We start from the raw sequence: 55172 nt of genomic DNA, 5'->3' as shown, positions 1-55172 counted from the left end.
GGCCGGCCGGGTCGAACTTGACGGCCGTGAAGCCGAGCTTCACGTTCTCGGCCGCGCATTCGGCCGCGAGGTCGGGATCGTCGTAGTCGTATTCGCCTTTCGCGTTCTTCGGGTACAGGTACGTGTACGAGCGCAGCCGCTCGTGGATCTTCCCGCCGAGCAGTTCGTACACGGGCTTGCCGGCGGCCTTGCCGATGATGTCCCAGCACGCCATTTCAAGGCCGCTGACGACACCCATCATCGTGAGATCCGGTCGCTGCGTGAAGCCGCTCGAATAGGCCTGGCGGAACAGCCGTTCGACGTGATGCGGGTCGCGGTTCAGCAGATGCCGTTCGAACACGTCGTCGATGATCGGCGCCATCGCCTTCGGGCCGAACGTCGCCGAGTAGATCTCGCCGACGCCTTCGATGCCGTCGTCGGTCTTCAGCTTCACGAAGATCCAGTACATCCCGCCGACATGCGGCGGCGGCACGGCGACGATATGGGTTTCGAGCGAAACGATCTTCATGCGGACTCCTGGATACGGGAAAGGCGGTTGAGGCGGTATTTGAGGAACGCGGCCGCGCCCGCGCCGCAGAGCGCGATCGCAGCGATGTAGCCGAAATAGAGCTGGTAGCCGTGCGCGCCCGGCCAGGTATGCGTCACGTAGCCGTTGATCAGCGGCACGAACACGTCGGGCGAATAGCCGAGCACCGAGATCAGGCCGATCGCGAGGCCCGCGCAATGCGTCGGCACCTTGCAGTCGTCGAGCAGCGACCAGTACAGGCCGCGGATCGCATAGGTGAGGATGCCGATGAACAGCACGAGCACGACGAGCATCGCCTGCGGGCTATGCGCGGGTGCTGCGATCAGCCCGACGAGCGACAGCGCGGCGAGGACCAGCGCCCAGAACAGCACCGACACCTTCGAGACGCGGTCGCCGAGGAAGCCGCCGCCGATGCCGCCGACGGGGCGCATCCACAGCTTGAGCGTCGTGATGAAGCCGGCCGCCGTCGCGCTGAGCCCGAAATTGCCTTCGTGCAGGTAGGCCGAGAAGCTGTAGGTCGCCCAGAACACCTGGTAGCCGCAGAACACGATCGCGGCGACGAGCCACAGCTCGGGGATCGCCGCGAGCGTCTTCAGGTCGGTCAGCACGCTGCCTTTTCGGCGTTCCGTCACGGCCTTGCGATCGCCCGCGCCCGCCGGATCCTTCACCAGCGCGAGCAGCACGCCGAGCGCGATGCAGAAGAACGCGTACAGATGCACGACGAGCGTGAAGCCGGCCGCATCGGTGCCGCCGCGCGCCTGCGTCACGTAGGCGAACAGCGTGATCGCGATCGTCGCGAGCAGCGCCTCGACGAGCCCGCGGCCGCCGTCGAGCAGCCCGAAGAAACGGCCCTGTTCGTCGGGGCCCGCGATCATGTTCACGCGCTTGATCACGGCGGCCCAGAACGTGAGGCCGGTGGTCAGCCCCCAGCCGCCGAAGATCAGCACGAGCGTGTCGAACGACGGCCCGGTTGCGTAGACGAGCCCGAGCGCGCCCGTCGCGAGCAGCGAGAAGCAGATCAGCCAGCGCGGCGACAGGCGGTCGGCCAGCCAGCCGCTCGGCAGGTAGCTGACGAGGAAGATCGTGCCGAGCGACGAATACAGGTAACCGAGCTGCACGTCGTCGATATGGAAAAACTGCAGCATCGTCGGCTGGTACACCTGCCGCAGATACAGCATCGGGTAGATCGCGCCGGCGGCAATCACGAGCAGCAACAGTTGCAGGTAGCGTTGCGCGCGGGAATGCTGCGACGCGTGAGCGTCGTCGTGCAGCGCGAGCGACGCGGCGGGCGTCGACGGTTGGGTCGGCATGATGTCTTCCTCCATCAGGCGTCCTTGAGGCGGACGCCTGCAGGTTTTTTATGTTCTGGTGGGTCAGGGGGCGGCGCGCGGCGGGGTGTCGCCGTGCGCGCGCCGGAAACGGTGCTTGCGTGCGGCGGTGTCAGTACTTCATGACGACGAGGCGCGTCTGCGTGAATTCGAGCATCCCGTGCTTGCCGTCGTCGCCGCCGAGGCCCGAGCGCTTCCAGCCGGCGTGGAAGCCCTGGTACGGATCGGCCGGCGTGCGGTTCACGTACAGCTCGCCGGCCTCGATCGCGTTCGCGACGGTCATCGCGGTGCGGTAACGCTCGGTATAGAGCACCGACGACAGCCCGAACTGGTGGTCGTTCGCCTGCGCGATCGCTTCGTCGATCGTCGTGTAGCGCAGCACGGGCATGATCGGGCCGAAGGTTTCCTCCTGCACGATCTCCATGTCCTGCCGCACGCCGGTGAGCAGCGTGGCCGGGTAGAAGAAGCCGGGGCCGTCGGGAATCGCGCCACCGGTTTCGAGCGTCGCACCCGCCGCGATCGCACGTTCGACCATCCCGTGGATGTGTGCGCGCGCCGATGCGCTGACGAGCGGGCCCATCCGCGTGGCGTCCTGCGCACGGTCGCCGATGCGCACGGCGGCCATCTTCTCCTTCAGCAGCGCGACGAAACGGTCGTGCACGCTGTCGTGCACGTACACGCGCTCGATCGCCGTGCAGAGCTGGCCGCAATGGGTCGTCTTCGACGCGACGAGCGCGGCGGCCGCGCGTTCGAGGTCGGCGTCGGGCTCGATGATCGCGGGCGTCTTGCCGCCGAGTTCGAGCGACGGCTTCGCGATGTTCGCCTTGCAGTAATCGAGCACCTTGCGGCCCGCGTTCACGCTGCCGGTCAGCGTGATCATCCCGACTGCCGGGTGCGTGCACAGCGCTTCGGCCGTCGCGTGATCCATCGTCAGGATGTTGACGACGCCAGGCGGGAAGCCCGCTTCGTCGGCCGCCTTCGCGATCTCGAACGCGGACACCGGCGTGTGGTTGCTCGGCCGCACGACCACGGTATTGCCGGCGATCAGCGCGGGCGCGACCTTGCGCAGCAGCGTGTAGACGGGATAGTTGAACGGGATCAGGCATGCGACGACGCCGATCGGCTCGCGCTGCAGGAACAGGTTCTCGTCGGGCGTGTCGCTCGGGATGATCTCGCCCTCGATCCGGCGCGCCCACTCGGCGTGATAGCGCGTGATCTGGCCCGCGTAGACGGCCTCGTTCGACGCGTCCTCGATGCTCTTGCCGGATTCCTGCGCAAGCGCCGCGCCGATTTCGGGGGCACGCGCGGTCAACGCATCGGCGAAACGGTGCAGGTACACGGCGCGCTCGGCGCTCGGCAGCTTGCGCCACGCCTTTTGCGCGGCGGCCGCGGCGTCGACGGCGGCGAGCGCGTCGGCCGGCGTCGCGGCCGGCACGCGCGCGAACGGCGCTTCGGTGGCGGGATTGTGGACCTCGATGAACGCGTCGCTTTCCGGGGCGACGAAACGGCCGTTCACGTAGTTGCGTTCGGTGCGCATGAAGTGACTCCTCCGATGAATGCGGGCGGATCGCTTCGGGTGGCGACACGCGCGGTACGGGACAGAGATCATTCTCTTCATGCGTTTAGCGCACGACAAACGACTTATTTTCGCGTCGAGCATGAGAAAAACGCACGTTACTCGTTCGATCGGCCGGAATCGCGCGTCCGGCAAGGCTTCCGTGGCGCGGGCGGGGAGCGGACCGGCGGTGGCGAGGCCGCATTTTTCGACTGATCCGGATGCGCGCGGGGGCGGGAGCCGGTAAGGTGTCGGCCGCGGTCGGTGCTTCGGCGCCGGCGGGGCGGTCGGCTACGCGTGGCGCACGGATCGTGTGCTAGGCCAGCGGCACTTGCGGCAGCGGCGACGACGGTTCGAGATGGCGCTTCGCGAGCCACACTTCCTGCTGCAGCCAGTCGCGGAACTGGACGATGTGCGGCAGGTTCGTCTGCTCGGGCCGCGTGACGAACCAGTACGACTGGTGGCCGTCGACGTGTACGTTGAGCACCTGCATCAGCTGCCCGGTCGCGAGTTCGCGCGCGACCATGTGGCGATCGGCGATCGTGATCCCGAGGCCGTCGATCGCCGCGCGGATCGCGTGGTCGAGCAGGTCGAATTCGTAGCCGCCGCGCGTGTCGACGTCGGCGATGCCGGCGGCCTTCAGCCAGTGCTGCCAGGTCAGGTAGCGCTGGTCGTCGGTGGCGAGCACGTGCAGCAGCGTGAAGCGGTTCAGGTCGATCGGCGCGCCGTCCTGTCGCAGCCGCGCATACAGCGCGGGCGCGCAGACGGCGATATGCTGCTCCTGCATCAGCAGTGCGTTGTCGAAGCCGTCCCATTCGCCGTCGCCGAAGCGGATCGCGCAGTCGAGCACGCGCGATTCGCCGAGACTGTCGTGGATGCGGGTCGTGAGGCTCAGCTCGAATTCGGGATGCGCGTCGCGCAGCCGGCCGAGCCGCGGCATCAGCCAGCGCGCGGCGAAGGTGGGCGGCACGTTCGCGCGCAGGCGGTTCAGGTGGGTTTTTTCCTGCAGGCTGCGAACGGTCAGCTCGATCTTGTCGAACGATTGCTGCAGCGCGCGCAGCAGCACGCGGCCGGCCGCCGTCAGTTCGAGCTGGTGATGGCGGCGCTCGAGCAGGGTTTCGCCGAGCTGGCCCTCGAGCTGGCGAACCTGGCGGCTCACCGCGCTCTGCGTCACGTTGAGCAACTCGGCCGCGCGTGTGAAGCTGCCGGTGCGGCCGGCCATCTCGAAGGCTTTCAGCGCGTTCAGCGCCGGCATCTTGCGTCTCACGGGGCGGTGTCGTGTCTGGTGCGGGATGCTTATTGTAGGCGGGCGGCGCGGGCGCGGGGACGATGAATGGATGCGACGGAGGGCGCGGGCCTCAGGGGCTTTTGCGGCGCGGCGGTTGGCGCGCCTCGTTGCGATCGGGCTGCCCGCAGGATGGTCGGCGGCGCCGGCCCGCAACAGCACGAACGATACGAACGATACGAACGATACGAACGAAAGGGACACACATCATGCGACGCCTGCCATCGTTGATCGCGCTGCGATTTTTCGAGGAGACCGCGCGTCACCTGAGCTTCAACCGTGCGGCGGTTTCGCTGTGCGTGACGCAGGGGGCGGTGAGCCGGCAGATCCGGCTGCTCGAGGAGGCGCTCGGCGCGCGGCTGTTCGAGCGCGATCACAAGGGCGTGCGCCTGACCGATGCCGGCCAGCGGTTGCTGCCGTTCATCGGGCAGGCGTTCGATACGATCGAACGCGGCGTCGACGAAGTCGCCGCCACGCGGCCGGGTGCGAAGCGGCGCCTGACGGTGTCGCTGCCGCCGACGTTCGCGACGCAGTGGTTTTCGCCGCGGCTCGGCACGCTCGCGCAGGCGCTGCCCGACGTCGAGCTGTCGATCCGCACCGAGCCGGCCGACGACTGCCATTGCCACATCCGCTTCGGGCGCGCGGCGCGCGCGGGGATGCAGTCGGAGCTGCTGCTGATGGAGCGGCATGCGCTCGTCGGCGCGCCGCGTTATCGCGGCGATGCGCTCGACGTGCTGCTCGGCCGGCTGCCGTCGCTGCATGTGCTGCACGAAGGCAAGCGCCTGACGCTATGGGCCGACTGGTGCGAGCAGGCCGGCGTGCCGGTGGCGCGGATCGCCGACGGCATCGAGTTTTCCACGCTCGAACAGGCGATCCGCGCGGCGCGCAAGGGCGCGGGGCTCGCGGTGGTCGACCTGAACATGATCGAGGAGGAGATCGCCGAGGGCAGCCTCGTGCGGCTGTCGCCAGTGCAGCCGATCGGACCGTTCGGCTATTGGCTCGATGTCGAGCCGGAGAGTATCGCGGTCGAGCACGTGGTTGCGTTTGCCGCGTGGTTGCGGGGGCAGGCGGGGCGGCGGGGGTAGGGCGTGGTCGGGGCGACATGATCGTGTGCCGATACCCGTTGTCACGAGGTCGTGCGGATCGCCCCGGTCGCTGTCGTCGATTCTGTCAGAGAGTGTCACCAGCCGAGGAATACAAATCGGGGTCCAGGCCGAAGTGCATGAACGTTTCGCGGCTCCCGATGGCTCTGGCCTCGGCTTCCGAAATGATGGGTAACTTGCACTTCGACGGATCGATGCGTCCCACGTTGAAGACGGTTCTCGGCAGCGGCGCGGCGGGCGTGCTGATCGGCGGTGCGGCCAGTTCGGCGGAGGACGCACGCGCGAGATTGCGACGGAGTTCGTATGCGAGGAACTCTTCAAGGAGTCGTCGCATTTCCGCGCGCCGGACGACACGATTCCCGTTCGTCGTGCGCCTGCGTGCCGCTGACGGCCGCGCAATCCGGAATCGGGTTATCGGGCTATGCTTTTCTGGCATCGTAAATCCCCTTCTTGATCAAGTAATCGCGTAGCGCCAGCACGGATGCGCCATGCGATGCAACGTCGAATGTCATCCACCGATGTGATCCGGCGGCTCGCCAGAAGTCTCGTCCGATTCGAGTCGTATAAAGCATGCGTAGTGATCGAAGCGAGCCATCGGCCAGCCCGACCGGGTATCCCCGAAAGAACTGGAACAGCGCGGCTTCGTCTGCGTGCGCGCCAGGAATGGAAGCGTCGAAGCCGAACCTCGGCCACGCGTAGTATCCGTAGAGCCGCTGGCCGCCCGACTCCGGCGGCGCTTTGCGGCCGCCGATCGCGAAGGCGGTGATCCGGGCGATGCCCAACGTATCACATGCTCGAACGATTCTCCAGAGCATAGCCGCGCCGAGCCCGGCGGCTGCGCTGTCGACCAGATCGATTGAGCGAAGTTCGAGTACCTGCGAGTCGCCAGTTTGGAAGACGGATATCCGGTTTTCCGATTGGATCAACGTCGGGTGTGTGACGGAGAACGTCAGTCTGCCCGCACTGTCGAGATAGGCCTGTACGTCCGATCCGGACGGCGCGCCGCATAACGAAGCGAGCAACCCGTCAGGAACTTCGTCATCCATACCAAGCAATGCGGAGATGTCCAGATCGTTACGCTCGATCGCCAAGTGACCGTCGAAAAATGCCTTCTCGTACGGCAACGTATGACTGAGATCGACGGGTTGGGTAGACATGGCGGCCGGAAGAATGGAAAACCCCAGCATATCGCCGCGAATCCGCCGCGCCGAGTCCGCCGAACGGCCAACCGCGAGACGGAACGCCCGCCGTCCCGCCGGCCTTACGACCAGTCGAACGTCAGCAGCGCCGCGCGGCCGACCGGCTCGTATGGCCTGTTGCCCGGTGTAATGCGCGTCCAGTTCCTTGCGAAAGCCTGCGCCGTACGTGTCGGGCGGGTTCTCCGGATAGAAGTAGCGCGGGTCGCCGAGCAACGTATAGCGGTTGTTTTCGTCGAGCCGGAACCCGATCCAGTTCGCGCGCAGATAGTCGTTGTGGTGCGCGGCCGTGTCCTGTCCGACGACCGCGTCATAAGGTTCGACCGGGCTGAGCGGGTAGATTCAGCCTTCCCATTACGGATCGATCGCCGACAGGTCGATCGACACGAGCGGATGCAAATGGCGCACGAGTGCGGCCTGGTGCGCGGCGAGGACGTCGGTGTCCGACGCATAGACCTTCAGGCCGGGTTGTGGCGTGACGATGTCTTCGATCATGATCGGTGTCCGCATGGTGAGCGTTCGGCAAGGCTTCACGAGTGAAGGCGAAAACCGGATGAATGCCGGCGCCGCAGCAGCCTGTCGGAATCAGGTTCCGTTCATCCGCCCGATCGGATGTGAAAGCATTCGCGCTGCCCCTCTGGAGATCGTCTTCTTGATAATAGTTGATAGCCGGGATACGCTTGATGAATCGAATTCAATCCGTTCGGGAGGTCGACATGATCAGTGCGGAACTGGGCCGGCAACTGGAGGCTTATGTCGCGAAGCTGGTCGAATCGGGGCGTTACGGGTCCAAGAGCGAAGTGCTGCGCGAAGGCGTGCGCCTGATCCAGGATCGCGAGGCGCAACTGAACGCGCTGGACGCGGTGATCGCGCGCAGCCTGGCCGATGCGCAAGCAGGGCGCGGCGCCGAGGCGGCGGAAGTCTTCGATCGTCTCGAGGCGAAGTATCGGGCGCAGGCGGATCGGCAGGCCTGATCGTGCGCCTGCCCGATTTTGCGATTGCCGAACTCGAAGCGGTCGCCGATTACATTGCACGCGACAACCCGCAACGCGCCGTGACGTTCGTGCGGGAGATTCGCGACAAGTGCATGAGTCTGGCCGCGATGCCGCTGGCGTTTCCACTGGTGCCGCGCTTCGAGCGTTACGGCGTGCGGCACCGCGTGTACGGCAACTACCAGATCTTCTATCGAGTCCGTCGGCGATCCGCCGACGCGGATCGACATCCTTCACGTCCTGCACGGCGCGAGGGACTACGCGTCGATTCTGTTCTGAGCGAACGCGAGCATCTCATCGCGCCCGGAATGAGCGAGCCCGCCCACGACCGGGTGCGACAGAATCGCGCTCGATGTCGCCGGCGCGCATCGGCGGCGAGTCGAGGCAAAAGCCTCGCGCGCGATGAAGCCGGCGGCCACGCAGCCCGCCACCCTCGTCAATGCCCCGACGCTTCCTCCAGCGTCAGATGCTTCGTCTCCGGCGCCCACGCGATGGACACGATCATCCCCACCAGCAACACGCCCGCGAGCGCGAACATCGTCGCGTGAAAGCCGAGCGTCGCGATGCCGGCCGGCAGCAGGAACGTGCCGATCGCCGAACCGAGCCGGCTGCACGCGATCGCGAGGCCCACGCCGCTCGCGCGCACTTCGGTCGGGAAGCACTCGGGCGGGAACACGCCGACGAGGTTGCTGAACGCCGACATCGTCAGCGTGAAGATCGCGAACGCGACGATCATCGCGACGGCCGCCGCCGACGGCAGCACCGCGAGCGCGACGAGCGACGCGCACGTCACCGCGAACGAGCCGATCAGGAAGCCGCGTCGCGACAGCCGGATCGTCAGCCAGATGCCGATCAGCGCGCCCAGCACGAGAAACGCGTTCAGCAGCAGGTCCGCACCGAAGCCTTCGGCGAGGCCGATCGTCTTCAGGATCGTCGGCAGGAACGTGTAGATCGCGAAATACGGAATCACGAGGCACACGAAGAACGCGCAGTTGAAAAGCGTGCGGCGGATCAGGTCACGCCGGAACAGTCGCGCGAAGCCGGCATTCGCCTGCGGTTCGGCCGAACCGTCGAGCATCACGTGCGGCCCGAAATGTTTCGCGACGATGGCGCGCGCTTCCTGCACGCGGCCCTTGCCGAGCAGCCAGCGCGGCGATTCGGGCGTGCCGATCCGCAGCACCAGCACGATCAGCGCAGGCAATGCAGCCGACGCGAGCAGCCAGCGCCATGCGTCGGGCGCGGCGTCGCCGTACGCGAGGCCGAGCACGTTCGCGGCGACATAGCCGAGCGTCCAGATCACGCTGAACGAGCCGAGCAGCGCACCGCGATGCTTGCGCGGCGAGAATTCGGCGAGGATCGCGTGGCCGACGGTGAAGTCGCCGCCCATCCCGAAGCCGATCAGCACGCGCAGCACGCACAGTTCGAGCGGCGACGTGACGAAGAACTGCGCGAACGCGGCCGCCGTAATGATCACGAAGCTCGTCAGGAAGATCTTCTGCCGGCCCATCCGGTCGGACAGCCAGCCGAACACGAGGCTGCCGAAGAAGATGCCGATCAGCGCCGAGCTGCCGATCATCCCCATCCAGAACGCGTCGATCGGCATCTGCCTGCCGAGCGCGGCGAGCGCATAACCGATCGTGCCGAGCGTGTAGCCTTCGGTGAAATGCGCGCCGAACGTGAGGCCGGCGATCTTCACGTGGAAACGGTTGAGCGGCACGTCGTCGAGCGCGACGGGGCGGTGCGGCGCCTCGGCGCCACGCGACAGCGGCAACGCGCGCGCGGTGCCGGATTGAACGTTGGCTGGGGTCAAGCTGCCTCCTGGATTGTCATGCGCGATGCAGCGGCCTGCGCGGGCAGGAATGCCCGCGAGCGCCCTGCAAGGCGCCGCGCGCCCGGGCGGCGCGCGGCGCGGGGCGACCGCGGGGAGCGGTCAGCGGCCGAGGCCGGCCATCAGCGTGTACTTGAGCTCCACGTATTCGTCGAGGCCGTACTTCGAGCCTTCGCGGCCGAGCCCCGATTGCTTGACGCCGCCGAACGGCGCGACTTCGGTCGAGATGATCCCGTCGTTGACGCCGACCATCCCGCTCTCGAGCGCACCCGACACGCGCCACGCGCGGCCGAGGTCGCGCGTGTAGAAGTACGCGGACAGCCCGAACGGCGTGTCGTTGGCCGCGGCGACGGCCTCGTCCTCGGTCGTGAAGCGGAAGCAGCCGGCGACGGGACCGAAGGTTTCCTCTTCGGCGATCAGCATGTCGGGCGTCATGCCGGTCAGCACGGTCGGCTCGTAGAACGTGCCGCCGAGCGCGTGGCGCTTGCCGCCGGTGAGCGCGTGCGCGCCCTTCGCGGTTGCATCGGCCACGTGCCGCTCGACCTTGCCGAGCGCCGCCTCGTTGATCAGCGGCCCCTGGTCGACCTCACCGGCGAGCGCGTTGCCGACGCGCAGCGTGCGCACGGCGTCCGCCAGCTTGCGCGTGAACGCGTCGTACACGCCGTCCTGCACGAGGAAGCGGTTCACGCATACGCAGGTCTGGCCCGTGTTGCGGAACTTCGACGCGATCGCGCCCGTGACCGCCGCATCGAGATCGGCATCGTCGAACACGATGAACGGCGCGTTGCCGCCGAGTTCGAGCGACAGCTTCTTCAGCGTGTCGGCCGACTGCTTCGCGAGCAGCTTGCCGACCCGCGTCGAGCCCGTAAACGACAGCGTGCGCACGACGGACGAGCTCGTCAGCGTCTCGCCGATCGCGACCGCGTCGCCCGACACGACGTTGAACACGCCGGCCGGCACGCCCGCGCGCTCGGCCAGCACCGCGAGCGCGAACGCCGACAGCGGCGTTTCCTCGGACGGCTTCAGCACCATCGTGCAGCCGGCCGCGAGCGCGGGGCCGGCCTTGCGCGTGATCATCGCGAGCGGGAAGTTCCACGGCGTGATCGCCGCGACGACGCCGACCGGCTCGCGCGTGACGACGATCTGCGTATCCGGCTTCGGGCTCGGGATCACGTCGCCGTACATGCGCTTCGCTTCTTCCGCGAACCATTCGAGAAAGCTCGCCGCGTACGCGACTTCGCCGCGCGCTTCCGCGAGCGGCTTGCCTTGCTCGCGCGTCAGCAGCTCGGCGAGCGCATCGCGATGCTCGAGCATCAGCTCGCCCCAGCGCTTCACGCGTGCGCCGCGCTCCTTCGCGGTCAGCGCGCGCCACGCGGGAAACGCGTGCGCGGCCGCGTCGATGGCGCGCTGCGTGTCGTCGGCGCCGCCTTTCGCGACTTTCGCGATCGTCTCGCCGGTCGCGGGGTTCAGCACCGGATAGGTCGCATCGCTCGCGCCATGCGATTCGTGCCATTCGCCGCCGATGTAATGGCCGGTCCTCAGAAATTCGTTCATGGTGTGTCGTTCCTTCAGTGCATCGGAGCCGCAGCCCTTCAGTCCGTTGCGAAGCTACCCTGCGCCGGACGCGACGCGCGCGCGATGCGCTTGCCGGCCGTGTAGTCGTTGATCAGGTCGCACGGCGTGTAGTTGCGTTCCAGTTCGTGCAGTTCTTCTTCGGTGAGCTGCGTTTCGAGCGCGCCGAGCGCGCTGTCGAACTGCGCGACGGAATCCGCGCCGACCAGCATGCTCGCGACGCCGGGGCGGCTCAGCACCCACGCCTGCGCGATCTGCGCGGGCGGTACGCCGCGGCGCTTCGCGACCTTCGCGACCGATTCCGCGATCGCGAGCGACGCAGCGTCGCCATACATCTGCGCGGTGAAGAAGTCGGTCTGGTTGCGCGTCGATTGCGGCTCGCAGGTCAGCAGGCCGCGCGCGAGCGGGCTGAACACCGACACGCCGACGCCCTGGTCGATGCAGTACGGCACCATCTCGCGCTCTTCCTCGCGATATGCGAGGTTCAGCTGCAGCTGCATGTTGATCGGCTTGTCCCAGCCGTTTCGTTCGCAGGCCTGCATGATCTTCGCGAACTGCCACGTGTACATCGTCGATACGCCGATATAGCGCGCCTTGCCCGCGCGCACGATGTCGTGCAGCGCGCTCATGGTTTCCTCGACGGGCGTGTTCACGTCGAAGAAGTGCAGCATGAAGATGTCGACGTAATCCATCCCGAGCCGCTTCAGCGACCCGTCGATGCCGTCGAGCACGTGCTTGCGCGAATGGCCGCCCGCGTTCGGATAACTGCCCATGTCGTAGCCGACCTTGGTCGTCACGACGAGCTCCTCGCGGCGCGCGTTGCGCTTCAGGATGCGACCGACCACTTCCTCGCCGACGCCCGTCGAATAGAAGTCCGCGAGATCGATGAAGTTGACGCCGGCGTCGAGCGCGCGGCGCACGATCGGCTCGCTCTGCGCTTCGTCGAAGATCCAGGGCTTCCATTCGGGGGTGCCCATGTTCATCGTGCCGAGACACAGGCGGGACACCTTCAGGCCGGACTGGCCGAGGCGGACGTATTCCATGTTTCCTCCAGGTGCGGCCTTGTGTCGGCCGCTTGTCGTCGTCAGTTTTTCTTCGGGGTGTAGAACGGGTTCGACACGTCGCGCGCGGCGGCGAATACCGCATCGCGATGCGGCAGCCCTTCCATCGCGGCGACGATCGCGTTGCGGCACGCGCGATAGTTGTTCTCGAACACGGCATCGAGATCGTCGGTCTGCGGGTTCACCCAGTTCGCCGACACGACGACCCAGTCGTTTTCCGCCTCGGGCGGCAGCGTGCCGTTCTCGAGCGCTTCGGCCACGGCCTTCGCGATGCCGGCCTGCGACGCGCCCCACGTGGCGTTACCGTGGAAATCGCTGGCGATCTGCGCCTTGTTGACGTACAGCGTGAGCGGCTTGGTCGGCACGCCCGGCTGCGCGATCACGACGAACGGCGCATGGCCGGCCGACGGCGTCGCGAGGGCGGTGGCGAACGCCTGGCCCGCCGGGCCGTTGCGCGGGCCGACCAGCACGTTGATGTGCGCGAGGTTGACGCCGGGGCCTTCGAAGCCTTCGCCGATGTAAAGCTGCCTGGGTTGGGATGCGGTCATTGCGGTGTCTCGTCGATGAGGTTGGGAGTGAGGCGATTGTGGTGGGCCGCGACGCGGCCGGTGAATCGATGTTTTCTGATCGGGCTATGAGTTTTCGTCGTCTCCGGGAATGCCCTGAGCCCGGCGCGCGGAGGCCCGCCGGGCGGGCCTCGGCCGGCGTCGTGACGGCGGGCGGGGCGGGATCGGCGGGTGGGCATTCGCGAACCGGCTCCGGGTTTGTCATACCCGGGCAGGGGTTGGAGGGCCGGGCGCTTCCGGACAACAATCGGCGTGCTCCGAGCCCTATCTTTCGTCTTCCCTTCTTTTTTCGAAAGCGAGTAATTCCGATGGCTGCCATTCAAAGGCCCGATTGGTCGAAGCTCAGTTCGCTCGATCCCGAGCTGATCCGCGCATTCGTCGCCGTCGTCGAGAGCGGCGGCTTCACCGCTGCGGCCCGGCAACTGCATCGCACGCAATCGACGATCAGCCTGCGCATCCGCACGCTCGAGGAGCGGCTCGACACGCACCTGTTCATGCGCAACAGCCGGCGGCTCGAACTGTCGCGCGACGGCGAGAATTTCCTGATCCATGCGCGCCGCATCATCCAGGTGCAGAACGACGCGATCCTTGCGCTGAAGCAGGCGAGCAGCGATCGCGGCGTCGTGCGCTTCGGGCTGCCCGAGGACTATGCGGAGCTTTGGCTGCCCGACCTGCTGAAGTCGTTCTATGCGATGCGGCCGGGCGCGCGCTTCCACGTGCATTGCCGCACGTCGCTCGAACTGCTCGAACGGCTGCAGGCCGGCGAGCTCGACGTCGCGCTCGTCGTGCGGCACGGGCCGAACGCGGGCGGGCGGCTGCTCGGCCGGCACGAGGTCGTGTGGGCCGCGCACCGCGATTTCGCGCTCGGCCCGCAGGCGTCGGTGCCGCTCGCGCTGTTTCCGGAGACGTGCTGCTACCGGCAGCGCGGGCTGCAGGCGCTCGCGACGGCCGAGCGGCCGTATCACGTCGTCTATACGAGCCAGAGCCCGACCGGCATCAAGATCGCGGTGAACCACGGCGCGGCCGTGACGATGATCGACCGCTGCACGCTGCCCGAGAACTGGCGCGTGCTCGACGAGACCGACGGGCTGCCGCCGCTGCCGGCGGCCGATCTCGAACTGCATCGCTCGCCGGGCATCTGCGATCCGCTGACCGACGATCTGGTTTCGCTGATCGAATCGATGGTCGACGAGCGGCGGCGCGCGTCGCTCGAAGCGTTCGCTTAGCGGGGCGGGGCGGCGCAAACGCGGGTGAGATTGAAGCGAACCGCGGCGCGCGGCCGCAACGCGCGCATGACGACCGCGCGGCCCGTCGCAGCTCGGTGTCGTGTTATGTCCCCCGTGCCGTTTTTTGCACGGGCGGCCCGTTTTTTTGCACGACGTTTATCCGGTCTCTTCTAAGCTGGGGACGTGTCGAACAGCCGGGACGGCCTCCGTCCGCTCCATGACCTTCATTCATCCCGTTCCCGCCTGCGATGTCGCCGGCCGCCAGTTGCGCGCCGGCGCACCCGGCAATGTCATTCCGTTCCCGCCGCCGCGCCCGCGCCTGCAGTTGCCCGTCACCTTGACGGCCGATTCCGGCGAACGCGCGCACGCCCGGCTCGCGGCGCTGCTGCATTCCCCGCTCGGCGTGTATGTCGTCAGCGCGCGTGCCGTGCGCGACGTGGTCCACGTGCACTTCGACATCGCGCCGGAAGACCTGGATTTCACCCTGCACATGCTGATCGCGCAGCAGGCCGATGCGGTGATCGGGCCGGTCGCGCGCCGGTTGCATGTCGGGCCGAGCCCACGGTGAAGCTGGGAACGGTTGTTGCTCGTGGTTTGTCGTTCGTTCCTTGATGGCTTGTCCGATCCGCCGCCCGGTCGCCGGTCGCCGCGTCGTCCGCCCGCAGGCGGCGAACCGGCGCGCGATGCTGCGTGCGCGGCGCCGATCACGAATACGGAGGAGTCATGGATCTATTGGAAGCCGTACCTGTCGCGCGGCCGGCGAGCGGCCGGTTACGGACGGCGTCGCTGCCGTCCGGCCAGCAACTCGCGCGTCAGCTCGTGACGACGGTGCGCGTGGCCGAAATGCTGCTGCATCAGGCGATCGTCGTGCCCGACCGGCACCAGTGGTCGGTGGACACCGAGCGGGTCGACGCGGCCGGCGGGCCGCTCGAGGCCTGGGAGAGCTTCGTGACCTGGCGGATCGGCAAGGTGTTCGCAGCGTCGGTGAGCCCCGCCGCGCGCGTCAACGATCGCGACCAGGTCGCGGTCGAGATCCGGCTCTGCCTGCCCGAGCAGGACTACGTGGCCGGGCGGCGCGTGAGCACCTTCGGCCGCCGCCACGGCAACCGCTTCGGCGCGACGCTGTCGGTCGTGTCGGGCGCGCAGTGGGGCTGGCAACGCGCGGAGCACGTCGCGCCGGAACACACGCAGGTATGCGGCGATACGCTGGAAGCGCTCGTCGATCGGGTGGCCGCGAACGTCAATGCGGCGCTGGGCGCGGCCGGGTTCGGCGCGACGCGCTGATCACGCGTCGCCGGTCTGCCCGGTTTGCCGCTGCAGGTCTTCCATCAGCTGTTCCGCGAGAAAGTCGCACGGCGGGCGCTTCGATTTCGTGCTGCGCGCGAGGATCAGTTCGAGCGGCGGCAAATCGGGCAGCCCGTGCGAGCGGCCGAGCATCGACAGTTGCGCGGGAATCGCGCAGCGCGCGAGCGGCGCGACCGCGAGGCCGGCCTCGACCATGCTGAGCAGACCGAGCAGGCTCGGGCTTTCATACGAAGTGCGGAACGGCAGCTTCGCGCGTTCGAGGCTGCGGATCGCGTTCTCGCGCGCGACGCTGCCCGGCATGAACACCGCGATCGGCAGCGGCCGTTCTTCCCATACGCGCGGCCCGTTCGTCATCGCGGCCCACGCCATCGGCTCGTGGCGGATGAAGTCGCCGGACAGCCCCTTGATGCGCGTGCCGCACACGAGGTCGACCGTGCCGTCCTTCAGGAGCGGCGCGAGCGCGCTGCTCGGCAACCCGATCACCTGGATCTCGACCTTCGGATAGGTCGCCGAAAATTTCTTCAGCACCGACGGCAGCAGCGACGACGCATAGTCGTCCGGCACGCCGATGACCACCTTACCCGTCACTTCCGGCCGCACCACGGCCGCCCACGCCTCGTCGCGCAGCGCCAGCATTCGTCTGGCGAATCCCAGCAGCACCTCGCCTTCGCGCGTCAGCACGATGCTGCGCGGCTTGCGCACGAACAGCGGCCGCCCGATCGCGTCTTCCAGGCTCTTGATCTGCATGCTCACGGCCGATTGCGAGCGGTTCACCGCTTCGGCGGCGCGGGTCATGTTGCCGGTTTCCGCGACGGCGACGACGGTGGCCAGCACGTCGTGATCGAGCATCTTCATCGGTATCAGGAAAACTGAACGTAACGATCAGCATTATGCGTTTTTATTGTCGCTGTGTGTCTGCCATAGTGGCATCGAGCCGGCCGCATCGTTCGATGCGGTGCGGCGATCACGCCGGCGTGCCCGGCACGCAGCGCCGAACAGGGAAGAGTGGTGTACCGATGATGGATCATCCATTGCGTGCCGCACTGGCCGCGGAATTGCATGCCCGGCCGTTCCTGCGGCTCGCCGAAGCCGTGTCGCTCACGCACTACGCGATCTACGCGGACGGCCAGCCCGACATCCACGAAACGCTGCTGCACGCACTGTGCCGCGACACCGGCATTGCCGCGCCGCAGGACGGCGCGACCCACTACGCGGTGCAATCGCCGGGCGGCTGGTACCTGAAGTGGGAGCGCCACACCGAATTCTCGACCTTCACGTTCGTCGCGCCGCGCCGCGACACCGGTTATTTCGACGATCTCGCGATCGAAGGGATCCCGGCCGCCTGGTTCGCACGGCTCGCGGGCATCCGCTTCGTCGCGGTGCGCATGGAGTTGCTGTCGGGCGATGCCGCGCGGCTCGTGTGCGGCGACCTGCGCCGCTGGATCGACGGGCCCGCGCTCGTCGGCAGCAACGTGCTCGGCGGCGGCAAGGTGTTCTGCGACTGGCACGTGCGCGACGACGGCTTCATGCGCTTTCTCGTCGTCGACGAGGATTTCCGCGAGGAGCAGGGCGGCCGCCTGCTGCAACGCCTCCATGAAATCGAGACGTACCGGATGATGGCGCTGCTCGCGTTGCCGGTCGCACGGCGGATGAGCCGCGAGCTCGACGAGATCCACGCGGCGCTGCATGCGCTGATGCAGCGGATGGACGCGGGCGGCGCCGACGGCGACGACGCGGCCTTGCTCGTGAAGCTCACGCATCTCGCGGTGCGGGTCGAAGCGCTGTCGGGGTCCGGCGGCCGCTTCAGCGCGTCGCGTGCTTACGAAAAGCTCGTGCTGGCGCGCATCCACGAGCTGCGCGAGGAGCGCATCGAAGGGATGCCGACGATCGCGGAGTTCATGGAGCGGCGCTTCGCGCCGGCGATGGAAACCTGCCGCAGCGTGTGGGCGCGTCACGAGCAGATCGCCGCGCGGATCGCGCGCGCGGTCGACCTGCTGCGCACGCGTGTGAATCTCGCGCAGGAAAAGGACGTCACGCGCCTGCTGGCGGGCATGGAGCGCACCGCGCGCAACCAGCTGCATCTGCAGCATGCGGTCGAAGGGCTGTCGGTGGCGGCCATTTCGTACTACGTGCTGTCGCTCGCGACCGCGGCGTTCAAGGCGCTGCACGTGATGAACCTGCCGGTCGATCCCGAACTGGCGGAAGGCCTGCTGATCGCGCCGGTCGTGTTCGCGGTGATTCACATCACGCGGCGCACGCGCGCGCAGCTCGCGCGGTCGGAGGCCGCGCATGGCGGCGCTGCCGTGCAAGCGGCGGCGTTGAAACAGGCAAATTGAATCAGAACATCGACGACATATCGAAAGGAGTGGAGATGACTTTTACGCAATCGCAAGCGGGATTTTTCACTGGCTACGACGCATTCGACGAACCCGTTCGGGATGACGCGGGCGCGCCGGAAGAGGTGCGCGTGACGTCGTATCAGGCCGTGCTGCAGGAGCCGATGACGTCGCTCGTCGGCAGCACGATCGATCGGCCGGATGTCGCGGCGGTGGCGATTCTCGGGTACAACTGACGCCTGGTCGTTTCGCGTCGATTCACGACGTCCGCCGTGGACGCTGCAGGCCCGGCGGCCCCTTCACGTACACCTTCACGCCATGAACGCGCATCCCGCCGTTTCGCTTCAACTGACCGACATCGAGCAGCCGGCCGCGCGCGACCTCATCAGCCGCAAGCTCGGCGAGTTCAACCACGCGATGACGGGCCGATCCGACACGGCGGCGCTCGACGTCTACGTGACCGATCCCGCGACCGGCGAGGTCGTGGGCGGCCTCACCGGCCGGACGTCGCTGGGCCTCTTCTTCATCGACCTCTTTTACCTGCCGGAATCGCTGCGTGGCGGCGGTTTCGGCAGCCGGCTGCTGCGCGAGGCCGAAGCGGAAGCGAAGCGGCGCGGGTGTGCCCGCGCGGTGCTGTACACGATTACGTTCCAGGCGCCGGACTTCTACCGGAAGCACGGTTACGAGGCGTTCGGCGAGGTGCCGTGCGAGCCGGAAGGGACGGCGCGCGTGTTCATGGTCAAGACGCTTTGAGCGAGGTAGCCTGACGTCACCGCGCCGGCGCCGCTACCGAAGACCGGCGGGATCGCAGCATGTGCTGCATCGACGGCGACGGGTAGCGCGACGCCGTCCACGCCGACCCGGAGGCATATCGTGACAACGCCACTCGATCAATACGCCAGACAGTACGTGCGATTCGAAGACGAACGCACGCGGCCTGTCCGCGACCTGCTGGCCGCCGTGCCGGACACGCCGATCCATACCGCGCTCGACATCGGCTGCGGGCCCGGCAATTCGACCGAAGCGCTGATCGCGCGTGCACCCGACGCGACGGTGCGCGGGATCGACGCGTCGCCGGACATGATCGCGGCCGCGCGCAAGCGCCTGCCCGCGCTGCGTTTCGATCTCGCGGATGTCTCCACGTGGGACGATCCGGGCGGCTACGACCTGATCCTGTCGAACGCGGTGCTGCAATGGGTGCCGGCGCACGACACGCTGTTTCCGTCGCTCGTCGGCCGGCTCGCGCCGGGCGGCCATCTCGCGGTGCAGATGCCCGACAACCTCGACGAACCCGCGCACCGGCTGATGCGCGCGGTCGCCGCGGGCGGGCCCTGGGCGGACAAGCTCAAAGGCGCGGCGCGCACCGAGCGGTTCGACGCGCGGTATTACTACGCGCTGCTGTCGCCGTCGTGTTCGCGGGTGGATGTCTGGCGCACGACCTACTACCATCCGCTGCGCGGCGGCGCCGACGCGGTCGTCGAATGGTTCAAGGGCAGCGCGCTGCGGCCGTTCCTCGCGGCACTCGATGAAGGCGAACGCGACGCGTTCGTCGCGCGCTATCGCGATGCGCTCGCCGGTCCGGATGGCTACCCGTCGCTCGACGACGGCACCGTGCTGCTGCCGTTCCCGCGCCTGTTCATCGTCGCGACGCGGAAGTAAGGCGAAAGCAAAGGCGCAAGCAGGACCGGAGCGGGCGGCGGCGGGTCGTCGGTCAGGACAGCGGCCGCATCGATTCCGGATCGACCGTCCGGCTCTTCGCGCTTTGCCCGTCGCGCAGATCCTTGTACCAGAAGAGGGCGACTTCCCCGTCGTTCGCGCCGTCGGCGTACAGGAAGCGGTCGTGGCCGCCCACGACGAAGCCCGCCCGCGCGTACGTGCAGCAGGCTGCGACGTTGTTCGCCTGCGTTTCGAGCCGCATGAAGCCGAACCCGCGGCTGCGCGCCCACGCTTCCGCGGCCGCGAGCAGGAACTGGCCGATCCCCTGCCGCCGGCAGCTGCGATCGACCGCGAGTTCCGCGATCTCGGCCATCCCGTTCCAGCTTTCGGTGATCGCGACGAATCCCGCGAGGCGCCCGCCCGCGCTCGCGCGGAACAGCGCGGTGCCGCCGGACGCCTCGCGCGCCCAGCCGGCCGGATCGAAGCCGTAGTCCTTGCGCTGCACGGGCAGCGCGCGCAAATCGAGCAGATCCTGGTACGGCGCATTCAGCTCCCACGCGATCTCGAACGAAAAGTCGCATCCGTTCAGTTCGTCAGCGGGCAGATCGACCGCCTGTTCGATGCTGATGTGCTCGGCTCGGTCCATGTGTCGGTGTCCTGTCTTCAGCGGGATTGCCTGGTCTTCCCCCGGGGCGGGCGGCGGCGCCTTGCGGCGAGAGCCGGATCGCACCCGTTCCTGTTTTGAATTGATGCGCTCGCACGATGTCTCTTCCCGCGGCGGCGCTCAACGCCCGATTATGCGGGATATCGGCGCGGATTCATCCGCATCTCGTCTGGTGGCGGAGCGCCGATCGCGGCCATGCCGCGTATTCGTCGGCGCATTGCTTCATTTGGCAGGGCGATGCGACCACGCAACGGATTGCTCATACGGAATCCACACGGCCCGATTGCCGGAGACCCTCATGGGGGCCGCTTCGCGGTTCGACTATGCTGAATTGTCCGCGGCTGGAATTCCACGCCGCGACGCGGCGAACCTGCGATGACGGGAGGGGGCGATGAGCGAGCAAGACAACGTGCAACTCGTGCAGCAGGCATACGCGGCGTTCGGCCGCGCGGATATCGAGGGCATTCTGCAGACGCTGTCCGACAGCGTCGACTGGTTCATCCCGGGGCCGGCCGACGTCGTTCCGTTCGTCGGCAGACGGCATGGGCCGCAGGCGGTCGCGGCGTTCTTCGCGGCGCTTGCGTCGACGCAGACCGCGGAACGCTTCGAGCCGCTCGAGTTCATCGCGAGCGGCAATCGGGTCGTCGTGCTCGGCACGCAACGCTGGCGTGTCCATTCGACCGGGCGCACTTACGAGGACGACTGGGTGCACCTGCTCACGATCGAAAGCGGGAAGATCGCGGCGTTCGTCGAGTATCACGATACGGAGGCCGAAGCGGCCGCGCATCGACGGTGACGGTGCCGAAGATGCGCCGGGCCGCTGTGCCCGGCGGCTTCGGCATCCCGCGCGGCCGGCATGGCCCGCGGTGCCGCGCCGGCCCGCCGGGGATGGTGCCGCCGGCGGCCTGAACGGCCGCGCAGGTCAATCGATCGCGCGCATCGCGTGGCGCAGTTCCTGGTAGCTGCGCAGGCCCGTCACGCCGAGTTCGCGGCCGATTCCGCTGAGCCCGAAGCCGCCCCAGCACACATGCGGGTAGATGAGTTGCGGCGCGTTGATCCACACGAGTCCGGCACGCACGCGTGCCTGAAACTGCTTCGCGACTTCCGCGTCGCGCGTCACGACGGTCGCGACGAGCCCGTAGCGCGTGTCGTTCGCGAGCGCGATCGCCTCGTCGTCGGTACGGAACGACTTCACGCACGCGATCGGGCCGAACACCTCGTCGGTCCACAGCAGGTTGTCGGCGGCCGGCTCCGCGACCACGACGGGCGCCATGAAGAAGCCGTTGCCGCCGGCTTCGGCGACGCGCCCGCTGAACGCGACGCGCGCGCCCGCAGCGATGCCTTGCGCGAGCATCGCCTCGACGCGCGTGCGCTGCGCGGCCGAGATCATCGGCCCCATCGCGACCTCCGCGGCGGCAGGCGGCGCGACGACGAGCGCGCGCACGGCCGTCTCGAAAGCGGCCATGAAGCTGCGATAGAGGCTGTCGTGCACGAGGATGCGCGCGGTGGCCGAGCACATCTGGCCCGCGTTCGTGAAGGCGCCGGCGACCGCGAGCGACACCGCGACGTCGAGATCGGCGTCGTCGCGCACGATCAGCGACGACTTGCCGCCGAGTTCGAGCGTCACGCGCTTCATGTCCTCGGCCGCGGCCTGCATGACCTTGCGGCCGGCGGCCGTGCTGCCGGTAAACGAGATCTTGTCGATCAGCGGATGCGCGGTCAGCGCCGCGCCGACCTCGGCGCCGCCGTTCACGACGTTGACGACGCCGTCCGGCACGCCGGCTTCGGCGATCAGGTCGAGCAGCGCGTGCTCGGCCGGCGACGTCAGTTCGGACGGCTTCAGCACGACCGTGCAGCCGGCCGCGAGCGAGGGCGCGAGCTTCCACGCGGTCGTGACCATCGGGAAGTTCCACGGCACGATCAGCGCGGCGACGCCGAGCGCGTCGTGGAAGCGCTCGGCCGCGACGGTGTCGCTCGGCAACGCGACGGGCTCGGCCTCGAACAGCGCCGGGTTTCCGCACAGCGTCGCGTAATACGCGAACGTCGCGGCGACGTCGCCGACGTCGGCGTCGGCCTCGAACGGCGGCTTGCCGCTCACCTGCATCTGCAGCGCCGCGAGCCGCTCGCGGTCGGCTTCGACGCGCTCGGCGATCGTCGCGAGCAGGCGGCCGCGCTCGGCGGGCGGCGTGTCGCGCCAGCCGGCGAACGCGTCGCGCGCGGCGCGGACCGCGGCGTCGACGTGCGCGGCCGTCGCGAATTCCTGCCAGCCGATCGTCGCGCCGGTCGACGCATCGAAGATCGGCGCGCCGGCTTCATCGGAATGCGTGCGCACGGGCTGGCCGGCGATGCGCGCGGCGGGCAGCACGATGGCCGCGGCGGAAGGGGAAAGCTCGGCGGTGGACATGAACGTGTTCCTGTCGATCGGATTAGCGGTAGGCGACGCCCGGCATCACGCAGAGCATCTCGAATGCGAGGTTCGCGCCGACGAGCGCGGTGGTGCCGGTCGGATCGTACGGCGGCGACACTTCGACGAGATCCGCGCCGACGATGTTCAACCCCTTCATCCCGCGAATGATCTCGAGACCCTGCTGCACCGACAGGCCGCCGATTTCCGGCGTGCCGGTGCCGGGCGCGAACGACGGATCGAGACCGTCGATGTCGAAGCTGAGATACACCGGCGTGTCGCCGACGCGTTCGCGCACCTGCGCCATCAGCGGCGCGAGCGACCGGTTCCAGCATTCCTCCGCCTGCACGACGGTGAAGCCCTGCTGGCGGCACCAGTCGAAATCGTCCGCGTGATAGCCGGTGCCGCGCAGGCCGATCTGCGTGACCTTGTCGCATTGGAGCAGGCCGTCTTCTACCGCGCGGCGGAACGGCGTGCCGTGCGCGATCTTCTCGCCGAACATCGTGTCGTTCACGTCCGCGTGCGCGTCGACGTGCACCACGGCGACCTTGCCGTATTTCCTGTGCAGCGCGCGCAGGATCGGCCACGCGATCGTGTGGTCGCCGCCGAGCGTGATCGGCCGGCAGCCGTGCGCGACGATCTCGTGATACGCGTGCTCGATGCGGCGCACCGAATCCTTCAGGTCATACGGGTTGGTCGCGACGTCGCCGATGTCGGCGACCTGCAGCGAATCGAACGGCGCCGCGCGCGTGGCCATGTTGTACGGGCGCAGCAGCACGGATTCGGTGCGGATCTGGCGCGGGCCGAAGCGCGAACCCGAGCGGTTCGACGTGCCGAGGTCGAGCGGCACGCCGACGAAGCACACGTCGAGGCCGTCGGTCGTGTCGGCCTGCGGCAGGCGCATCATCGTGGCGATGCCGCCAAAGCGCGGCATCTCGTTGCCGCCCATCGGCTGGTTCAGTTCGCGGTGCATGGGGCCGTCTCCTCTTTATGGTGAAAAGCGATCGGCCGATGGTAGAGGAGAACGCGGGCGCGAAGATCTTGAAGTCGCAACGTTTACATCGACGGGTCTCGATGCGAACGGCGCCGCCGCATCGACGCGGCGCGACCGGTGGCGGGCGACCGGCGGCGGGCGGCCGTCGACGCGCGACCGGATCAGTCGGCGATCGCGGGCGGCGTGCCGGCGTCGTCGCCGTCGTTGCCTACGTGGTCACGCGTTGCGGCCGCAGGAAACGCCGGCACGGCCGCGCCCCACGCAGCCAGCTCGCGCTTCGTGCGCACCCCGAGCTTCGCGAACGCACGCTTCACGTACGACTCGGCCGACGCGACGCGCACGCCGAGGATGTCGGCGGTTTCCGGCACGGTCTTGCCGGAGATCAGGTGCTTGCAGGTTTCGTATTCGCGCTTCGACAGCTTCACGCCGTCGGCCGCGATCCGCGCGTCGAACTGCGCGAGCGGATGCACGTCGGGCGTCGGGTGCGCGATGCGCCGCGCGGCGGTGGTCGATGCGTGCAGCTCGAGCAGCGGGAACAGCACGTCGCTGATGCTGCGAAAGCGGTTCATTTCGGCGAGCGTGAACGGCGGGCGGTCGCGGCCGCGTTCCAGCGCGATCGAATGCTGCGCATAGCGGGTGCCGCGCGCGAGCACGCATTCATGGCCGATATGCACGTCGTCGAACAGCCGCTGGCGGAATTCGCCGGGCGGGATCGCCGCGATGTCGCGCACGACCAGCATCGTGCCCGTCTTGCCGCGCAGCCCCGCGAACAGCGGGTCGCTGTCGAGAAAGCGCTCGTAGTAGAGCGTCATCACGTCGGAGATGTCGGCGGTCGCGGTGCCGATGCCGCTGCTGCCGATCCATTCGCAGCGGTAGCCGGTGGGCATCGTGCCGTCGACGCGCGAGCGCTCGACGTGCGCGACGTCGAGCGGCACGACGTCGTTCAGCAGTTGCGTGAGACGCGGCACGAAGTGCGGCGTGCCGACCGTCTCGATCAGCTCGCCCAGCGCCTTGAACGACACGTTGAAGCGGTCGGTGTCGCGGTGGAAGGGGTTCACGTTGAGCAGCATGCGGTTCCCCGGTGAAAAGCGGCGGCGATTCTAGCGTCCGAAGTCAAAAACGTCATTAGGGGGAAATACGGTACGGAGTCCTGCGACCCTGCGCGCCGCGGAAAACGCGGTTTGTCCCCCCCGCAGGGGGGCATACCGGGGCAGTGTAAATGAGTAACTTTGTCTCTGCTTTTTTCAATCGAGAGACGAAAGATTCAAATGACCAAACTGATCAAGGACATCCTGCCGCTGGGCGCAGGCGTGGGCGAATTCACGAAGCTCGACTTCGGGATGGACGAAAGCGATTGGCGCGCGGCCGAAGGCAAGAGCGGCAGCTACCTCATCGGCTGGTGGGAAGGCAAGGTCGGCTCCGTGGAGTTCCCGGAAACCGCGGCGGACGAAGCGGTGTGGCTCGTCGAGGGCCGGATCGCGCTGACCGATGTCGAAGGCAACCGCAAGGAATTCACGCCGGGCCAGGGCTACCTGCTGCCGGCCGGTTTCGCGGGCCGCTGGGAAACGATCGAGGACGCGAAGAAGTTCTACGTGCTGCTCGAGAAGTCGTGATGTGAGCGGCCGCCGTGGCGTCGTCGTCAGGTTGACGCGAGGCCCGGCGGCGGCGTTTTCGATCGACTGCAGGCGACGTCCGTCGCGCGGGTGTCGAAGGCACGCGTCGCGGCTTGCGGTGCATCGCGCCGATCGTCGCCGTCGGCGCGACCGACGCAACCGCGGCGATAGAAGTAATCGGCGCAATCGCTGAATTCGGCGAATTCGGCACGCCGTGCACGCATCGCATGCGCGGGCCGCGATCAGGTGGGATGGCTGGGATCATGGAAATGGAAGTCAACGAAGCAACACAAGCCGCACCGGCTCACGCGCACGCCGCGCGTCACGCGCCGGTCGCACTGGGCGCCGCCGAGGCGCTCGCGAATACGAAACTGTTCCCGTACTGGCTCGACAACCCGGCCGCGCCGGCCGCCGAGCCGGAACTCGTCGGCGACGTGACGGCCGACCTGCTGGTCGTCGGCGGCGGCTTCACCGGGCTGTGGACGGCCGTGCAGGCGAAGGAACAGATGCCGCACCTGAACGTGGTGCTGATCGAGGCCGGCAAGGTCGCGCACGGCGCGTCGGGCCGCGCTGGCGGGATCATCTCGACGTCGGTGATGCACGGGCTGCCGAACGCGGTGCGCGTGTTCCCGAACGACATCGCGCAGCTCGAGGCATTCGGCCACCACAACCTCGACGGCTTCGAGGACACGCTGAAGCGCTACGCCATCGACGCCGACATCGAGTGGAACGGCGAGATGACGGTCGCGGTGGACCCCGGGCACCTCGCGCACCTGAAGGGCGACTACGACCTGCATCGCGAATACGGGCACGACGTCGTGCTGCTGAACCGCGAGGAAACGCTCGAGCAACTGAACTCGCCGCTGTTCGCGGGCGCGCTGTGGTCGCGCAACCGCAGCGGCATCGTGCATCCGGCGAAGCTCGCGTGGGGGCTCAAGCGCGCGGCGCTGTCGCTCGGCGTGAAGCTCTACGAGCACACGCCGCTCACGACCGTCACCGACGAAGGCGGCACCGTGTACGTGACGACGCCGAAGGGCAGCGTGCGCGCGCCACGTGTCGTGTTCGGCAGCGGCACCGCAAAGGTCGGCATTCCTGATATCAACCGCCGCGTGATGCAGGTGCGCGATCACGTGCTCGCGACCGAGCCACTCACCGACGAACAGCTCGCGCGGATCGGCTGGAAGAATCGCCAGGGCGTGTACGACACGCGCACGCAGCTCAACTATTTCCGGCTGACGAAGAACAACAGCATCATCTTCGGCGGGCTGGTCAGCTATCACTTCGACGGCGACCCGGAACCGCACCAGGACGGCCGGCGCGAAACCTACTACCGGCTCGCGGAGGCGTTCTACCGGACCTTCCCGCAACTCGCGGACGTGCGCTTCTCGCACGCGTGGGGCGGCCCGATCGACTACTGCTCGCGCGGCTCGGTGTTCGCGAAGCGCTATCTCGGCGGCAAGGCCGTGTTCGTCGCCGGCTACACGGGCTTCGGCGTCGCGGCGAGCCGGTTCGGCGCGTTCATGGGGCTGAACATCCTGTTCGACCGCGACAGCCCGGAGCGCAAGCTCGACATCGCGAACCAGAGCCCGAGCTACATCCCGCCCGAGCCGATGCGCTGGGTCGCCGCGAAGATCACGTTCCACGCGTTCGACGGCGCGGACGCCGAAGGCGGCTGGAAGCGCGCGTGGATCAACGGGCTCAAGGCGATGGGCTTCCCGATGTAAGCGCCGGTCGTTCACGAACGACGGGTATGGCGCGTGCCGTTGCCGATGACGGCGCGCGTCCGGTCAGGTTCATCGGCGCGGGCGGCCGGTGTCGTGCCGGCCCGGCAACGCGCGAGAAGCGCAGCGGCTTGAAGCATGTTTTCGAATACCACCGATCTCGATCTCCGGCTCATCCGGGTCTTCCTGGCCGTCGTCGACGCACGCGGCATCACGGCCGCCGAGGCATCGCTCGGCGTGCGGCAGTCGACCATCAGCACGCAGCTCTCCGCGCTGGAAGCGCGTGTCGGCTTCAAGCTGTGCGACCGCGGTCGCGGCGGCTTTCGGCTGACATCGAAGGGCGAACGCTTCGCGGCCACGGCGCGCACGCTGGTCGCGGCGACGTCGGAGTTCGTCGCGCGCGTGCGCGACATCGACCGCAAGCTGGTCGGCACGTTGTCGATCGGGCTGATCGGGCAGGCGCCGCTCGTCGAGAACGCGCGCGTCGCCGACGCGATCGGCACGTTCCGCAAGCGCGACCAGGCCGTCACGTTCTCGATGAAGGTCGCATCGCCGCAGGAACTCGAGGAGGGCCTCGTCAACAACCAGCTCGATTTCGCGATCGGGTATTTCTGGCATCGCGTGCCGGGACTCGACTACACGCCGTTGTTTACCGAGGAGCAGGTGATCTACTGCGGTCGCGGCCATCCGCTGTTCCATGTGTCGCGGCCGGTGTCGATGGACGACCTGCAGGCGCACGACTGGGTGTGGCGTACCTATCCGGTGCCGGAGGAACAGTGTCCGCTGCCGGAGCGGCGCGTGACCGCGAGCGCGGACAGCATCGAGGCCGCGACGATCCTGATCCTGTCGGGCGGCCATCTCGGCTACCTGCCCGCGCATTACGCGGAGCCGTTCGAGCAGCGTGGGCTCGTGAAGGCCGTCGGCCGTGCGACGTTCGGCTTCGACGTGCCGCTGCATCTCGCGATGAAGCGCAACGCGAGCGGCAAGCCGATCGTCGATGCGTTCCGCGAGGACTTGCTGCGCGCGTTCAACATCAAGGCGGCCGCGCTGGCTGCATAGCGCGTGCCGCCCGCGAGGTCGCGCCGCCCCCGCAGGCGCGAGGCGCAGCGGCAGGAATCGCGAAACGCGTGTCGCGGGCGGCGGGCGAACGCGCGGGATGTGAACGCGTATCGGGCGGGTCGCGTTACGCGCTTGCGCTGTCGTCGCGATATCCGCTCTTGCCGTCGAAGATTTCCTTCAGCGCGGCGCGCAGCGCGACGGGATCGTGTTCGCCGGGCGCAAGATGAATCACGTAATGCGTGTTGCCGTCGAGCCGCGCGGCGGTGCGCTCGTCGAGTTCGACGTCGAGCGTGTCGCCCGTGAGGCGCACCGACAGGTCGTTCACGTGCGCGGTGAGCTGGTCGAGCACCATCACCTCGATCGACGTTTCCTCCGGAAAGCGCAGCAGCGAGAAGCAATAGTTCTGCGCCGCGTCGTGGCAATAGATGTTCGCGAAGCTTTCGTCGTCGTCGACATCGGACGTGGCCGCGCCGACGGTAGCGTGTAGTTCCATGATGTTTCTCTCGGTAAGGGGTTATCGGGGCAGCGCGGCTTGCGCGTCGACCTCGCAATGCGCATCGCGCGCCTTCAGCCACAGCCCGAATGCGCGCATGACCTCGACGACGGGCCGCAGCCGGTCGCCGTCCGCGGTCAGATCGTACTCGACGCGCACCGGCACCTCCGGATACACGGTGCGCCGCACGAAGCCGGCGTCCTCGAGCGCGCGCAGATCGAGCGTCAGCATCCGCTGCGAGATGCCGGGCATGTCGCGGCGCAGGTCGCTGAAGCGCTTCGGCCCGTCGAGCAGATACGACACGAGCAGCAGCCGCCAGCGGCCGCCGAGCATGCGCATCGCTTCTTCCACGGAACATCCTGTCGCACTCGTCTTCATGCCGCTGACCCTGTCGGTAACTTTTTTGTGACTACGGCACAAACGACTGCCTTCTTCTCAGCGCCGCGCCGATGCGAGATATTAGCGCCCGCGTCGCGGCGAATCGATAGTCGAACCACCCAATCAAGGAAACGCATGAAGCTTTATCACGCTCCCGGCAGCTGTTCGCAGGCCATCTGCATCGTGCTGCGCGAAAGCGGCATCGACGCGCAGGTCATCAAGGTCGACGCGCGCAAACACGTCATTGAAGACGGACGCAATTACTACGATGTGACCGAACTCGGCTACGTGCCGCTGCTCGAACTCGACGACGGCACGATGCTGCGCGAAGGACCGGTGATCGCGCAGTATCTCGCGGACCGGCGCCCCGAAGCGCGGCTCGCGCCCGCGTACGGCACGCTCGCCCGCTACCGGCTGATGGAATGGCTGAACTTCCTCGGCACCGAGATCCACAAGGGCTTCATCCCGCTGCTTTACGCGGTGCAGGCGGGGCAATACGTCGACCCGGTGCGGCAGAAGCTCGACAGCCGCTTTGCGTGGATCGACCGGCAGCTCGACGGCAACCCGTATGTGACGGGCGACACGTTCACCGTCGCCGATGCGTACCTGTTCGCGCTGACGGGCTGGGGCAAGGCCGACTGGATGCGCTCGGTGTACAACGCGGACATCGACCTGAGCCGCCATGCGAACCTGCGCGCGTGGTACGAGCGGGTGCGGGCGCGGCCGGCCGTGCAGCAGGTGCTCGCCGCCGATGGGCTGGCACGCTAGCGCGTTTTGGGGCGGCGCCGGACACCGTAAGAAGCCGCTCACGTCGCCGCGCCATACCGCGAACCGCCGCGCTATAATCGCCGCCATGAAACTGCTTCGGACCTTCATCCTGCTGCTGCTTTGCGCGGTGCTGCCCATCAGCGGGCTGGCAGCCAGCGGCTTGACCGGTGAATGTCCGATGCAGCACACGATGTCGATGGAAGCGAACGCGGGCATGAGCATGTCCGCCGACATGAGCGGCTGCGATTCGATGAAAGCGTCGCCCACCGACACCACGAAGGCCAAAGCGAAGGGCATGGCCTGCAAGGTGACGGCCCAATGCCAGTTCGGCAGTCTCTATCACCCGGCCGCCCGCGCCGACGTGAGCCGTCCCGCTGCATTCGCCAGCACGATCGTCTTCCACTACGCGCAGTCCGTCCCGATCCGCGACCCGAACGGGTTGTGGCGCCCGCCCCGCATCAGCTGATCCCGATTTGACCGGTTCACCGCCGAGGCGGTGAGGTTCGTCCCGTGTTCGGGACGTGGAATCCATTCGGGTTCCGACTTGGGGTTACACCATGTCATTCGATTTCTGCACGCCGCGCATGCGGCGTGCGTGCCGGCGCGCGCCCGTGCTTTGGGCGGCGCTGCTGGCGGCGGGCGCCCATGCGCAGCAGTCGCCCGTCACGCTGGACGCCGCGCTGCAGGCCGCCACCGAACGTTCCGCGTCGATGCAGGCCGCGCAGGCTTCGGTGCGCGCGAGTTCGGAAGCGGCGGTCAAGGCCGGCCAGCTGCCGGACCCGATGCTCAAGGCCGGCATCGACAACCTGCCGGTCAACGGCGGGCAGCGCTTCACCGTCGGCCAGGACTTCATGACGATGCGCCGCATCGGCATCGAGCAGGAATGGGTGTCCGGCGACAAGCGGCGGTTGCGCGCCGCGCTGGCCGACGAGCGAGTCGGCCGCGAACGCGCGGACTATCTCGTGCAGCTGGCCACGGTGCGCCAGCGGACCGCCGCGGCCTGGCTCGACGCCATCTACGCGAAGCAGGCGCTCGCGCTTCGCCAGGCGCTGCTCGATCACATGCGGCATGAGCTCGACGCGACGCAGGCGTCGTATCGCGGCGCGAAGGCGAGCGCGGGCGAGGTCGTCCAGGCTCGCGCGATGCTGGCGCAAACGCAGGATCAGGTGCTCGACGCGCGGCAGGCCTATCGCACCGCACTCATCGCGCTCGGCCGCTGGACGGCTGCGCCCGTCACGGATGTGACGGGCACGCCGCCCGCGCCCGAATCCTTCGTGGCGTCGTTGCCGCCGGACGAACTGCGCGTGTCGCAACCGGCGCTCGTCGCCGCCGCGGACGACATCGCGGTCGCCGAGGCCGACGCCGCGGTGGCCGACAGCGAGCGCAGCCCGAACTGGACGTGGGAGATCGCGTACCAGCAGCGCGGCGGCGCGTATTCGAACATGGTGTCCGTCGGCGTCACGATCCCGTTGCCGCTCGATCGCAAGAACCGGCAGAACCGCGACGTCGCCGAAAAAGCCGCGCTCGCGACGAAGGCGCGCCTGATGTACGAGGACACGCTGCGTCAGGTGCAAGCCGATATCCGTACGCAGTCCGAAACGCTGGCAAGCGGCCGCGAACGCCTCGCGACCCTGCGCGAATCGCTGTTGCCCGCCGCCGGGCAGCGCGTGCAGCTCGCCACGGCCGCCTACCGGGCCGGCACCGGTTCGCTCGCCGACACGTTCGCCGCCCGGCGCGCGCAACTGGACGCGCAGTTGCAGGTGCTCGAGCTCGGACGCGACGTGTCGCGGACCTGGGCGCAGCTCGAATATCAGGTCGTGCCGTCGACGATGGCCGCCGCGCAGTGAAGGAGAACCTCATGACGAAGCAATCACTGGCGCGTGCGGTGCTGCTGGCATGCGCGGGCGTGGCGCTGCTCGGCGCGGGCTATGTCGCGGGCATGCGCCATGCATCGGGCGGCGCGGCAACGGCTGCCGTCGCGGCGGCAGGCACGCCCGATTCGCAGGCAGGACGCAAGGTGCTGTACTGGCACGACCCGATGGTGCCGAACCAGCACTTCGACAAACCGGGGAAATCGCCGTTCATGGACATGCAACTGCAGCCCGTCTATGCGGACGAGGGCGGCGATGCACGGGGCGTCCGGATCGATCCGGGCCTGCAGCAGAACCTCGGCATCCGCTATGCGACCGTGCGCCGGCAGCAGACGGCGGACGGTTTCGATGCGGTGGGCACCACGCAATTCGACGAATCTCGCGCGGACGTCGTGCAGTCGCGCGTCACCGGCTACATCGACCGGCTTTACGCACGGGCGCCGATGCAGCGCATCGAAAAGGGCGCGCCGATCGCGTCGCTGTTCGTACCGGAATGGCTCGCGCCGCAGGAGGAATATCTCGCGCTCAAGCGGGGCGGGATGGACGGCAGCCTGCTCGATGCGTCGCGCGCGCGGATGCGTGCGCTGTCGATGCCCGACGCGATGATCGCCGCGCTCGATCGCACCGGCCGCGCGCAGACGCACGTCGTGCTGAGCGCGCCGGAAACCGGCGTCGTCAGCGAACTGAACGTGCGGGACGGCGCGATGGTCGCGCCGGGACAGACGCTCGCGAAGATCGCGGGGCTGTCGACGCTCTGGCTCATCGTCGAGGTGCCGGAAGCGCTCGCGCTGAACGTGCAGCCGGGGATGGCGGTCGACGCGACGTTCGCGGGCGATCCGGCGCGGCACTTCACCGGCCGCATCCGCGAAGTGCTGCCCGGCATCAGCACGGGCAGCCGCACGCTGCAGGCGCGCGTGGAGGTCGACAATGCGGCGCTCAGGCTCACGCCCGGCATGCTGATGCGCGTGCATGTCGCGGCGCGGAAGGCGGTGTCGCGCCTGCTGGTGCCGTCCGAAGCGGTGATCGCGACCGGCAAGCGCACGATTGTCATCGTGAAGACGGGCGACGGCCGGCTCCGGCCTGTGCCGGTGACGGTGGGCAACGACGTCGGCGGCGACACGGAAGTGCTCGACGGGTTGAGCGAAGGCGATATGGTCGTCGCATCGGGGCAGTTCCTGATCGATTCGGAAGCGAGCCTGAAAAGCGTGCTGCCGCGGCTGGAAGGCGCGGCGAGCGCGAGCGCGGCGCAAGCGCCGGCCGCCGCGGCCGCGCCGGTGTATGAAACCACCGGCAAGGTCGAGCAAGTCACCGACGACGACATCACGTTCTCGCATCAGCCGGTGCCGGCACTCGGCTGGGGCGCGATGACGATGGCGTTCGGCAAGCCGTCGGCACACGCGTTCCCGGACGTAAAGGCTGGCCAGACGGTGCGTTTCGCGTTCGTGCAGCGCGAGGACGGCTACCGGCTGACGAAGGTCGAGCCGCAGGGAGGCACGCGATGATCGCGCACGTGATTCGCTGGTCCGTCCGCAACCGCTTCCTGGTGCTGCTCGCCACCGTGCTGATCGCGGCGTGGGGCGCGCATGCGCTGCGGCAGACGCCGCTCGATGCGCTGCCCGACCTGTCGGACACGCAGGTGATCGTCAAGGCGTCGTATCCGGGCAAGGCGCCGCAGGTCGTCGAGGACCAGGTCACCTATCCGCTGACGACCACGCTGCTCGGCGTGCCGGGCGCGAAGACCGTGCGCGCGTACTCGTCGTTCGGCGACGCGTTCGTCTACGTGCTGTTCGACGACCACACCGACCCGTATTGGGCGCGTTCGCGCGTGCTCGAATACCTGAGCCAGGTGCAGAGCCGCCTGCCCGCGGGCGCGACCGTGTCGCTCGGGCCGGATGCGACCGGGGTCGGCTGGGTGTACGAGTACGCACTCGTCGATCGCACCGGCCGTCACGACCTCGGGCAACTGCGTGCGCTCAACGACTGGTTCCTGAAGTTCGAGCTGAAGGCCGTGCCGGACGTGTCGGAAGTGGCGAGCGTCGGCGGGATGGTGCGCCAGTACCAGGTCGTGCTCGATCCGGACAAGCTGCGCGCGTACGGCATCACGCAGGCGGCGGTCGCGGACGCGCTCGGCAAGGCCAACCAGGCATCGGGCGGCGCGGTCGTCGAGCTGGCCGAGTCGGAGTACATGGTGCGTTCGTCCGCCTACCTGCGCACGCTCGACGACTTCCGGCACGTGGTGCTGCGCACCGACGACGCGGGCACACCGGTGCTGCTCGGCGACGTCGCGCGCATCCAGGTCGGCCCGGCGATGCGGCGCGGGATCGCGGAGCTGGACGGGCAGGGCGAGGTGGCGGGCGGCGTCGTCGTGATGCGCTCGGGCAAGAACGCGCTGACGACGATCGACGCGGTGAAGGCGAAGCTCGCCGACCTGAAGCGATCGCTGCCGCCCGGCGTCGACATCGTCACGACCTACGACCGCTCGCAATTGATCGAGCGCGCGGTGGACAACCTCCGCGACAAGCTGATCGAGGAGTTCCTGATCGTCGGGATCGTCTGCGCGGTGTTCCTGTTCCACCTGCGCAGCGCGTTCGTCGCGATCCTGTCGCTGCCGCTCGGCGTGCTGGCCGCGTTCATCGTGATGCGCTACCAGGGCGTGAACGCGAACCTGATGTCGCTGGGCGGCATCGCGATCGCGATCGGCGCGATGATCGATGCGGCGATCGTGATGATCGAGAACGCGCACAAGCATCTGGAGGCATACGGCCACGCGCATCCCGGCGAGCCGATCACGACGGCGCGGCGCTGGGAACTCGTCGCGACGTCGGCCGCGGAGGTCGGGCCGGCGCTGTTTTTCTCGCTGCTGATCATCACGCTGTCGTTCGTGCCGGTGTTTTCGCTCGAAGGTCAGGAAGGCAAACTGTTCGCGCCGCTCGCGTTCACGAAGACCTACACGATCGCCGCCGCGGCCGCGCTGTCGGTGACGCTGGTGCCGGTGCTGATGGGGTATCTCGTGCGCGGCCGCATTCCGCCCGAGCACGCGAACCCGATCAACCGCGTGCTGACCCGCGTGTACCGGCCGCTGCTCGAAGCGACGCTGCGGCGCCCGTGGCGCGCGATCGGCGTCGCGATTGCCGCGCTGTTGCTGACGGCCGTGCCGTTGTCGCGGCTCGGCGGCGAGTTCATGCCGCCGCTCGACGAAGGCGATCTGCTGTACATGCCGACCGCGCTGCCGGGCATCTCGGCCGACAAGGCGAGCGAACTGCTGCAGCAGACCGACCGGCTGATCAAGACCGTGCCCGAGGTCGACACGGTGTTCGGCAAGTCGGGGCGCGCGGATACGGCGACCGATCCCGCGCCGCTCGAGATGTTCGAAACGACGATCCGCTTCAAGCCGCGCAGCGCATGGCGGCCGGGGATGACGCCGGAGAAGCTCGTCGACGAACTCGATCGCACGGTGAAGGTGCCGGGCCTGTCGAACGTGTGGGTGCCGCCGATCCGCAACCGGCTCGACATGCTCTCCACCGGCATCAAGACGCCGGTCGGCGTGAAGATTTCCGGGCCGGACCTGACGGGGATCGACGCGATCGCGACGCAGGTCGAGGCGGCGGTGAAACGTGTCCCGGGCGTCACGTCCGCGCTCGCGGAACGGCTGAACGGCGGCCGCTACCTCGACGCCGACGTCGACCGGCTCGCGGCCGCGCGCTACGGGCTGTCGGTGGCCGACATCCAGTCGGTGGTGTCGTCGGCGATCGGCGGCGAGGATGTCGGCGAAGTGATCGCGGGGCGCGAGCGGTTTCCGATCAACCTGCGCTATCCGCGCGAGCTCCGCGATTCGCTCGAAAACCTGCGGCAACTGCCGGTCGTCACCGCGCGCGGCGCGCAGATCCGCCTCGGCGACGTCGCGCGCATCGCGATCGCCGACGGGCCGCCGATGATCCGCAGCGAGAACGCGCGGCTGTCCGGCTATGTGTACGTCGATATCCGCGGCACCGATCTGAGTACGGCAGTCCGTGCGATGCGGCAGGTCGTTGCGCAACAGGTCGCATTGCCGCCCGGCTATTCGATCGCGTGGTCGGGACAGTTCGAGTATCTCGAACGCGCGGCGGTGACGCTGCGCACCGTGGTGCCGGTGACGCTCGTCGTGATCTTCGTGCTGCTGTTCGTCACGTTCGGCTCCGCGGCCGATGCGCTGCTGCTGATGTCCACGGTGCCGTTCGCGCTGATCGGCGGCTTCTGGCTCGTCTGGGCGTTGGGCCACGCGGTGTCGGTCGCGACGTCGGTGGGCTTCATCGCGCTGGCGGGCGTGGCCGCCGAGTTCGGCGTCGTGATGCTGCTGTACCTGAAGGGCGCGCTGCAGCGCCGCCTCGACGCCGGCGCGCCGCTGACCGATGCCGTGCTGCTCGACGCGATTCGCGAAGGCGCGGTGCTGCGCGTGCGGCCGAAAGCGATGACGGTCGCCGTCGTGCTGGCCGGCCTCGTGCCGATCATGGTCGGACACGGCGCCGGCTCCGAAGTGATGCAGCGCATCGCCGCGCCGATGGTCGGCGGCATGATCACCGCGCCGCTGCTGTCGATGTTCGTCATTCCCGCCGCGTGGCTTCTGCTGCAGCGCCGTCGTGCGCGAGGCGCGAGCCGTCAGCGGCAATCCGATGCAGTTCCTCACGGCATGAACGTGCCGTCCACCCCCACTGGAGAGTCTCGATGAAGATGAATCAATTGATCGCCACCGCCACTGCCGTTTTCGCGACCGGCGTGTTCGCTGTTCCCGCGCTGGCCGCGGGCGACATGCCGGGCATGGACATGTCCGGCATGAAGATGTCGTCGGGCGGGGCGGCCGAGTCGCACGCCGCGCTGACCGATGCCGAAGTGAAGAAGGTCGATGCCGCGAGCGGCAAGATCACGCTGAAGCACGGCGCGCTCGAGAACGTCGGAATGCCGCCGATGACGATGGCGTTCAAGGCGAAGGACGCGGCCATGCTCGCCGAGGTCCATGCGGGTGACAAGGTGAAGGTCCGCGTCGAGAACGTCAACGGCACGCTGACGATCGTCAGGCTCGTGAAGGCGTCGTAAGCGCGGGGAAGCGGGTGGCATGGCCGCCCGCCGCGAGCGTCGTCAAGCGCGGTGCGGTGACGACGGTCGCGTTCGGGGGGCGTACGCCTGTCGGGCGACGCGCCCGATCCGCGCCGTCGAGCGTGTTCAGTGCATTCAGCGTCTTCAGCGCGTCAGCGTCACGAACAGATAGCCGACATACCCGGCCCCGTTCGCCAGCAGCGCCCAGATCGCGAGCCCGCGCGCACGCGCATTGACACGCAGCCAGACCGCCGCCGCGAGCGTGATGACCACGCCGGTCAGCACTTCGGGGCGCGGCTCCCACGGCGTCAGCATGATGCCGATCGCCGGCAGCAGCGTGCCCTGGAACACCATCGCGCCGGTGATGTTGCCGAACGCGAGCGTGTCCTTCTTGCGGCGGATCCACAGCACGCTGTTGACCTTTTCCGGCAACTCGGTCGCGATCGGCACGATGATCAGCGACAGCAGCAGCGCGGAAATACCGAGCAGGTGCGACACGCCTTCGACGCCGTGGATGAAGCCCTTGGCCCCGCCGACGAGCAGCGCGACGCCGAGCGCGAGCTGCAGCGCGATGGTCGCGAGGTTGGTCGGCAGCCCGACGCGCGACAGGAACATCGCGTGCGGCGCCTCGGTGCCGTGCCCGGCATCGACGAGCCGGGTCGACGCGCGGAACGTCATCACGACGTACATCACGTAGACGCCGACCAGCATCGCGGCGAGCAGCGCGCGGACCGCCCACACGTGATGCGGGACGAACATCGCGACGGTGGCGAGCGCGAATGCGGCGATGAAGTAGTTCAGGTCGCGCACGAAGCCGGTCCGCTCGGGCGCGATCGTGCCGGTCAGTCCGCGCGAGCGGATCACGGCGAGCGTCATCAGGAAGGTCGTCAGCGTCGCGAGCATCAGCGGCGCGCCCAGAATCGCGCCGACGCCGATCTCCTCGTTGACCGCCGCGTTCGACGTGCCGCCCGCGAGCGCGAGCAGCGGCACCATCGTTTCGGGCAGCGCGGTGCCGACGGCGGCGAACAGCGAACCGGTCACGCCTTCGGAAATCTTCAGCCGTTCGCCGAGATGTTCGAGCGCATTCGTGAAGAGTTCGGCCGCGACCAGGATGACGATCAGCATGAACGCCAGTTCGACGAGCATCAAGGTCATGCGGCACCTCCGCAGGCAGGCAGGCGGGCAGTGGCGAAACGCGAGAGGGAAGCCAGGAGGAACATGGGGACTCCGTGGTCGGACGTGGACGAACCATGACGCATCTGCCGACGTCCGACCAGGAACGACGCGATGCGTCGATGGTCTCGCCAGACCGATACGGCCGAATACGCCACGGCCGCAGGCCGAGTGTGTTGACGCATTCGCTTTCCGGGGATGGAAAGCAGGCTACTCCCCAAAGACGAAGGGCAGTCTAGCCGAGCCGGCCGCTTTCGGCAAGCGTGTGCGGTCATGCCGCTTCATTCGGGATGGTAAGCCGCCTTCCGACGGACGCACATGCAAATCCAGGAAGCAATCGGTGTGCGCGCGCGGCGGCGTCACGCGCGTGTCACGCAGCGCCGGCCGGGAAATACAGCGCGAACGTCGTGCGTCCGCCCTGGCTCACGACCTCGACCTTGCCGCGGTGCAGTTCGACGATCGACTTGACGATCGCGAGCCCGAGCCCCGCGTTGCGCGCCGCGCCGTGCCGCGACGAATCGATCCGGTAGAAGCGCTCGAAGATCCGCTCGATCTGTTCGGGCGGAATCGCCACGCCGCGGTTCGTGACTTCGACCACCGCGAAACCGGGCCGGGTCGAGACGGCCAGCTCGATCGTCGACCCGGCTTCCGCGTGTTCGAGCGCGTTCGACGCGAGGTTGCTGACGGCGCGGCGGAACAGCGTCGCGTCCGCGACGACCGGCGCTTCGCCGCGCACGTCGAGCCGCACGCCGGCCTCGTCGGCCAGCGCCTGGAAATACGACGCGAGCCGGCGCAGTTCGTTGCCGGCGTCGAGTTCGGCGGTCTTCAGGTGCTGCCGCGCGTTGTCCGTGCGCGCGAGAAACAGCATGTTCTCGATCATCCGCTGTAGCCGTTCGCATTCCTCGATGTTCGAATCGATCAGCGCTTCGTATTCCTCGGTGGTACGGGCGCGCGACAGCGTGACCTGCGACGCGCTGATCACGTTCGCGAGCGGCGTGCGCATGTCGTGCGCGAGGTCGGACGAGAACTGCGACAGCCGCACGAACGCGCGCTCGAGCCGGTCGAGCATCCGGTTGACCGAGGTGGCGAGCTCGCGCAACTCGACCGGGCCGCCGCGTGCGTCGAGACGCGCGTTGAGGTTGTGCGCCTCGATGCGCGACGTCTGCCGGCCGAGGCTCTCGACCGGACGCAGGCCGCGGGACGCGACCGCGTAGCCGAGCGCGCCGACCAGCAGCGCGCCGAGCGCGGCCGCGAGCCAGATGTCGACGCGATAGCTTTCGAGCAGCGACTGGCGATCGGCCGCCGTGCGCGCCACCGCGACCTGGACGGTTTCGCCCGACGGCAGCGTGGCGCGTGCACGCACGCAGCGCGACGGGCCGATGCCGGGCGGCGCGCAGCTGAACGGGCTGGCCGCCGCGCCCGGGGCGCCGGCCGGCTGCGGCCGCGCGATCACCGACGCGAGCGTGTGGCCGGCTGCGTCGGTGTGTTCGACGAGCGGGCGGTTCGCGCCGTCGTAGATGCCGAGATAGACGCCCGGATGCGACAGCAGCACTTCATGGAAGACGGCCGGGTCGGCGCGCAGGGCGGCGGTCGAGCCGCTGGCCCGCGCGAGCTGCAGGAACTGGTCGAGCTTGCCGGCGATCTCGATGTCGTCGCGCCGGGTCAATTCGGCGGACAGCGAGCGATACAGGTACGCGCCGGTCAGCGCGAACACGAGCGCGGCCACGGCCGCGAACGCGAGCGTCAGGCGCCGGAGCAGCGAATAAGGTGCGGGGCCGACGGTCACGCGCGATCCTCGAGCACGTAGCCCATGCCGCGGATCGTGTGGATCAGCTTCTTCTCGTACGCGTTGTCGATTTTCGCGCGCAGGCGCTTGATCGCCGCATCGACGACGTTCGTGTCGCTGTCGAAATTCATGTCCCAGATCTGCGACGTGATGAAGGTGCGCGTCAGCACCTCGCCCTCGCGTTCCGCGAGCAGCTGCAGCAGCGCGAATTCCTGCGCGGTCAGGTCGATGCGGGTGTCGGCGCGCCGCACGCGGCGCTTGATCAGGTCGACTTCCAGATCGGCGACCTGCAGGATCTCGCGCGCATTGCGCGGCGCACGGCGCAGCAGCGAGCGGATGCGGGCGAGGAACTCCGCATACGCGAATGGCTTGAGCAGGTAATCGTCGGCGCCCAGTTCGAGCCCCGTGACCTTGTCCTCGATCGCCTCCCGGGCCGTCAGCAGCAGCACCGGCGTCTGCTTCTGCGCGCGCAGGCGCCGAAGCACCTCGAAGCCGTCCAGTTCCGGCAGCATCACGTCGAGCACGACGAGATCGAAATCCTCGTGCAGCGCGAGGAACAGCCCGTCCTGGCCGTTCTCGGCGAGGTCGACGGTGTAGCTCGCCTCCGTCAGCCCCTTGCGGAGGTACGACGCCATCTTGGGTTCGTCTTCGACTATCAGTATCCGCATGGTGGTGCAGGCCGTGGGTGATTCCGGCCGGTCAGTGTAACGCGTGAGCTTACGGCGCCGCGCGTGCGCGAAAGATGACCGGAGGATGACGGAATTGTCATCCGGCGCGCGTGCGATGCCATGCCGCCCTTCATGAAAATCCGGTCATGTTTCGGCCATGTCGTCGTCACGCCGGCGGCGATAAGCTGCGGCCGTCTTGTGTCCGGAGCGCGCCGTCGCGGTGCCGCTCCCTTTCATCCGGTCATTGTCTGCCTGATTCCGCATCCATGTCGTACTGGCGCAAATTCATCCTCGTCGTGCTGCTGGCGCTGTGCGTGCCGATCCAGTCGTTCGCGGCCGGGTCGATGCAGTGCGCGGGCACGATCGCTGCGGTGCCGCATGCGGAGGATGGGGCGAGCGCCGCTGCGCCCGCTGCGTCGCCTGCAATGCAGCGCATGCACGGCGAACCGCATGAGCACGACAACCACTCGCGGCATGCGACGCCTTGTTCCGCCTGCGGATCCTGCTGTTTCGGCACGGGCATGGCGGCAGTGGCTGCGGTGCCCGTTACGTCGGACATCGGTACCGCGATCGTCTCTTTCGCGCCTTCGACCGTTGTCGTGTCGTTCCTGACCGGCGGCATCGACAGGCCGCCGCGCCGGATTTCCGTCTAGTCCCTGCCCGCGGCCACCCGCCGCGATCCACACACGGTGCCGGCGAACGCACGACGTCCGCCGCACGACTCACGACTCACGACGAGAAACATCCATGCGATTGATCATTGCGGCGCTGCTTGGCGCGGCGAGCCTCGTGCCGTCGCTCGCGCCCGCGCAAACCGCCTTTTCCGATCCGGCCGATGCAGCCGCGTCGGTGCCGGACGTCACGACGACGTCCGCGTTCGACGGCTACGTGCCGTATCGCGACGACGCCGGCCCCGGCTGGAAGCAATTGAACCGGGACGTGATGGAGCGGCCCGTGAAGGCACCCACGAAGGGACCCGCGACCGGACACGCGAAGCCCGGAAACCCGGCGGGCGGCGCGGCCCATTCGACGCACGGAGGGGCCGGGCAATGACGCGATTTGCGATTTCACCGCGAATCGGCGCGACCGTGCTCGCGCTGGCATTTCTCGCCGGCTGCACGACGTTTTCGAAGGACGGCGGCTTCGACGCCGTGTCGTCCGCCGCATCGGAGCGCATCGGGAAAGACGCGGTCATCGTCAGGACCGACGCCGACCGCGAAGCCGTCGACCAGCGGACGAAGGAATTGCTCGCGAAACCGCTGTCGATGGACGACGCGGTGCAACTTGCGCTGCTGAACAATCGCGGCCTGCAGGCGTCGTATGCGGAACTCGGGCTGTCGGAGGCCGATCTCGTGCAGGCCGGCCGGCTGCCGAACCCGCGCTTCTCGTTCAGCCGCACGCGGGCCGGCGACGGCGAACTGAGTCTCGGCCGTACGTTCTCGGCCAACGTGTTCGCGCTGCTGACGCTGCCGCTCGCGACGAACATCGAACGCCGCCGCTTCGAGCAGACCAAGCTCGAAACCGCCGACGCGATGCTGAAGGTCGCGGCCGACGCGCGCCGTGCGTATGTCGAAGCCGTCGCCGCCGAACAGGTCGCGAATTATGCGCAACAGGTCCGCGACGCCGCGAGCGCGGCCGCCGAACTCGCGCAGCGCATGCGGCAGGCTGGCAATTCCAGCCGGCTCGACTACGCACGCGAACAGGCGTTCCATGCGGACGCGGTCGCGCAGCAGGCGAAGGCGCGGCAGCAGGCCGTGGCCGCGCGCGAGAAGCTCACGCGCGCGATGGGGTTGTGGGGCGAGCGCACGCGGTACACGCTGCCCGAGCGCTTGCCCGACCTGCCGAACGCACGCCCCGATCTGCCCGATCTCGAACGCTACGCGATGCACAACCGCCTCGACATCCAGGCCGCGAAGCTGCGGACGCAGGGTGTCGCGTCGTCGCTCGGGCTCAGCAAGGCGACACGCTTCGTCAACGCGGTCGATCTCGGCTACGTGAACAACTACGAAACCGACAAGGGGCACGAGCACGGCTACGAGATCAGCGTGGAGATTCCGCTGTTCGACTGGGGCGGCGCGAAGGTCGCGCGGGCCGAGGCCGTCTACATGCAGTCGGCGAACCGGCTCGCGCAGACGGCCATCGACGCGCGCTCGGAAGTGCGCGAATCGTATGCGGCCTACACGACGCGCTACGACGTCGCGAAGCACTATCGCGACGAAGTCGTGCCGCTGCGCAGGACGATCTCGGACGAGTTGCTGCTGCGTTACAACGGGATGCTCGCGAGCGTGTTCGAGCTGCTGGCCGATGCGCGTGAGCAGGTCGGCGCGGTGAACGGCTACATCGATGCACTGAAGGACTACTGGCTCGCCGAAACCGATCTGCAGGCGGCCGTCGGCGGCCGGCTGCCGACTGGGCAGACAACGCAGGCAACGCAGGCAACGCAGGCAACGCAGGCGACGCAGCCAGCACAGCCAGCACAGCCAGCACAGCCAGCACAGCCAGCACAGCCAGCACAGCCAGCACAGCCAGCACAGCCAACACAGCCAACACAGCCAACACAGCCAACACAGCCAACACAGCCAACGCCGCGCGCGGACGCTCCCGCCGCATCCACGCCCGACGCTGCGTCGCGGCCGGCTTCTTCACCCGTGGCGCAACCAGCGCCCGCAACGCATCCGGAAGGTCATTGACATGGTGTCCCGTCGACAATTTCTCAGCGGCTCGGGTGCCGCGCTGCTCGGTGCGGCGATGGTCAGCAAGGCCGGCGCGGCATCGCTGCCCGAAGCGCCCACGATGGCGAAGGCCGGCACGCAGCCGCCGCTCGTGCCGCCCAACGGCCGCCCGTACACGCCCGTCGCGACGCTGAACGGCTGGACTCTGCCGTGGCGCATGAAGAACGGCTGGAAGGAGTTCCACCTGACGGCCGAACCCGTCGTGCGCGAGATGGCGCCAGGGATGAACGCGAACCTGTGGGGCTACAACGGCCAGTCGCCGGGCCCGACGATCGAGGCCGTCGAAGGCGACAAGGTCCGCATCTTCGTGACGAACCGCTTGCCCGAGCACACGACGATCCACTGGCACGGGCTGCGGCTGCCCAACGGCATGGACGGCGTCGGCGGCCTCACGCAGCCGCATATCCCGCCCGGCAAGACCTTCGTTTACGAGTTCCAGCTGGAGGCGCACGGCACGTTCATGTATCACCCGCACGCCGACGAGATGGTGCAGATGGCGATGGGGATGATGGGCATGTTCATCGTGCATCCGAAGGATCGCGCGACGATGCCGGTCGATCGCGACTTCGTCTTTCTGCTCGCCGCGTACGACATCGATCCGGGCAGCTACACGCCGCGCGTGAACGAGATGACGGACTTCAACATGTGGACGTTCAACTCGCGCGTGTTCCCGGGCATCGACCCGCTGCCGGTGCGGGCGGGCGATCGCGTGCGGATTCGTTTCGGCAACCTGACGATGACGAACCATCCGATCCACCTGCACGGCTACAGCTTCGAGGTGGCCGGCACCGACGGCGGCTGGATTCCGCCGGCGGCGCGCTGGCCGGAGGTGACGGCCGACGTCGCGGTCGGCCAGATGCGCGCGATCGAGTTCACCGCCGATCGTCCGGGCGACTGGGCGTTCCATTGCCACAAGTCGCATCACACGATGAACGCGATGGGTCACCAGGTGCCGAACCTGATCGGCGTGCCGCAGAAGGATCTCGCGCAGAAGATCGGCAAGCTCGTGCCCGACTACATGGCGATGGGCAGCACCGGCGGCGCGATGGGCGGCATGGAGATGCCGCTGCCCGACAACACGCTGCCGATGATGACGGGCACCGGCCCGTTCGGGCCGCTGGAGATGGGCGGCATGTTCACGGTCTGCAAGGTGCGGCAGGGGCTCGGCCGCAACGACTATCGCGATCCGGGCTGGTTCCGGCATCCGAAGGGCACCGTCGCGTACGAGTACACCGGCGAATTGCCGGACGGTTGAGCGGCAGGCAGCATGCGGCGGCCGTAACGATGCGGCCGCCGGTTTTCGTTTCATTCACTCAGGAGCACGCACGATGAAGAAGGGACTGGTTTCGATTGCAACGGGTTGCATGCTGGCGTTTTCCGCCGCGTCGTACGCGGCTGGCGACATGGCCGGCATGGACATGAGCGGCGGCGCGATGCAGGGCGGCGACGCGAAGCGCGAGATGTCGCACGGCGAGATCCGCAAGGTCGACGCGGCGGCGGGGAAGCTGACGATCAAGCACGGCCCGCTGGAGAACCTCGGGATGGATGCGATGACGATGGTGTTCAAGGTCAAGGATCCGGCGATGCTGTCGCAGGTGAAGGTGGGCGACAAGGTCGACTTCGTCGCCGAGGACGTGAGCGGCGCGCTGACCGTCGTCGAGCTGAAGAAACCGTGATGACGGGGATGACCATGAAGATCATCACTCTCGGGCGGCTGGCCGCCCTCGCCGCGGCCGGCGCGATCGCCGCCGCCGTGCCGGCCGCGGCATTCGCGCACGGCAAGCTGGAAAGCGCCGCGCCGGCGACGGGCAGCACGGTCGATACCGCGCCCGACACGTTGCGGCTGGCGTTCAACGAAGATCTCGAACAGGCGTTCAGCTCGGTGAAGGTGTCGGACGCGAGCGGCAACGCCGTCGCGCACGAGAAGGCGAAAGTCGATGCGTCGAATCCGCGCGTGATGACCGTCGCGATCCCGAAGCTCGCGCCCGGCGCGTACACGGTGCAGTGGGTGGCGATGACGGCCGACGCGCATCGCACCAAGGGCACCTACACGTTCAGGGTGAAGGGGTGAACGAGGGCTTCGTCGGCCTCCTGAGGCTCGTGTCGGTGGCGATCCAGAACACCGGATTCGCCGTCGTCGTCGGCGCGCTGCTCGGCAGCCACTGGCTCGCGCGCGGCGAGTCGGCGTGGCAGCACGGCATCGCGCGGCGTCTCGTCGCGACGCTGCGCATCGCGTCCGCGGTGTCGCTGCTCGCGAGCACCACCGCGTTCTGGGCGCACTGCGCGCTGATGAGCGACGTGTCGATGCTGGACGCCGGGCCGGCCGTCCGCTCGATGCTCGCCGGCACCGGCTTCGGCCGCGCGTGGCTGGCCAGTGCGGTGTTCACGGCGGTCGTCGTGCTTCTGTCATTGATTCGGGATGCGAAAGACACGCGCTTTCCGTTCGCGATGTGGGCCGCGCTCGCGGGCATCGCACTCTCGCGCAGCAACGGCGGGCATCCGGTCGACGCGGGGCTGTTCAGCGTGCCGGTGTGGGTCGACTGGCTGCATCTGCTGGCGATCAGCGCATGGGTCGGGCTCGTGTTCGTGACTGCGTTCGACGTGATGCCGCGTCTGGCCGGCATGCCCGCGAGCGAACGCGCGACCGGCGCTTCGTTCGTGCAGTCGCTGTCCGATGCGTCGACGTATGCGTTGATCGTGCTGTTCGCGACCGGCGCGTACAACGGCTGGCGCGGTGTCGATACGCCCGCGAACCTGCTTGCGTCGACGTACGGACAGATCCTGCTGTTCAAGCTCGCGCTCGTGCTGATCGCGGCGGCGCTCGGCGGGCACAACCGGTTCTTCGAGATGCCGAAGCTGCTGGCGGCGCTGAAGGACCCGGACGCTGCGACGCCGGCCGGGCTGTTGCGCCGGTTCGGCGCGGTGCTGCGGATCGAGGCGGTCGTGCTGGCCGGCGTGCTGATGGTGGCTGCCGTGCTCGTGTCGAGCGCGTTGCCGGGGACGGTTTAGCTCCACGGCCGGCGGGGCGAAGCCGGCATCGGGAAATCGTCGCAACAGGGGACGGGATTCATCAGGCGATTTCCCGCTTTCCGACCGCGGGCGCGCGGTCGATCGCCATCGCGCAGCGGTGTCGAAGATTACGTTCATCTGTCTTCCGGTTACTAACAACTGTCATCGAGCGCCGCTAAGCTTTCGCTATCCTCACAACCGGGATTCCCCGTCATGCGCTCGACAATCCGCCTGTTTGCCCCGCTATTGCTGCTTCCCACGCTTGCCGCACCGGTCTTCGCCGCCACTGCCGCCCCCGTCAGCCCGAACTGCGGCGGCAGCACGACGCCGATCGCCGACATCCAGGGGCCGGGCGCGCCGTCGCCGCTGGCTGGCCAGAACGTGTCGATCGAAGCGGTCGTCACCGCCGATTTCGGCGGCACGGACGGCTTCGGCGGCTTCTTCGTCCAGCAGGCCGACGCGCAGCGCCGCAACCAGCCGGGCGTGTCCGAAGGCCTGTTCGTCTATGCGCCGAAAGCGCGCGCGAAGGCCGGCGATCTCGTGCACGTGAGCGGCAAGGTCGAGGAAAAATACGGGCAGACGCAGCTGACGCTGTCGGGCGCGATCGCGGTGTGCGCGAACGGCCAGACGGTCACGCCCGCGACGCTCACGCTGCCGGTCGACAACCCGAACGCGTTCGCCGCGTACGAAGGGATGCGCGTGCGCCTGCCGCAGACGCTCACCGTCACCGACAACTACGAGCTCGGCCGCTACGGCAGCGTGATGCTGAGCAACGGCCGCCTGCACACGCCGACGAGCGTGGTGCCGCCGTCGCAGGCGCAGACGCAGATCGATGCGAACGCACGCAACCGGCTGATCCTCGACGACGGCTCGAACAAGCAGAACCCGGCGACCGTGCCGTATCCGGCGCCCGAACTGTCGGCCGCCAACACGCTGCGCTCGGGCTACACCGTGCGCGACGTCGAAGGCGTGCTCGAGGTGCGTTATGGCGCATGGCGCGTGCAGCCGCTGCCCGGCGCGGCCGCGCCGACGTTCGACACGCGTTCGAACCCGCGCGCCAACGCCCCGGCGCGCGATCCGAAATCGAACCTGCGCGTCGCGTCGTTCAACGTCCTCAACTACTTCAACGGCAACGGTCTCGGCGGCGGCTTCGACGATCCGAACAACCGCGGCGCGAAGAGCTATCCGGAATTCCAGCGCCAGGAAGCGAAGATCGTCAGCGCGCTGAAGGCGCTCGACGCCGACGTGATCGGCCTGATGGAAATCCAGAACAACGGTTACGGCGAACTGAGCGCGGTGCGCCAGCTCGCGGCGAAGCTCGGCAGCCACTGGCGCGTGGTCGACCCGGGCACGTCGCGCCTCGGCGGCGACGCCATCGCGGTCGCGATGATCTACGACAGCCGCACGGTCGAACCCGTCGGCCGCGCGTCGACGCTCGCGATCGACGACAAGAACCGCCAGCCGCTCGCGCAGTCGTTCCGCCGGATCGGCGGCAAGCAGGCGCTGACGATCGCGGTCAACCATCTGAAGTCGAAGAACTGCCCGGACGCGGCGAACGACGATCTCGACCAGGGCGACGGCCAGGGCTGCTGGAACCCGACGCGCACGCGTGCGGCCGCGAAGCTGGCCGACTGGCTCGCCGGCACGCCGACGGGCGTCGCGGGGCAGGGCACGCTGCTGATCGGCGACTTCAACAGCTACACGTACGAAGACCCGATCCGCCTGCTCGAATCGCGCGGCTACCGCAACCTCGTGTCGCGCTGGATCGGCGCCAATGCGTACAGCTACGTGTACAACGGCGAAGCCGGCTACCTCGATCACGCGCTCGCGTCGCTGCCGCTCGCATCGCACGTGAAGGCCGTGCACGAATGGCACATCAACGCGGACGAGCCGCTCGCGCTGCAGTACACGCTCGCGTACAAGTCGGCCGAGCAGCAGAAGACCTTCTACGCGCCGGATGCGTATCGTTCGTCGGACCACGATCCGGTGCTGATCGATATCGCGCTGCCGGGCGGCGGGCGCTGATCTCCTCCACGTCGAACCTCTGAAGTACGGCGTGCGGCGCTGCCGCACGTCGTCGCTTGAGTCGGCGGCGGCGCGCAAGTCATGTCATGCGCTGTCGCTCGCTCACCGGTCTCTCTCTCCTCCACGCATGACGTGCCCGATTCTCGATCGCCGCAATCCGATCCGGAATGCGTGGCGCGAATGATCGCTTCATCGTTGCGAATACCCGCGTATTACGCATCAATGCCGTTCAGTGCATCCGATGGTTTAATTCCGATATCGGGTAAATAATTCCTCAGTGCGTCGTGTAAACAGTCGGAATCGGTATTTTGTGGATGATGTCGGGCTTTATTCAACGATTCGCTCTAATCGGATTCGAATAATTAAAATGAAAGAAAAATCCTGTCGATTTGAAGGGCCTTTGCGCGCGATTCCAATACTCGCCAAGCGCTACGAGATCTACGCAAAACGGACGGCATTTCAGGAAAAATGATTCACGCAACGTGTCCAGTTCGAACAATCGTTTTTCTTTCAAATACCAGACACTGACCGCCGTTCGCATCATAAGAGATTTTTTAATATCGGAATGATCTTTGACAACGCGGCGCAGCACCGCCTATTTTTGTCATGTCGTAAATATTGGTAATACGATAAGTCGTCGAAACTGCCAGGGGGGCGGCGTTCCCGCATCATTCTCCGCCAGCAGTTTGCTGTGTCTGTATCAAGTTCAGTCTCTCGAAGAAGTCCATTCCCCAACCGCCGTCTGCCGACCGTGCAACGCGAGTGGCGGGTATGCCTGCGCGTTTTTCGCCGGCGATGGCGGCCTGTGTGAAGCGGTATCCGACCCAACACAAGGATCGAGGCATGAAACCAGACAGGAGCATTACCGGCAGCCGCCGCGCACGTCGCGGCCGGCTGGCCGGGCTAGGCGCATTGACCGTCATGACCATGGTGCTCGCGGGCTGCGGCGGCGACGATTCGTCGTCGGTCGGCGCATCGAGCCTCGCGCAGGCCACCGCCAGCCAGCAGGCCGGCGCGCAACAGGCGGCCGGCAGCCAGACGCCGGCGGCGAACCAGCCTTACGTCGACCCCGTCGCCTATTCGATGAACGCGACCGACGGCCTCGCGGCCGCGCAGGTCTCGGAGAAGGCGGCGGTGATGCATTACCAGTGGCAATCCGGCGGCACGACGGTCAGCTACACGACGACCACCGGCCACCTGACCGCGCAGGACGCGAACGGCAACGCGGAAGCGTCGATGTCGTACGTCGCGTACACGGTGCCGAGCACGAACGGCAAGCCGCGCCCCGTCACGTTCGTCTACAACGGCGGCCCGGGCTCGTCGTCGATCTGGCTGCGGCTCGGCTCGTTCGCGCCGACGCGCGTCGCGACGCCCGATCCGCTGTTCGGCAGCAACTGGCCGAACTATCCGCTCGTCGACAACGCGGAAAGCCTGATCGACACGACCGACCTCGTGTTCATCGACCCGCCGGGCACCGGGCTGTCGGAAGCCGTGCTGCCGAACACCAACCAGAAGTACTGGGGTTCGGATGCGGACGTCAACATCATGCGCGACTTCATCCAGCGCTACCTGAACGTCAACAACCGCGGCACGTCGCCGATCTACCTGTACGGCGAATCGTACGGCACGCCGCGTACCGACATGCTCGCGCTGGCGCTCGAATCGGCCGGCGTGCATCTGACGGGAATCGTGCTGCAGTCGGCGATCCTGAACTACTTCGCCGATGCGGTGGAAGCGGTCGCGATCACGCAGTCGACCGAGGGGCTGCTGCTCGAGACCGATACCGTGGCCGGCTACCTGCCCGGCTATGCGGCGGTCGCGGCGTACTTCAACCAGGTGTCGCCGGCGCCGGTCAATCCCTATCTGTATGCACTGCAGACCGAGTTGTTCACGACGCTGATCTACAACCAGCTGCAGCAGTACTCGCAGTCGTGGGTGCTGAGCCAGCTCGGCATTCCGGACGCGCTCGGCACGCCGGTGTTCCCGAGCGATGCGACGCTGACGCTGTGGTCGTTGCCGTCGAGCCTCACGCAGCACGCGTTGCGCGACTACTTCAACGCGAATCCGTTCGGCACGAACCTGGTGCCCGGCACGACGATCGGCCGCTACGACGGACGCGTGTCGTTGCCGAACGCCGACCCGCGGCTGCAAACGGACGGCGATCCGTCGGACATCCTGATCTCGCAGCCGTTCACCAACGCGCTCGCGACGCAGATGCCCGACTACCTCGGCTACACCGCGCCGAACGCGACCTACCTGCCGCTGAACGACAACATCATCCAGGTGTGGGACTTCTCGCATGACGGCCAGCCGATGCCCGACACGATCCCCGATCTGCTCGGCGCGCTGCAGCTCAATCCGAAGCTCCGGGTGCTCGCGGAGAACGGCCTCCACGATCTGGCGACGCCGTTCTTCAACACCGAGAAGCAACTCGCGCGGCTGCAGACGGTGAAGGGGCTGAACCCGAAGCTGCAGGTGAACTTCTTCCAGGGCGGGCACATGACGTATCTGGATGACGTGGCCCGTCCGCAGATGAAGCGCGACCTGAAGCTCTTCTATCAGGGCCGGCGGATTCCGACCGCGCTGACGCTGCACACGCTGCCGCCGCCGTGGCCGGACGAGAACCCGGCCGGCACGCCGACCGGCGCCTCGCCGGGCGCGACCACCGCGACGACGCTGGCAGCGGCACCGTAAACAACGGACTCCTTGCGAAAAGGAACCCACTATTCATCCATCGAATGCGAGTGATCATGTCCCTAATCAACTTGATGCGGCGTATGTCCCCGTTGATCGTCCTCGGTGCCGTGATGAGCAGCGCCCACGCATTGCCGCCGCAGGCGGTGGCGCCGGTGAAGCTGCCGCGCGGTGGGCACGGCGTCGACGGCCCGTTCTTTCCTTCGACCCGCGTGGCACCGGTATTGCCGTCGACCGGCGCGACGCTGCAGCAGCAGGCGCAGAAGCGCGTCGATGCCCGACTCGGCGGCAACACGGTACTGAGCAACGGCGCGGCGGTGACGAAAGCGCAGGCGCAGAGCGGCGGGCTCGGGTTCGTCGCGAAGCACTTCGACGAGATCGATGCGAAACGCACCGGTCGCGTGACGATGAGCGACGTGCGGCAGTTCATCCAGCAGCGACAGGTGCAGGCGCAGCAGGAACAGCAGGAGTGACGGTGTAGCGAGGTCGCGCGCGGGAGGGCAGCCGGTGCCGTGGGGGCCGGCCGCTCGACTGCGGCGGCGGCCTGCTTTCAACCTGCCGCGGCGCACGTTCGGCCGCGGCTTTCTTCATCGAAGTTCGGTTCACGCGCGGGCAACGCGAAGCCGCGTCATGCTTCACGCGATCGACGCTCAGCCTTCCCGGTGCGCGTAGCGCCTCGCCGTCGCCGACGGCAACTCGCCGAACATCGCGCGGTAGTCCTGCGCAAAACTGCTCAGGTGCCAGAAGCCCCACTTCGTCGCGGCCGACGTCACGGACCCGCCGAGCCGCAGCTCGCGGCGAACGTGATTCAGCCGGACCGCGCGCAGGTACGCGATCGGATTCAGGTTGAGCGTGTCGTTGAACGCGTACTGCGCGGTACGCCGGCTGATGCCGAGCTGCACGCACAGTTCGGCGATCGACAGCGGGCACGTCGACGCATCCTGCAGTCGCGCCTGCACCGCGTTGACGAGCGACCAGTACTTCGTCGGCCGCGTCGCGAGGGCGTTCGCGTCCGGCGCGGGCATCGTCATTGCTTCTGAAATCGCATACAGCACGGTCCGTTCGAGCAGTTCGATCCGCGCCTGCGTCGTCACGTCCTCGATCGGCGTGCTCTTCGCGGCCGCGGCCATCGTGTGGCGCAGCAGGTCGCGCAGGCGGTCCGCGACCTGGGGCGTCATCGGGATCAGCGGCGCGAAGGTGCGCGCGCGCAGCGACGCGGCGAGCGTGCGCATCGCCTCCGTCGACAGCTTGTCGGGCTCGATCTCGACGTTCACGAGCACGTGCCGGTCGGGCGAATAGAACTCGAACACCGGCTGGCTGGAAAACACATGGAGGCTGTCGCGCCCGCTCTTCTCGCCGCACATGCGCGCATGGCCTTCGAGTTCCAGCGGCACGGCCACCGCGATGCGGTCCGACGGCACCGCGCCCTGCTGCAGGATCACCTTGTCGAGGTCTTCGACCAGGAGCCGGATGCCGCCGAGCGACACGATGGAGGACGAACCATGAAACCGGCCGCCCGAGATCTGCGTGTAGTTGAGATGCCAGCCGTCGAAGATCCGCGCCTGTTCCTCCACGTCGGTGAACGCGCAGAACGCCACCGCGCGTGCGAACGGCGGGGCGCCGGAAAAATCGCTCGGATCGGCGGACGGCGTCATCGGAGTCGGGAAGGGGCGGGCCGGATCGACGCATTGTAGCCGCTGCGCGCGCCGGTCAAAAACCCCGGCGGCCCGATTCCCGGAGAAAACCCTCGCTTGCCGAAATCCGATAGTGAAAAGCCGGCCGGCGCAATACCTTTGGCATGAACGGAACACAACGCATCGCGCCGGCGCCGGAAGCATCCCGCTTCGTTGCCGGACGAACCGAACACGGCTGCCGGCGCGGGTCCGGCGGCACTTTTCTGGAGAGACGTCGATGGAGCTTCCACGTGGCGGGTTCTGGCGGAACTGGGTCGGCAATCAGTCTTGCGTCGCCGCGCACATGGCGTCGCCGACCAGCGAGGCGGAAATCGCCGAACTGGTGCAGGCCGCGACGCGCCAGGGCAAGAACGTCCGATGCTCGGGATCGGGACATTCGTTCACGCCGATCGTCGCGACGAGCGGCCTGCTGCTGTCGCTGAAGGACTACCAGGGTATCGTCGCGGTCGACGAGCGACGCAAGCGCGTCACGGTGAAGGCCGGCACGCGGATCAATGCGGTGACGCGTCATCTGAAGGACATCGGCTTCTCGCTCGTCAACCAGGGCGACATCGATTCCCAGGCGATTGCCGGTGCGCTCGCAACCGGCACGCACGGCACGGGGACGACGCTGGGCAACCTGTCGTCGCAGGTGGTCGGGATGCGGATCGTTCGCCCCGACGGCTCGATCATGGAAGTGAGCGACCAGCAGGACCTCGATCTGCTGCACGCGACCCAGGTGAACCTCGGCCTGTTCGGCGTGGTGTCGGAGCTGACGCTGCAGGTGACCGACGCGTTCTGGCTGCACGACCGCGTGTGGCGCGAGGACTTCGAGGCGCTGATGGAACAGTACGACGACCTCGCGGCGAAGCATCGCCATTTCGGGTTCTTCTGGTGCCCGACGTCCGAAAGCCGTCACCTGTACTGCCTGCCCGATACCACGAAGGTGTCGAATTCGAAGAAGGACTACGACGTGTGCGAGATCAAGGTGATGGACATCACCGACGAGCGCACGTTCTACGAAGGCGAGCACGAGAAGATCGCGTACAGCTCCGAGGTCTACGCGATTCATTACGTCGCGAACTTCCACGAGCTCGAATACGCGGTGCCCGCCGAACACGGCAAGGAGGCGCTGCGCCGCGTGCGCGAGCTGATCCTCACGAAGCATCGCGACTGCATCTTCCCGGTCGAGTACCGCTTCACGAAGGGCGATCCGGCATGGATCAGCCCGTTCAATCATCAGGACAGCGTGACGATTTCGTGCTCGGGCGGTCCGAACGGCGTCGACTACTGGCCGTTCCTGAAGGACGTCGACGACATCCTGCGCGACTACGGCTCGCGTCCGCACTGGGGCAAGCTGCACTTCACGAACCGCGACGACGTGGACCGCTGGTTCCCGAAGGCCGAGGCGTTCCGCGAACTGCGCCGCAGCGTGGACCCTGAAGGCTATTTCCTCAACGACCATCTTCGGACGCTGTTCAGCTGAGCGGTCCGAACGAACCAGACTGGAGAACGACTCATGAATGTCAAGATCGACGGGCGCCTGGCCGGCAAGGTCGCCATCGTGAGCGGCGGCGCGGGCGGGTGCGGCGCCGCCGCATCGGAACTGTTCGCCGCGCAGGGGGCGAAGGTGGCGATCATCGACCGCGACGGCGACGCGGCCGCCACGCTCGCGTCGCGGCTGCGCGATGCCGGCTTGCAGGCGATCGGCCTCGGCGCCGACGTGTCGAAGCAGTCGGACGTGCGGAACGCAGTCGATGCGGCCTGCAAGCAGTTCGGCAACGCGGACATCCTGTTCAATCACGCGGGGACGCTGATCGTCAAACCGTTCCTCGACATCGAGGAGTCGGAATGGGACTGGCTGATGGGCGTGAACGTGAAGAGCATGTTCCTGATGACGCAGGCGGTGCTGCCGCAGATGCTGGAAAAAGGGCGCGGCAGCATCGTCTGCACGTCGTCGATCTCGGCCGTCTGCGCGACGCCCGGCGAAGTGCTGTATGACGCGACCAAGGGCGCATGCCACATGTTCGCGCGCGCGATCGCCGTCGAATACCGCGATCGCGGCATCCGCTGCAATGCGCTCGCGCCCGGGTTCATCCGCACCCCGCACGGGATGCGCGAACTGAGGGATCTGCAGGCGATGGGCGTGGACGCGACCGAAGCGGCTATCGCAGTGCAGCAAGGCCGGCTGTGCGAGCCGTCGGAAGTGGCGGCCGCCGCACTGTTCCTGGCGTCCGACGAATCGAGCTTCGTCAACGGCACCCATCTGTTCGTCGACAACTGTTTCTCCGCCGTTTAGGCCCCGATATTCGCGGGAAGCCGAAGGGCAGGCGCGAGCCCCCAGGAACGGCAGGTTCTGTCGAAGGTTCCGCAGCGATGCGGACCTTCGATTTTTTTTGCCGGTTCGCCGCGCGATGTGTCCTAGCGGATTGTCGTAATCCTTCTATCTGAACGAATTTGCGTCTGCTGGAATGGCAATGCCGAATCACCGTTCAGCCGGCGTCGCGGGGCGGCATGGTTGTCGACGTCATCGAGCGCCGGTCCGGCGCTCGACTTCGCGGGTCCGGGCAAGTCCGGCCCACCAGGGTCAATCCATCACTCTCTTTTGATCAATCATCATGTTCAATCGCACTACCAGCACCGTCGCCAACGTCGATCCGGAACTCTGGACTGCCATTCAGGACGAGAACCGCCGCCAGGAAGACCACATCGAGCTGATCGCGTCGGAAAACTACACGAGCCCGGCCGTGATGGCCGCACAGGGTTCGCAGCTCACGAACAAGTACGCGGAAGGTTATCCGGGCAAGCGCTACTACGGCGGCTGTGAGTACGTCGACGTGGT

General features: G+C 67.7%; 54 protein-coding genes, 1 pseudogene and 1 riboswitch (1 of these 56 running past the window's edge). Of the genes and pseudogenes, 33 read left to right on the top strand and 22 right to left on the bottom strand.

What is annotated here, in order from left to right:
- From DIE02_RS14945 to DIE02_RS14930, 4 genes are all read right to left on the bottom strand, one after another.
- Positions 1-508 carry the 5' end (the start) of a mandelate racemase/muconate lactonizing enzyme family protein gene (locus tag DIE02_RS14945; protein WP_124529268.1) on the bottom strand. The gene continues 710 nt to the left of window position 1, outside the view, so 508 of the gene's 1218 nt are visible here — the first part of the coding sequence; it begins with the start codon at positions 506-508; its stop codon lies off the left edge, out of view.
- A complete protein-coding gene (locus tag DIE02_RS14940; protein WP_185500414.1) occupies positions 505-1836 on the bottom strand; it encodes a nitrate/nitrite transporter in 1332 nt (443 codons plus the stop codon). Before DIE02_RS14940 ends, DIE02_RS14945 begins: the two co-directional genes overlap by 4 nt.
- 130 nt (positions 1837-1966) lie before the next feature.
- Positions 1967-3391 (bottom strand): aldehyde dehydrogenase, encoded by a 1425-nt coding sequence (gene aldA / locus DIE02_RS14935; RefSeq protein WP_124529266.1) that lies wholly within the window; start codon positions 3389-3391, stop codon positions 1967-1969.
- A gap of 334 nt (positions 3392-3725) precedes the next feature.
- Positions 3726-4664: a LysR substrate-binding domain-containing protein gene (locus tag DIE02_RS14930; RefSeq protein WP_011356424.1), complete on the bottom strand. Its 939-nt coding sequence runs from the start codon at positions 4662-4664 to the stop codon at positions 3726-3728.
- Positions 4665-4903: 239 nt separating this feature from the next.
- Here DIE02_RS14930 and DIE02_RS14925 point away from each other — a divergent pair, with 239 nt between their 5' ends.
- Positions 4904-5779, top strand: coding sequence for a LysR family transcriptional regulator (locus tag DIE02_RS14925; RefSeq protein WP_124487037.1), 876 nt, complete (start codon positions 4904-4906; stop codon positions 5777-5779).
- Between the two features lie 85 nt (positions 5780-5864).
- On the opposite strand, the gene DIE02_RS14920 is transcribed toward DIE02_RS14925, so the two are convergent.
- The 3 genes from DIE02_RS14920 to DIE02_RS35515 all read right to left on the bottom strand — a co-directional run bounded on the left by DIE02_RS14920 (position 5865) and on the right by DIE02_RS35515 (position 7488).
- Positions 5865-6131, bottom strand: coding sequence for a hypothetical protein (locus tag DIE02_RS14920; protein ID WP_124529264.1), 267 nt, complete (start codon positions 6129-6131; stop codon positions 5865-5867).
- An 85-nt stretch (positions 6132-6216) separates the two neighbouring features.
- Entirely contained in the window at positions 6217-7209 is a 993-nt protein-coding gene (locus DIE02_RS14915) for a hypothetical protein (RefSeq protein WP_260441503.1), read from the bottom strand.
- Between the two features lie 138 nt (positions 7210-7347).
- Entirely contained in the window at positions 7348-7488 is a 141-nt protein-coding gene (locus DIE02_RS35515; protein ID WP_185702627.1) for a hypothetical protein, read from the bottom strand.
- Positions 7489-7709: 221 nt separating this feature from the next.
- Between DIE02_RS35515 and DIE02_RS14910 the strand changes: the two genes are divergently transcribed.
- Entirely contained in the window at positions 7710-7967 is a 258-nt protein-coding gene (locus tag DIE02_RS14910; protein WP_124487144.1) for a type II toxin-antitoxin system ParD family antitoxin, read from the top strand.
- Positions 7968-7969: 2 nt separating this feature from the next.
- Positions 7970-8533, top strand: coding sequence for a type II toxin-antitoxin system RelE/ParE family toxin (locus DIE02_RS36325; protein WP_311766823.1), 564 nt, complete (start codon positions 7970-7972; stop codon positions 8531-8533).
- On the opposite strand, the gene DIE02_RS14900 is transcribed toward DIE02_RS36325, so the two are convergent.
- From DIE02_RS14900 to fae, 4 genes are all read right to left on the bottom strand, one after another.
- Positions 8422-9756 carry an MFS transporter gene (locus DIE02_RS14900; RefSeq protein WP_260427293.1) on the bottom strand — a complete coding sequence of 445 codons (1335 nt, stop codon included), beginning with the start codon at positions 9754-9756 and terminating at the stop codon, positions 8422-8424. The two genes, DIE02_RS36325 and DIE02_RS14900, sit on opposite strands and share 112 nt — an antisense overlap.
- 159 nt (positions 9757-9915) lie before the next feature.
- Positions 9916-11367: an NAD-dependent succinate-semialdehyde dehydrogenase gene (locus DIE02_RS14895; RefSeq protein ID WP_124529262.1), complete on the bottom strand. Its 1452-nt coding sequence runs from the start codon at positions 11365-11367 to the stop codon at positions 9916-9918.
- A 38-nt stretch (positions 11368-11405) separates the two neighbouring features.
- On the bottom strand, positions 11406-12428 hold the full coding sequence (locus DIE02_RS14890) for an aldo/keto reductase (RefSeq protein WP_124487033.1): 1023 nt from the start codon (positions 12426-12428) through the stop codon (positions 11406-11408).
- Positions 12429-12469: 41 nt separating this feature from the next.
- On the bottom strand, positions 12470-12994 hold the full coding sequence (fae, locus tag DIE02_RS14885; RefSeq protein ID WP_011356415.1) for a formaldehyde-activating enzyme: 525 nt from the start codon (positions 12992-12994) through the stop codon (positions 12470-12472).
- 326 nt (positions 12995-13320) lie between these two features.
- On the opposite strand from fae, the gene DIE02_RS14880 reads away from it, so the two are divergent.
- The 3 genes from DIE02_RS14880 to DIE02_RS14870 all read left to right on the top strand — a co-directional run bounded on the left by DIE02_RS14880 (position 13321) and on the right by DIE02_RS14870 (position 15522).
- Positions 13321-14238: a LysR family transcriptional regulator gene (locus tag DIE02_RS14880; protein WP_044848054.1), complete on the top strand. Its 918-nt coding sequence runs from the start codon at positions 13321-13323 to the stop codon at positions 14236-14238.
- A 217-nt stretch (positions 14239-14455) separates the two neighbouring features.
- The gene (locus tag DIE02_RS14875; RefSeq protein WP_124529400.1) at positions 14456-14806 is read left to right on the top strand and encodes a hypothetical protein; all 351 of its coding nucleotides are present in this window, start codon (positions 14456-14458) and stop codon (positions 14804-14806) included.
- 155 nt (positions 14807-14961) lie between these two features.
- Positions 14962-15522 (top strand): hypothetical protein, encoded by a 561-nt coding sequence (locus DIE02_RS14870; RefSeq protein WP_124529260.1) that lies wholly within the window; start codon positions 14962-14964, stop codon positions 15520-15522.
- Here DIE02_RS14870 and DIE02_RS14865 read toward each other — a convergent pair whose 3' ends face one another.
- Positions 15523-16398, bottom strand: coding sequence for a LysR family transcriptional regulator (locus tag DIE02_RS14865; protein WP_044848057.1), 876 nt, complete (start codon positions 16396-16398; stop codon positions 15523-15525).
- Positions 16399-16559: 161 nt separating this feature from the next.
- Here DIE02_RS14865 and DIE02_RS14860 point away from each other — a divergent pair, with 161 nt between their 5' ends.
- From DIE02_RS14860 to tam, 4 genes are all read left to right on the top strand, one after another.
- The gene (locus tag DIE02_RS14860; RefSeq protein WP_124487031.1) at positions 16560-17879 is read left to right on the top strand and encodes a DUF3422 family protein; all 1320 of its coding nucleotides are present in this window, start codon (positions 16560-16562) and stop codon (positions 17877-17879) included.
- Positions 17880-17914: 35 nt separating this feature from the next.
- Entirely contained in the window at positions 17915-18115 is a 201-nt protein-coding gene (locus DIE02_RS14855; RefSeq protein ID WP_124487030.1) for a hypothetical protein, read from the top strand.
- Positions 18116-18197: 82 nt separating this feature from the next.
- Positions 18198-18632, top strand: coding sequence for a GNAT family N-acetyltransferase (locus DIE02_RS14850; protein ID WP_044848060.1), 435 nt, complete (start codon positions 18198-18200; stop codon positions 18630-18632).
- A gap of 120 nt (positions 18633-18752) precedes the next feature.
- On the top strand, positions 18753-19538 hold the full coding sequence (gene tam / locus DIE02_RS14845; RefSeq protein WP_124487029.1) for a trans-aconitate 2-methyltransferase: 786 nt from the start codon (positions 18753-18755) through the stop codon (positions 19536-19538).
- Between the two features lie 52 nt (positions 19539-19590).
- Here tam and DIE02_RS14840 read toward each other — a convergent pair whose 3' ends face one another.
- A complete protein-coding gene (locus DIE02_RS14840) occupies positions 19591-20181 on the bottom strand; it encodes a GNAT family N-acetyltransferase (protein ID WP_044848062.1) in 591 nt (196 codons plus the stop codon).
- Between the two features lie 409 nt (positions 20182-20590).
- Between DIE02_RS14840 and DIE02_RS14835 the strand changes: the two genes are divergently transcribed.
- On the top strand, positions 20591-20995 hold the full coding sequence (locus DIE02_RS14835) for a nuclear transport factor 2 family protein (protein WP_044848063.1): 405 nt from the start codon (positions 20591-20593) through the stop codon (positions 20993-20995).
- Between the two features lie 126 nt (positions 20996-21121).
- Here the strand turns inward: DIE02_RS14835 and DIE02_RS14830 are convergent, their stop codons facing one another.
- The 3 genes from DIE02_RS14830 to DIE02_RS14820 form a co-directional block, all read right to left on the bottom strand.
- On the bottom strand, positions 21122-22603 hold the full coding sequence (locus tag DIE02_RS14830) for an aldehyde dehydrogenase family protein (RefSeq protein WP_124529258.1): 1482 nt from the start codon (positions 22601-22603) through the stop codon (positions 21122-21124).
- A gap of 22 nt (positions 22604-22625) precedes the next feature.
- The gene (gene speB, locus DIE02_RS14825) at positions 22626-23576 is read right to left on the bottom strand and encodes an agmatinase (RefSeq protein WP_124529256.1); all 951 of its coding nucleotides are present in this window, start codon (positions 23574-23576) and stop codon (positions 22626-22628) included.
- Positions 23577-23758: 182 nt separating this feature from the next.
- A complete protein-coding gene (locus DIE02_RS14820; protein WP_260441501.1) occupies positions 23759-24667 on the bottom strand; it encodes a helix-turn-helix transcriptional regulator in 909 nt (302 codons plus the stop codon).
- A gap of 198 nt (positions 24668-24865) precedes the next feature.
- Here DIE02_RS14820 and DIE02_RS14815 point away from each other — a divergent pair, with 198 nt between their 5' ends.
- The 3 genes from DIE02_RS14815 to DIE02_RS14805 all read left to right on the top strand — a co-directional run bounded on the left by DIE02_RS14815 (position 24866) and on the right by DIE02_RS14805 (position 27990).
- The gene (locus DIE02_RS14815) at positions 24866-25210 is read left to right on the top strand and encodes a cupin domain-containing protein (RefSeq protein WP_124487026.1); all 345 of its coding nucleotides are present in this window, start codon (positions 24866-24868) and stop codon (positions 25208-25210) included.
- Positions 25211-25473: 263 nt separating this feature from the next.
- Complete coding sequence (locus DIE02_RS14810) at positions 25474-26934, top strand: FAD-binding oxidoreductase (protein WP_124487025.1); 1461 nt, start codon at positions 25474-25476, stop codon at positions 26932-26934.
- Between the two features lie 135 nt (positions 26935-27069).
- The gene (locus DIE02_RS14805; RefSeq protein WP_044848305.1) at positions 27070-27990 is read left to right on the top strand and encodes a LysR family transcriptional regulator; all 921 of its coding nucleotides are present in this window, start codon (positions 27070-27072) and stop codon (positions 27988-27990) included.
- Between the two features lie 124 nt (positions 27991-28114).
- Here DIE02_RS14805 and DIE02_RS14800 read toward each other — a convergent pair whose 3' ends face one another.
- Both DIE02_RS14800 and DIE02_RS14795 read right to left on the bottom strand, forming a co-directional pair.
- Positions 28115-28483 carry a hypothetical protein gene (locus DIE02_RS14800; RefSeq protein ID WP_044848306.1) on the bottom strand — a complete coding sequence of 123 codons (369 nt, stop codon included), beginning with the start codon at positions 28481-28483 and terminating at the stop codon, positions 28115-28117.
- 21 nt (positions 28484-28504) lie between these two features.
- Complete coding sequence (locus DIE02_RS14795; protein WP_124487024.1) at positions 28505-28861, bottom strand: helix-turn-helix domain-containing protein; 357 nt, start codon at positions 28859-28861, stop codon at positions 28505-28507.
- Between the two features lie 135 nt (positions 28862-28996).
- Here DIE02_RS14795 and gstA point away from each other — a divergent pair, with 135 nt between their 5' ends.
- The 6 genes from gstA to DIE02_RS14765 all read left to right on the top strand — a co-directional run bounded on the left by gstA (position 28997) and on the right by DIE02_RS14765 (position 36570).
- Positions 28997-29629 (top strand): glutathione transferase GstA, encoded by a 633-nt coding sequence (gstA, locus tag DIE02_RS14790; RefSeq protein WP_124487023.1) that lies wholly within the window; start codon positions 28997-28999, stop codon positions 29627-29629.
- Positions 29630-29714: 85 nt separating this feature from the next.
- Positions 29715-30095: a hypothetical protein gene (locus DIE02_RS14785; RefSeq protein WP_124487142.1), complete on the top strand. Its 381-nt coding sequence runs from the start codon at positions 29715-29717 to the stop codon at positions 30093-30095.
- A gap of 91 nt (positions 30096-30186) precedes the next feature.
- Positions 30187-31476 (top strand): TolC family protein, encoded by a 1290-nt coding sequence (locus DIE02_RS14780; RefSeq protein WP_124487022.1) that lies wholly within the window; start codon positions 30187-30189, stop codon positions 31474-31476.
- Between the two features lie 11 nt (positions 31477-31487).
- Positions 31488-33002: an efflux RND transporter periplasmic adaptor subunit gene (locus DIE02_RS14775; protein ID WP_124487021.1), complete on the top strand. Its 1515-nt coding sequence runs from the start codon at positions 31488-31490 to the stop codon at positions 33000-33002.
- Positions 32999-36205: an efflux RND transporter permease subunit gene (locus tag DIE02_RS14770; protein WP_124529255.1), complete on the top strand. Its 3207-nt coding sequence runs from the start codon at positions 32999-33001 to the stop codon at positions 36203-36205. Before DIE02_RS14775 ends, DIE02_RS14770 begins: the two co-directional genes overlap by 4 nt.
- Positions 36202-36570, top strand: coding sequence for a copper-binding protein (locus DIE02_RS14765; RefSeq protein ID WP_124487019.1), 369 nt, complete (start codon positions 36202-36204; stop codon positions 36568-36570). The genes DIE02_RS14770 and DIE02_RS14765 overlap by 4 nt, the downstream gene beginning before the upstream one ends.
- Before the next feature lie 144 nt (positions 36571-36714).
- On the opposite strand, the gene DIE02_RS14760 is transcribed toward DIE02_RS14765, so the two are convergent.
- The 3 genes from DIE02_RS14760 to DIE02_RS14750 all read right to left on the bottom strand — a co-directional run bounded on the left by DIE02_RS14760 (position 36715) and on the right by DIE02_RS14750 (position 40197).
- The gene (locus DIE02_RS14760) at positions 36715-37725 is read right to left on the bottom strand and encodes a sodium:calcium antiporter (RefSeq protein ID WP_044848313.1); all 1011 of its coding nucleotides are present in this window, start codon (positions 37723-37725) and stop codon (positions 36715-36717) included.
- Between the two features lie 73 nt (positions 37726-37798).
- A riboswitch (yybP-ykoY riboswitch) is annotated at positions 37799-37974 on the bottom strand.
- Positions 37975-38113: 139 nt separating this feature from the next.
- Entirely contained in the window at positions 38114-39529 is a 1416-nt protein-coding gene (locus tag DIE02_RS14755; protein WP_124487018.1) for a heavy metal sensor histidine kinase, read from the bottom strand.
- Positions 39526-40197, bottom strand: a complete 672-nt coding sequence (locus DIE02_RS14750; RefSeq protein ID WP_124487017.1) for a heavy metal response regulator transcription factor — start codon at positions 40195-40197, stop codon at positions 39526-39528. The genes DIE02_RS14755 and DIE02_RS14750 overlap by 4 nt, the downstream gene beginning before the upstream one ends.
- Positions 40198-40463: 266 nt before the next feature.
- Here DIE02_RS14750 and DIE02_RS14745 point away from each other — a divergent pair, with 266 nt between their 5' ends.
- The 10 genes from DIE02_RS14745 (at position 40464) to DIE02_RS14695 (ending at position 51130) form a co-directional block, all read left to right on the top strand.
- The gene (locus DIE02_RS14745) at positions 40464-40850 is read left to right on the top strand and encodes a hypothetical protein (protein WP_124487016.1); all 387 of its coding nucleotides are present in this window, start codon (positions 40464-40466) and stop codon (positions 40848-40850) included.
- 94 nt (positions 40851-40944) lie between these two features.
- The gene (locus DIE02_RS14740; RefSeq protein WP_124487015.1) at positions 40945-41250 is read left to right on the top strand and encodes a hypothetical protein; all 306 of its coding nucleotides are present in this window, start codon (positions 40945-40947) and stop codon (positions 41248-41250) included.
- The gene (locus tag DIE02_RS14735; protein WP_124487014.1) at positions 41247-42887 is read left to right on the top strand and encodes a TolC family protein; all 1641 of its coding nucleotides are present in this window, start codon (positions 41247-41249) and stop codon (positions 42885-42887) included. Before DIE02_RS14740 ends, DIE02_RS14735 begins: the two co-directional genes overlap by 4 nt.
- Position 42888: 1 nt before the next feature.
- A complete protein-coding gene (locus tag DIE02_RS14730; protein ID WP_124487013.1) occupies positions 42889-44184 on the top strand; it encodes a multicopper oxidase family protein in 1296 nt (431 codons plus the stop codon).
- A gap of 73 nt (positions 44185-44257) precedes the next feature.
- The gene (locus tag DIE02_RS14725) at positions 44258-44605 is read left to right on the top strand and encodes a copper-binding protein (protein WP_124487012.1); all 348 of its coding nucleotides are present in this window, start codon (positions 44258-44260) and stop codon (positions 44603-44605) included.
- A gap of 14 nt (positions 44606-44619) precedes the next feature.
- Positions 44620-45000, top strand: a complete 381-nt coding sequence (gene copC / locus DIE02_RS14720; protein ID WP_124487011.1) for a copper homeostasis periplasmic binding protein CopC — start codon at positions 44620-44622, stop codon at positions 44998-45000.
- Positions 44997-45938, top strand: a complete 942-nt coding sequence (locus DIE02_RS14715) for a copper resistance D family protein (protein WP_124487010.1) — start codon at positions 44997-44999, stop codon at positions 45936-45938. Before copC ends, DIE02_RS14715 begins: the two co-directional genes overlap by 4 nt.
- Before the next feature lie 213 nt (positions 45939-46151).
- Positions 46152-47963: an ExeM/NucH family extracellular endonuclease gene (locus DIE02_RS14710; protein WP_124487009.1), complete on the top strand. Its 1812-nt coding sequence runs from the start codon at positions 46152-46154 to the stop codon at positions 47961-47963.
- Between the two features lie 843 nt (positions 47964-48806).
- Positions 48807-50657 carry a S10 family serine carboxypeptidase-like protein gene (locus tag DIE02_RS14700; RefSeq protein ID WP_124487007.1) on the top strand — a complete coding sequence of 617 codons (1851 nt, stop codon included), beginning with the start codon at positions 48807-48809 and terminating at the stop codon, positions 50655-50657.
- A 44-nt stretch (positions 50658-50701) separates the two neighbouring features.
- Positions 50702-51130: a 2-oxoglutarate dehydrogenase gene (locus DIE02_RS14695; protein WP_124487141.1), complete on the top strand. Its 429-nt coding sequence runs from the start codon at positions 50702-50704 to the stop codon at positions 51128-51130.
- A gap of 177 nt (positions 51131-51307) precedes the next feature.
- Here DIE02_RS14695 and DIE02_RS14690 read toward each other — a convergent pair whose 3' ends face one another.
- On the bottom strand, positions 51308-52312 hold the full coding sequence (locus DIE02_RS14690) for a helix-turn-helix domain-containing protein (protein ID WP_124520788.1): 1005 nt from the start codon (positions 52310-52312) through the stop codon (positions 51308-51310).
- Between the two features lie 256 nt (positions 52313-52568).
- Between DIE02_RS14690 and DIE02_RS14685 the strand changes: the two genes are divergently transcribed.
- From DIE02_RS14685 to glyA, 3 genes and pseudogenes are all read left to right on the top strand, one after another.
- Complete coding sequence (locus DIE02_RS14685; protein ID WP_124487005.1) at positions 52569-53816, top strand: D-arabinono-1,4-lactone oxidase; 1248 nt, start codon at positions 52569-52571, stop codon at positions 53814-53816.
- A gap of 33 nt (positions 53817-53849) precedes the next feature.
- Positions 53850-54629, top strand: coding sequence for an SDR family NAD(P)-dependent oxidoreductase (locus DIE02_RS14680; RefSeq protein WP_124487004.1), 780 nt, complete (start codon positions 53850-53852; stop codon positions 54627-54629).
- Between the two features lie 319 nt (positions 54630-54948).
- Positions 54949-55172 (top strand): annotated as a pseudogene (gene glyA / locus DIE02_RS14675) (serine hydroxymethyltransferase); the annotation flags it as partial.

The organism is Burkholderia sp. Bp8991 (assembly GCF_003853795.1).
Lineage (GTDB): Bacteria > Pseudomonadota > Gammaproteobacteria > Burkholderiales > Burkholderiaceae > Burkholderia.
This window is presented reverse-complemented; position numbering and strand designations above follow the sequence as displayed.

Excerpts from the sequence above, each read along its gene's own strand:
- DIE02_RS14880 (WP_044848054.1), top strand. The coding sequence starts at position 13,321 with ATGGCTGCCATTCAAAGGCCCGATTGGTCGAAGCTCAGTTCGCTCGAT.
- gstA (WP_124487023.1), top strand. The coding sequence starts at position 28,997 with ATGAAGCTTTATCACGCTCCCGGCAGCTGTTCGCAGGCCATCTGCATC.
- DIE02_RS14795 (WP_124487024.1), bottom strand. The coding sequence starts at position 28,861 with ATGAAGACGAGTGCGACAGGATGTTCCGTGGAAGAAGCGATGCGCATG.
- DIE02_RS14685 (WP_124487005.1), top strand. The coding sequence starts at position 52,569 with ATGGAGCTTCCACGTGGCGGGTTCTGGCGGAACTGGGTCGGCAATCAG.
- DIE02_RS14775 (WP_124487021.1), top strand. The coding sequence starts at position 31,488 with ATGACGAAGCAATCACTGGCGCGTGCGGTGCTGCTGGCATGCGCGGGC.
- DIE02_RS14940 (WP_185500414.1), bottom strand. The coding sequence starts at position 1,836 with ATGCCGACCCAACCGTCGACGCCCGCCGCGTCGCTCGCGCTGCACGAC.
- DIE02_RS14680 (WP_124487004.1), top strand. The coding sequence starts at position 53,850 with ATGAATGTCAAGATCGACGGGCGCCTGGCCGGCAAGGTCGCCATCGTG.
- DIE02_RS14765 (WP_124487019.1), top strand. The coding sequence starts at position 36,202 with ATGAAGATGAATCAATTGATCGCCACCGCCACTGCCGTTTTCGCGACC.
- DIE02_RS14785 (WP_124487142.1), top strand. The coding sequence starts at position 29,715 with ATGAAACTGCTTCGGACCTTCATCCTGCTGCTGCTTTGCGCGGTGCTG.
- DIE02_RS14770 (WP_124529255.1), top strand. The coding sequence starts at position 32,999 with ATGATCGCGCACGTGATTCGCTGGTCCGTCCGCAACCGCTTCCTGGTG.
- DIE02_RS14850 (WP_044848060.1), top strand. The coding sequence starts at position 18,198 with ATGAACGCGCATCCCGCCGTTTCGCTTCAACTGACCGACATCGAGCAG.
- DIE02_RS14700 (WP_124487007.1), top strand. The coding sequence starts at position 48,807 with ATGAAACCAGACAGGAGCATTACCGGCAGCCGCCGCGCACGTCGCGGC.
- DIE02_RS14815 (WP_124487026.1), top strand. The coding sequence starts at position 24,866 with ATGACCAAACTGATCAAGGACATCCTGCCGCTGGGCGCAGGCGTGGGC.
- DIE02_RS14690 (WP_124520788.1), bottom strand. The coding sequence starts at position 52,312 with ATGACGCCGTCCGCCGATCCGAGCGATTTTTCCGGCGCCCCGCCGTTC.
- DIE02_RS14870 (WP_124529260.1), top strand. The coding sequence starts at position 14,962 with ATGGATCTATTGGAAGCCGTACCTGTCGCGCGGCCGGCGAGCGGCCGG.
- DIE02_RS14875 (WP_124529400.1), top strand. The coding sequence starts at position 14,456 with ATGACCTTCATTCATCCCGTTCCCGCCTGCGATGTCGCCGGCCGCCAG.
- DIE02_RS14830 (WP_124529258.1), bottom strand. The coding sequence starts at position 22,603 with ATGTCCACCGCCGAGCTTTCCCCTTCCGCCGCGGCCATCGTGCTGCCC.
- DIE02_RS14840 (WP_044848062.1), bottom strand. The coding sequence starts at position 20,181 with ATGGACCGAGCCGAGCACATCAGCATCGAACAGGCGGTCGATCTGCCC.
- DIE02_RS14910 (WP_124487144.1), top strand. The coding sequence starts at position 7,710 with ATGATCAGTGCGGAACTGGGCCGGCAACTGGAGGCTTATGTCGCGAAG.
- DIE02_RS35515 (WP_185702627.1), bottom strand. The coding sequence starts at position 7,488 with ATGATCGAAGACATCGTCACGCCACAACCCGGCCTGAAGGTCTATGCG.
- DIE02_RS14730 (WP_124487013.1), top strand. The coding sequence starts at position 42,889 with ATGGTGTCCCGTCGACAATTTCTCAGCGGCTCGGGTGCCGCGCTGCTC.
- DIE02_RS14710 (WP_124487009.1), top strand. The coding sequence starts at position 46,152 with ATGCGCTCGACAATCCGCCTGTTTGCCCCGCTATTGCTGCTTCCCACG.
- DIE02_RS14805 (WP_044848305.1), top strand. The coding sequence starts at position 27,070 with ATGTTTTCGAATACCACCGATCTCGATCTCCGGCTCATCCGGGTCTTC.
- copC (WP_124487011.1), top strand. The coding sequence starts at position 44,620 with ATGAAGATCATCACTCTCGGGCGGCTGGCCGCCCTCGCCGCGGCCGGC.
- DIE02_RS14740 (WP_124487015.1), top strand. The coding sequence starts at position 40,945 with ATGCGATTGATCATTGCGGCGCTGCTTGGCGCGGCGAGCCTCGTGCCG.
- DIE02_RS14890 (WP_124487033.1), bottom strand. The coding sequence starts at position 12,428 with ATGGAATACGTCCGCCTCGGCCAGTCCGGCCTGAAGGTGTCCCGCCTG.
- DIE02_RS14735 (WP_124487014.1), top strand. The coding sequence starts at position 41,247 with ATGACGCGATTTGCGATTTCACCGCGAATCGGCGCGACCGTGCTCGCG.
- DIE02_RS14895 (WP_124529262.1), bottom strand. The coding sequence starts at position 11,367 with ATGAACGAATTTCTGAGGACCGGCCATTACATCGGCGGCGAATGGCAC.
- DIE02_RS14725 (WP_124487012.1), top strand. The coding sequence starts at position 44,258 with ATGAAGAAGGGACTGGTTTCGATTGCAACGGGTTGCATGCTGGCGTTT.
- DIE02_RS14930 (WP_011356424.1), bottom strand. The coding sequence starts at position 4,664 with ATGCCGGCGCTGAACGCGCTGAAAGCCTTCGAGATGGCCGGCCGCACC.
- DIE02_RS14750 (WP_124487017.1), bottom strand. The coding sequence starts at position 40,197 with ATGCGGATACTGATAGTCGAAGACGAACCCAAGATGGCGTCGTACCTC.
- DIE02_RS14925 (WP_124487037.1), top strand. The coding sequence starts at position 4,904 with ATGCGACGCCTGCCATCGTTGATCGCGCTGCGATTTTTCGAGGAGACC.
- DIE02_RS14920 (WP_124529264.1), bottom strand. The coding sequence starts at position 6,131 with ATGCGACGACTCCTTGAAGAGTTCCTCGCATACGAACTCCGTCGCAAT.
- fae (WP_011356415.1), bottom strand. The coding sequence starts at position 12,994 with ATGACCGCATCCCAACCCAGGCAGCTTTACATCGGCGAAGGCTTCGAA.
- DIE02_RS14820 (WP_260441501.1), bottom strand. The coding sequence starts at position 24,667 with ATGCTGCTCAACGTGAACCCCTTCCACCGCGACACCGACCGCTTCAAC.
- DIE02_RS14865 (WP_044848057.1), bottom strand. The coding sequence starts at position 16,398 with ATGAAGATGCTCGATCACGACGTGCTGGCCACCGTCGTCGCCGTCGCG.
- speB (WP_124529256.1), bottom strand. The coding sequence starts at position 23,576 with ATGCACCGCGAACTGAACCAGCCGATGGGCGGCAACGAGATGCCGCGC.
- DIE02_RS14695 (WP_124487141.1), top strand. The coding sequence starts at position 50,702 with ATGCGAGTGATCATGTCCCTAATCAACTTGATGCGGCGTATGTCCCCG.
- DIE02_RS14835 (WP_044848063.1), top strand. The coding sequence starts at position 20,591 with ATGAGCGAGCAAGACAACGTGCAACTCGTGCAGCAGGCATACGCGGCG.
- DIE02_RS14855 (WP_124487030.1), top strand. The coding sequence starts at position 17,915 with ATGACTTTTACGCAATCGCAAGCGGGATTTTTCACTGGCTACGACGCA.
- DIE02_RS14745 (WP_124487016.1), top strand. The coding sequence starts at position 40,464 with ATGTCGTACTGGCGCAAATTCATCCTCGTCGTGCTGCTGGCGCTGTGC.
- DIE02_RS14780 (WP_124487022.1), top strand. The coding sequence starts at position 30,187 with ATGTCATTCGATTTCTGCACGCCGCGCATGCGGCGTGCGTGCCGGCGC.
- DIE02_RS14810 (WP_124487025.1), top strand. The coding sequence starts at position 25,474 with ATGGAAATGGAAGTCAACGAAGCAACACAAGCCGCACCGGCTCACGCG.
- DIE02_RS14800 (WP_044848306.1), bottom strand. The coding sequence starts at position 28,483 with ATGGAACTACACGCTACCGTCGGCGCGGCCACGTCCGATGTCGACGAC.
- DIE02_RS14760 (WP_044848313.1), bottom strand. The coding sequence starts at position 37,725 with ATGACCTTGATGCTCGTCGAACTGGCGTTCATGCTGATCGTCATCCTG.
- DIE02_RS14860 (WP_124487031.1), top strand. The coding sequence starts at position 16,560 with ATGATGGATCATCCATTGCGTGCCGCACTGGCCGCGGAATTGCATGCC.
- aldA (WP_124529266.1), bottom strand. The coding sequence starts at position 3,391 with ATGCGCACCGAACGCAACTACGTGAACGGCCGTTTCGTCGCCCCGGAA.